61 protein-coding genes (2 of these 61 cut by a window edge) are annotated in these 53,666 nt (G+C 61.2%); 19 read left to right on the top strand and 42 right to left on the bottom strand.

Annotation, left to right across the window (positions count from 1 at the left end; genetic code table 11):
- From FYK34_RS11880 to FYK34_RS11870, 3 genes are all read right to left on the bottom strand, one after another.
- Nucleotides 1–495: the 5' portion of a GNAT family N-acetyltransferase gene (locus FYK34_RS11880; RefSeq protein WP_149296733.1), read on the bottom strand. Its footprint begins 33 nt before the window's first position; only the first 495 of its 528 coding nucleotides appear in the window; it begins with the start codon at nt 493–495; its stop codon lies off the left edge, out of view.
- 105 nt (nt 496–600) lie between these two features.
- Nucleotides 601–936, bottom strand: coding sequence for a hypothetical protein (locus FYK34_RS11875; RefSeq protein ID WP_196782487.1), 336 nt, complete (start codon nt 934–936; stop codon nt 601–603).
- Nucleotides 933–3,557 (bottom strand): glycoside hydrolase family 15 protein, encoded by a 2,625-nt coding sequence (locus FYK34_RS11870; protein WP_168209726.1) that lies wholly within the window; start codon nt 3,555–3,557, stop codon nt 933–935. The genes FYK34_RS11875 and FYK34_RS11870 overlap by 4 nt, the downstream gene beginning before the upstream one ends.
- A 51-nt stretch (nt 3,558–3,608) precedes the next feature.
- Here FYK34_RS11870 and FYK34_RS11865 point away from each other — a divergent pair, with 51 nt between their 5' ends.
- The 3 genes from FYK34_RS11865 (at nt 3,609) to FYK34_RS11855 (ending at nt 5,673) form a co-directional block, all read left to right on the top strand.
- The gene (locus FYK34_RS11865) at nt 3,609–3,854 is read left to right on the top strand and encodes a hypothetical protein (RefSeq protein WP_149296728.1); all 246 of its coding nucleotides are present in this window, start codon (nt 3,609–3,611) and stop codon (nt 3,852–3,854) included.
- Between the two features lie 111 nt (nt 3,855–3,965).
- Nucleotides 3,966–5,180: an NO-inducible flavohemoprotein gene (gene hmpA, locus FYK34_RS11860; RefSeq protein WP_149296725.1), complete on the top strand. Its 1,215-nt coding sequence runs from the start codon at nt 3,966–3,968 to the stop codon at nt 5,178–5,180.
- 55 nt (nt 5,181–5,235) lie between these two features.
- Entirely contained in the window at nt 5,236–5,673 is a 438-nt protein-coding gene (locus tag FYK34_RS11855) for an RrF2 family transcriptional regulator (RefSeq protein ID WP_149296723.1), read from the top strand.
- Nucleotides 5,674–5,677: 4 nt separating this feature from the next.
- On the opposite strand, the gene FYK34_RS11850 is transcribed toward FYK34_RS11855, so the two are convergent.
- The 3 genes from FYK34_RS11850 to FYK34_RS11840 all read right to left on the bottom strand — a co-directional run bounded on the left by FYK34_RS11850 (nt 5,678) and on the right by FYK34_RS11840 (nt 7,280).
- The gene (locus FYK34_RS11850; protein ID WP_149296721.1) at nt 5,678–6,055 is read right to left on the bottom strand and encodes a VOC family protein; all 378 of its coding nucleotides are present in this window, start codon (nt 6,053–6,055) and stop codon (nt 5,678–5,680) included.
- A gap of 146 nt (nt 6,056–6,201) precedes the next feature.
- Complete coding sequence (locus FYK34_RS11845; RefSeq protein ID WP_231137253.1) at nt 6,202–6,663, bottom strand: DMT family transporter; 462 nt, start codon at nt 6,661–6,663, stop codon at nt 6,202–6,204.
- A gap of 14 nt (nt 6,664–6,677) precedes the next feature.
- Nucleotides 6,678–7,280, bottom strand: a complete 603-nt coding sequence (locus tag FYK34_RS11840) for a DMT family transporter (protein ID WP_231137252.1) — start codon at nt 7,278–7,280, stop codon at nt 6,678–6,680.
- On the opposite strand from FYK34_RS11840, the gene FYK34_RS11835 reads away from it, so the two are divergent.
- Both FYK34_RS11835 and FYK34_RS11830 read left to right on the top strand, forming a co-directional pair.
- Nucleotides 7,255–8,205 carry a LysR family transcriptional regulator gene (locus FYK34_RS11835; protein WP_149296717.1) on the top strand — a complete coding sequence of 317 codons (951 nt, stop codon included), beginning with the start codon at nt 7,255–7,257 and terminating at the stop codon, nt 8,203–8,205. The genes FYK34_RS11840 and FYK34_RS11835 overlap by 26 nt on opposite strands.
- Nucleotides 8,202–9,617, top strand: coding sequence for a cryptochrome/photolyase family protein (locus tag FYK34_RS11830; RefSeq protein WP_149296716.1), 1,416 nt, complete (start codon nt 8,202–8,204; stop codon nt 9,615–9,617). Before FYK34_RS11835 ends, FYK34_RS11830 begins: the two co-directional genes overlap by 4 nt.
- On the opposite strand, the gene FYK34_RS11825 is transcribed toward FYK34_RS11830, so the two are convergent.
- Nucleotides 9,607–10,428 carry an AraC family transcriptional regulator gene (locus FYK34_RS11825; protein WP_149296715.1) on the bottom strand — a complete coding sequence of 274 codons (822 nt, stop codon included), beginning with the start codon at nt 10,426–10,428 and terminating at the stop codon, nt 9,607–9,609. The genes FYK34_RS11830 and FYK34_RS11825 overlap by 11 nt on opposite strands.
- A 95-nt stretch (nt 10,429–10,523) precedes the next feature.
- Here FYK34_RS11825 and FYK34_RS11820 point away from each other — a divergent pair, with 95 nt between their 5' ends.
- The 4 genes from FYK34_RS11820 (at nt 10,524) to FYK34_RS11805 (ending at nt 15,096) form a co-directional block, all read left to right on the top strand.
- Nucleotides 10,524–11,420, top strand: a complete 897-nt coding sequence (locus FYK34_RS11820; protein WP_149296714.1) for a DMT family transporter — start codon at nt 10,524–10,526, stop codon at nt 11,418–11,420.
- Between the two features lie 206 nt (nt 11,421–11,626).
- Nucleotides 11,627–12,355, top strand: coding sequence for an MgtC/SapB family protein (locus tag FYK34_RS11815; protein WP_149296713.1), 729 nt, complete (start codon nt 11,627–11,629; stop codon nt 12,353–12,355).
- Between the two features lie 234 nt (nt 12,356–12,589).
- Nucleotides 12,590–14,116, top strand: coding sequence for a fumarate hydratase (locus tag FYK34_RS11810; protein WP_149296711.1), 1,527 nt, complete (start codon nt 12,590–12,592; stop codon nt 14,114–14,116).
- Between the two features lie 203 nt (nt 14,117–14,319).
- A complete protein-coding gene (locus FYK34_RS11805; protein ID WP_168209725.1) occupies nt 14,320–15,096 on the top strand; it encodes a class I SAM-dependent methyltransferase in 777 nt (258 codons plus the stop codon).
- 7 nt (nt 15,097–15,103) lie between these two features.
- Here FYK34_RS11805 and FYK34_RS11800 read toward each other — a convergent pair whose 3' ends face one another.
- The 3 genes from FYK34_RS11800 to tadA are packed head-to-tail and all read right to left on the bottom strand — an operon-like array spanning nt 15,104 to nt 16,879.
- Nucleotides 15,104–15,538, bottom strand: coding sequence for a DUF2721 domain-containing protein (locus tag FYK34_RS11800; protein ID WP_231137251.1), 435 nt, complete (start codon nt 15,536–15,538; stop codon nt 15,104–15,106).
- Nucleotides 15,517–16,143: a L,D-transpeptidase gene (locus FYK34_RS11795; RefSeq protein ID WP_149296707.1), complete on the bottom strand. Its 627-nt coding sequence runs from the start codon at nt 16,141–16,143 to the stop codon at nt 15,517–15,519. Before FYK34_RS11795 ends, FYK34_RS11800 begins: the two co-directional genes overlap by 22 nt.
- A 1-nt stretch (nt 16,144) precedes the next feature.
- The gene (tadA, locus tag FYK34_RS11790; RefSeq protein WP_149296705.1) at nt 16,145–16,879 is read right to left on the bottom strand and encodes a tRNA adenosine(34) deaminase TadA; all 735 of its coding nucleotides are present in this window, start codon (nt 16,877–16,879) and stop codon (nt 16,145–16,147) included.
- A 199-nt stretch (nt 16,880–17,078) separates the two neighbouring features.
- Here tadA and FYK34_RS11785 point away from each other — a divergent pair, with 199 nt between their 5' ends.
- Entirely contained in the window at nt 17,079–18,044 is a 966-nt protein-coding gene (locus FYK34_RS11785) for a hypothetical protein (protein WP_149296703.1), read from the top strand.
- Here the strand turns inward: FYK34_RS11785 and FYK34_RS11780 are convergent.
- From FYK34_RS11780 to FYK34_RS11725, 13 genes are all read right to left on the bottom strand, one after another.
- Entirely contained in the window at nt 18,012–18,290 is a 279-nt protein-coding gene (locus tag FYK34_RS11780; RefSeq protein WP_149296701.1) for a hypothetical protein, read from the bottom strand. The genes FYK34_RS11785 and FYK34_RS11780 overlap by 33 nt on opposite strands.
- Nucleotides 18,287–18,679, bottom strand: a complete 393-nt coding sequence (locus FYK34_RS11775) for a phage holin family protein (RefSeq protein WP_149296699.1) — start codon at nt 18,677–18,679, stop codon at nt 18,287–18,289. The genes FYK34_RS11780 and FYK34_RS11775 overlap by 4 nt, the downstream gene beginning before the upstream one ends.
- Complete coding sequence (locus tag FYK34_RS11770; protein ID WP_149296697.1) at nt 18,679–18,993, bottom strand: DUF883 family protein; 315 nt, start codon at nt 18,991–18,993, stop codon at nt 18,679–18,681. Before FYK34_RS11770 ends, FYK34_RS11775 begins: the two co-directional genes overlap by 1 nt.
- 127 nt (nt 18,994–19,120) lie before the next feature.
- Nucleotides 19,121–20,425, bottom strand: a complete 1,305-nt coding sequence (locus tag FYK34_RS11765) for an MFS transporter (RefSeq protein WP_149296695.1) — start codon at nt 20,423–20,425, stop codon at nt 19,121–19,123.
- A 404-nt stretch (nt 20,426–20,829) separates the two neighbouring features.
- Complete coding sequence (locus FYK34_RS11760; protein WP_196782485.1) at nt 20,830–21,774, bottom strand: alpha/beta hydrolase; 945 nt, start codon at nt 21,772–21,774, stop codon at nt 20,830–20,832.
- 346 nt (nt 21,775–22,120) lie between these two features.
- On the bottom strand, nt 22,121–24,037 hold the full coding sequence (locus tag FYK34_RS11755) for a restriction endonuclease (RefSeq protein WP_149296691.1): 1,917 nt from the start codon (nt 24,035–24,037) through the stop codon (nt 22,121–22,123).
- Between the two features lie 29 nt (nt 24,038–24,066).
- Nucleotides 24,067–25,863: a DUF2326 domain-containing protein gene (locus FYK34_RS11750; RefSeq protein WP_149296689.1), complete on the bottom strand. Its 1,797-nt coding sequence runs from the start codon at nt 25,861–25,863 to the stop codon at nt 24,067–24,069.
- Nucleotides 25,850–26,098 carry an ABC-three component system middle component 8 gene (locus FYK34_RS11745; RefSeq protein ID WP_149296687.1) on the bottom strand — a complete coding sequence of 83 codons (249 nt, stop codon included), beginning with the start codon at nt 26,096–26,098 and terminating at the stop codon, nt 25,850–25,852. The genes FYK34_RS11750 and FYK34_RS11745 overlap by 14 nt, the downstream gene beginning before the upstream one ends.
- Nucleotides 26,082–27,047: an ABC-three component system protein gene (locus tag FYK34_RS11740; protein WP_149296685.1), complete on the bottom strand. Its 966-nt coding sequence runs from the start codon at nt 27,045–27,047 to the stop codon at nt 26,082–26,084. Before FYK34_RS11740 ends, FYK34_RS11745 begins: the two co-directional genes overlap by 17 nt.
- 24 nt (nt 27,048–27,071) lie before the next feature.
- Nucleotides 27,072–27,632, bottom strand: a complete 561-nt coding sequence (locus FYK34_RS11735; protein WP_149296683.1) for a recombinase family protein — start codon at nt 27,630–27,632, stop codon at nt 27,072–27,074.
- A 139-nt stretch (nt 27,633–27,771) separates the two neighbouring features.
- Nucleotides 27,772–28,101, bottom strand: a complete 330-nt coding sequence (locus FYK34_RS11730) for a type II toxin-antitoxin system HicB family antitoxin (protein WP_149296681.1) — start codon at nt 28,099–28,101, stop codon at nt 27,772–27,774.
- A 65-nt stretch (nt 28,102–28,166) separates the two neighbouring features.
- Nucleotides 28,167–28,292 (bottom strand): hypothetical protein, encoded by a 126-nt coding sequence (locus FYK34_RS21065; RefSeq protein ID WP_269203798.1) that lies wholly within the window; start codon nt 28,290–28,292, stop codon nt 28,167–28,169.
- 528 nt (nt 28,293–28,820) lie between these two features.
- The gene (locus tag FYK34_RS11725; protein WP_149296679.1) at nt 28,821–29,036 is read right to left on the bottom strand and encodes a hypothetical protein; all 216 of its coding nucleotides are present in this window, start codon (nt 29,034–29,036) and stop codon (nt 28,821–28,823) included.
- A gap of 130 nt (nt 29,037–29,166) precedes the next feature.
- Here FYK34_RS11725 and FYK34_RS11720 point away from each other — a divergent pair, with 130 nt between their 5' ends.
- Nucleotides 29,167–29,412 (top strand): helix-turn-helix transcriptional regulator, encoded by a 246-nt coding sequence (locus FYK34_RS11720; protein WP_174774514.1) that lies wholly within the window; start codon nt 29,167–29,169, stop codon nt 29,410–29,412.
- Here FYK34_RS11720 and FYK34_RS11715 read toward each other — a convergent pair.
- The 4 genes from FYK34_RS11715 to smpB form a co-directional block, all read right to left on the bottom strand.
- Nucleotides 29,387–30,595, bottom strand: a complete 1,209-nt coding sequence (locus tag FYK34_RS11715; protein WP_149296677.1) for a tyrosine-type recombinase/integrase — start codon at nt 30,593–30,595, stop codon at nt 29,387–29,389. The genes FYK34_RS11720 and FYK34_RS11715 overlap by 26 nt on opposite strands.
- A gap of 306 nt (nt 30,596–30,901) precedes the next feature.
- Complete coding sequence (guaA, locus tag FYK34_RS11710) at nt 30,902–32,485, bottom strand: glutamine-hydrolyzing GMP synthase (RefSeq protein ID WP_149296675.1); 1,584 nt, start codon at nt 32,483–32,485, stop codon at nt 30,902–30,904.
- Nucleotides 32,486–32,571: 86 nt separating this feature from the next.
- The gene (locus FYK34_RS11705; RefSeq protein WP_149296673.1) at nt 32,572–32,922 is read right to left on the bottom strand and encodes a hypothetical protein; all 351 of its coding nucleotides are present in this window, start codon (nt 32,920–32,922) and stop codon (nt 32,572–32,574) included.
- Nucleotides 32,919–33,395 carry an SsrA-binding protein SmpB gene (gene smpB / locus FYK34_RS11700; RefSeq protein ID WP_407923605.1) on the bottom strand — a complete coding sequence of 159 codons (477 nt, stop codon included), beginning with the start codon at nt 33,393–33,395 and terminating at the stop codon, nt 32,919–32,921. Before smpB ends, FYK34_RS11705 begins: the two co-directional genes overlap by 4 nt.
- A gap of 164 nt (nt 33,396–33,559) precedes the next feature.
- Here smpB and FYK34_RS11695 point away from each other — a divergent pair, with 164 nt between their 5' ends.
- The gene (locus FYK34_RS11695) at nt 33,560–33,997 is read left to right on the top strand and encodes a type II toxin-antitoxin system RatA family toxin (protein ID WP_149296669.1); all 438 of its coding nucleotides are present in this window, start codon (nt 33,560–33,562) and stop codon (nt 33,995–33,997) included.
- Nucleotides 33,990–34,292 (top strand): RnfH family protein, encoded by a 303-nt coding sequence (locus FYK34_RS11690; RefSeq protein WP_149296667.1) that lies wholly within the window; start codon nt 33,990–33,992, stop codon nt 34,290–34,292. The genes FYK34_RS11695 and FYK34_RS11690 overlap by 8 nt, the downstream gene beginning before the upstream one ends.
- A 69-nt stretch (nt 34,293–34,361) precedes the next feature.
- Here the strand turns inward: FYK34_RS11690 and FYK34_RS11685 are convergent, their stop codons facing one another.
- The 5 genes from FYK34_RS11685 to FYK34_RS11665 form a co-directional block, all read right to left on the bottom strand.
- Nucleotides 34,362–36,134, bottom strand: coding sequence for a GGDEF domain-containing protein (locus FYK34_RS11685; RefSeq protein ID WP_149296664.1), 1,773 nt, complete (start codon nt 36,132–36,134; stop codon nt 34,362–34,364).
- Nucleotides 36,135–36,181: 47 nt separating this feature from the next.
- Nucleotides 36,182–36,505 (bottom strand): cell division protein FtsB, encoded by a 324-nt coding sequence (gene ftsB, locus FYK34_RS11680; RefSeq protein ID WP_149296662.1) that lies wholly within the window; start codon nt 36,503–36,505, stop codon nt 36,182–36,184.
- Between the two features lie 4 nt (nt 36,506–36,509).
- Nucleotides 36,510–37,793 carry a phosphopyruvate hydratase gene (gene eno, locus FYK34_RS11675; RefSeq protein ID WP_149296660.1) on the bottom strand — a complete coding sequence of 428 codons (1,284 nt, stop codon included), beginning with the start codon at nt 37,791–37,793 and terminating at the stop codon, nt 36,510–36,512.
- Nucleotides 37,794–37,873: 80 nt separating this feature from the next.
- A complete protein-coding gene (gene kdsA, locus FYK34_RS11670) occupies nt 37,874–38,722 on the bottom strand; it encodes a 3-deoxy-8-phosphooctulonate synthase (RefSeq protein WP_149296658.1) in 849 nt (282 codons plus the stop codon).
- 5 nt (nt 38,723–38,727) lie between these two features.
- A complete protein-coding gene (locus FYK34_RS11665) occupies nt 38,728–40,368 on the bottom strand; it encodes a CTP synthase (RefSeq protein ID WP_149296656.1) in 1,641 nt (546 codons plus the stop codon).
- 279 nt (nt 40,369–40,647) lie between these two features.
- On the opposite strand from FYK34_RS11665, the gene rpmB reads away from it, so the two are divergent.
- Together rpmB and rpmG are read left to right on the top strand one after the other, a co-directional pair.
- A complete protein-coding gene (rpmB, locus tag FYK34_RS11660) occupies nt 40,648–40,881 on the top strand; it encodes a 50S ribosomal protein L28 (RefSeq protein WP_011137003.1) in 234 nt (77 codons plus the stop codon).
- A gap of 35 nt (nt 40,882–40,916) precedes the next feature.
- Nucleotides 40,917–41,072 carry a 50S ribosomal protein L33 gene (rpmG, locus tag FYK34_RS11655; RefSeq protein WP_011137002.1) on the top strand — a complete coding sequence of 52 codons (156 nt, stop codon included), beginning with the start codon at nt 40,917–40,919 and terminating at the stop codon, nt 41,070–41,072.
- Between the two features lie 272 nt (nt 41,073–41,344).
- Here the strand turns inward: rpmG and FYK34_RS11650 are convergent, their stop codons facing one another.
- The 9 genes from FYK34_RS11650 to FYK34_RS11610 are packed head-to-tail and all read right to left on the bottom strand — an operon-like array spanning nt 41,345 to nt 49,701.
- On the bottom strand, nt 41,345–42,199 hold the full coding sequence (locus FYK34_RS11650; RefSeq protein WP_149296654.1) for a uracil-DNA glycosylase: 855 nt from the start codon (nt 42,197–42,199) through the stop codon (nt 41,345–41,347).
- Nucleotides 42,196–42,639: a ribosomal protein S18-alanine N-acetyltransferase gene (rimI, locus tag FYK34_RS11645; protein ID WP_149296652.1), complete on the bottom strand. Its 444-nt coding sequence runs from the start codon at nt 42,637–42,639 to the stop codon at nt 42,196–42,198. The genes FYK34_RS11650 and rimI overlap by 4 nt, the downstream gene beginning before the upstream one ends.
- On the bottom strand, nt 42,636–43,307 hold the full coding sequence (gene tsaB, locus FYK34_RS11640; RefSeq protein WP_149296650.1) for a tRNA (adenosine(37)-N6)-threonylcarbamoyltransferase complex dimerization subunit type 1 TsaB: 672 nt from the start codon (nt 43,305–43,307) through the stop codon (nt 42,636–42,638). The genes rimI and tsaB overlap by 4 nt, the downstream gene beginning before the upstream one ends.
- Before the next feature lie 30 nt (nt 43,308–43,337).
- Nucleotides 43,338–44,561, bottom strand: a complete 1,224-nt coding sequence (locus tag FYK34_RS11635) for an EAL and HDOD domain-containing protein (protein ID WP_149296648.1) — start codon at nt 44,559–44,561, stop codon at nt 43,338–43,340.
- Nucleotides 44,562–44,576: 15 nt separating this feature from the next.
- Entirely contained in the window at nt 44,577–46,475 is a 1,899-nt protein-coding gene (locus FYK34_RS11630; protein WP_149296646.1) for a chemotaxis protein CheA, read from the bottom strand.
- A 47-nt stretch (nt 46,476–46,522) separates the two neighbouring features.
- The gene (cheZ, locus tag FYK34_RS11625) at nt 46,523–47,272 is read right to left on the bottom strand and encodes a protein phosphatase CheZ (RefSeq protein ID WP_149296644.1); all 750 of its coding nucleotides are present in this window, start codon (nt 47,270–47,272) and stop codon (nt 46,523–46,525) included.
- Nucleotides 47,273–47,315: 43 nt separating this feature from the next.
- Complete coding sequence (gene cheY, locus FYK34_RS11620; protein WP_103902406.1) at nt 47,316–47,711, bottom strand: chemotaxis response regulator CheY; 396 nt, start codon at nt 47,709–47,711, stop codon at nt 47,316–47,318.
- Between the two features lie 51 nt (nt 47,712–47,762).
- Nucleotides 47,763–48,704 carry a chemotaxis protein gene (locus tag FYK34_RS11615; protein WP_149296642.1) on the bottom strand — a complete coding sequence of 314 codons (942 nt, stop codon included), beginning with the start codon at nt 48,702–48,704 and terminating at the stop codon, nt 47,763–47,765.
- 43 nt (nt 48,705–48,747) lie between these two features.
- Complete coding sequence (locus tag FYK34_RS11610) at nt 48,748–49,701, bottom strand: chemotaxis protein (protein ID WP_149296640.1); 954 nt, start codon at nt 49,699–49,701, stop codon at nt 48,748–48,750.
- Between the two features lie 178 nt (nt 49,702–49,879).
- Here FYK34_RS11610 and FYK34_RS11605 point away from each other — a divergent pair, with 178 nt between their 5' ends.
- Together FYK34_RS11605 and FYK34_RS11600 are read left to right on the top strand one after the other, a co-directional pair.
- Nucleotides 49,880–51,091, top strand: a complete 1,212-nt coding sequence (locus FYK34_RS11605) for a sensor histidine kinase (RefSeq protein ID WP_231137250.1) — start codon at nt 49,880–49,882, stop codon at nt 51,089–51,091.
- On the top strand, nt 51,088–51,402 hold the full coding sequence (locus tag FYK34_RS11600; protein WP_149296638.1) for an STAS domain-containing protein: 315 nt from the start codon (nt 51,088–51,090) through the stop codon (nt 51,400–51,402). Before FYK34_RS11605 ends, FYK34_RS11600 begins: the two co-directional genes overlap by 4 nt.
- A gap of 65 nt (nt 51,403–51,467) precedes the next feature.
- On the opposite strand, the gene fdxA is transcribed toward FYK34_RS11600, so the two are convergent.
- Nucleotides 51,468–51,791 carry a ferredoxin FdxA gene (gene fdxA / locus FYK34_RS11595; protein ID WP_149296636.1) on the bottom strand — a complete coding sequence of 108 codons (324 nt, stop codon included), beginning with the start codon at nt 51,789–51,791 and terminating at the stop codon, nt 51,468–51,470.
- Nucleotides 51,792–51,885: 94 nt separating this feature from the next.
- On the opposite strand from fdxA, the gene gluQRS reads away from it, so the two are divergent.
- Both gluQRS and FYK34_RS11585 read left to right on the top strand, forming a co-directional pair.
- A complete protein-coding gene (gene gluQRS, locus FYK34_RS11590) occupies nt 51,886–52,788 on the top strand; it encodes a tRNA glutamyl-Q(34) synthetase GluQRS (protein ID WP_149296633.1) in 903 nt (300 codons plus the stop codon).
- A gap of 305 nt (nt 52,789–53,093) precedes the next feature.
- Nucleotides 53,094–53,666 carry the 5' portion of an amino acid permease gene (locus tag FYK34_RS11585; protein ID WP_168209723.1) on the top strand. 711 nt of this gene lie beyond the right edge of the window, so only the first 573 of its 1,284 coding nucleotides appear in the window; it begins with the start codon at nt 53,094–53,096; the stop codon falls past the right edge of the window.

The following is a 53,666-nucleotide window of genomic DNA, read 5'->3' as shown; positions in this document are numbered from 1 at the left end:
CAGTTTTTCGCCGCGGCCGTCCCAGGCGTAGCCGGGGATGCGGCCGGCTTCTTGATAGCCCAATGACAGATAGAGCGGCTCCGCCTTGTCGCCGCTGGCGGTGTCCAAGGTCAGCAGGCTGCGGCCGCGCCGCCGGGCCTGGTTTTCCAGTTCGGCCATCAGCGCGCGGGCGATGCCCTGGCGACGGCAGTCCGGATGCACCAGCAGCTTGCAGACTTCGGCGCGGTGGGGCTGGTTGGGCGGGGTGTCGCAGTCCAGCTGCGCGCTGCCGGCCAGCCTTCCGTCCAGCAGCGCGGCCAGCAGCACGCGGCCGCCGCCGGCGACGCCGGGCAGGGTTTTGTCGCGCCAGAAGGCGGCGGCTTGCGCCACGGAAAACGGCAGCACGAAATGGATGCTGGCGCCGTCATGCACGCAGGCGTGCAGCAGCTCGGCCAGCTCGGGCAGCCAGGCTTCGGCCTGCTCGGCGTCCAGTGCGAAGATTTCCCTTTGCGCCATCTTGATTCTCCTTATGTCTGGTCCTGCGATGGATCTTGGATATGCGTCCAGGCGGAGCAAGCAAGAAAAAGGCCCGGTTGAACCGGGCCTGGGGCGATGGCTGAGTCAGGGGGCGGGCGGCCTGGGCAGCGGCTGCGCGTCCGGGATGTCCGGCGCGCCGCGCTGGACTTCCGTTTTGGCCACCACCGGCGCGGCTTCCGGCCGCCAGCTGTCGCCGCCTTTTTTCACCGGCGGCAAGGCGGGGCGGGAGGGCGGATGCCAGGGCTGGGCCGGCGTCGCCTGATGGACGATGGGCTGAGCGGGCAAGGCGGCCGGAGGCGGCTTCGCCGCAGCCGGAGGAGGGGGGGCGGGCGCCTCCGCCGGCCACAGCCGCCAGGCCGCGCCGCCGGCCGCCGCCGCGATCAAAAGCAGGACGGCGGGCCTGGCGCGGCGCGGGATCACCAGCTCACCTGATCATTCAGGCTGAGGCTGCCGCTGGCCGGCGTCTGCAGGCTGCGGTTGCCGGACAGGTTCTCCCAAGTCACGCTGCCGTCGGCGTTCTTGCGGTAGTACTTGTAGGCGATTTGCTGGCCGGCCGGCAGGTTGACGCCGTTTTGCCATACCGGGTAATTGGCCGCATCCGCCGGAAGGCCCAGGTCGGTGTTCCAGTTGCCCAAGGCGCGCGCGTTGCCGGTGATGTAGACCTGCTGGCCCCACTGCGTATTGGCGGTCACACTGATGCTGACCGGCACCTCGCCGGCTTGGGGCGCGGCGCGGCAGTTGTTGTAGCGCGCGCACACCACCTGCGGAATGTCGACCACCTTGCCGGCGTGGATCGAGGCCAAGAGGCTGATGTATTCGCCCATCGCCCAGTTCAGCGGCGCCATGGATTTGGTCGGCGTGCCGGGCTGGTAGCCGGCCGGCGTGCTTACCGTCCAGCCGTCCGGCAGCGTGGCGTTGTTGGACCAGACTTGCTCCGGCAGCATGCCTTCCGGCGTGGTCAGCAGCTTCAAGGTGGCGAAGTAGGGCTGGCCGGCGGAGGCGCTGCCCTGGCGGGCGATCTCATACATGCCGCGCTCGGCGGTGAAGATGGGCCACAGGCGGCCGGCGCCGCTGCCGTTGAAGTCGCTGCCGTCATTGTGCTCGCCGTAGCCGTCGAAGTTGTAGCGGAACCAGGCGTTGTATGGCAGGGCGGGTGCGCCAGGCAGGGCCAGGCTTTGCCCCAACACCGTGTCGAATACATTGATGGTGTTGACGATGGTGGGGTCGTTGGCGCGCTTGACGCCCATGCGCACCAGTTCCAGGAAGCCGCCGTCCACCACGCGGCGAGCGTCGTGGCTGCCGCCGCCGTTCTTGAGCGTCAGCGTTTGCGGGGTGTCTGGCCCGGCGGAGGGATTGAAGCTGGCGCGGTCCGTGCCGCTGCCGGCGCGGCTGGCTGGATTGATGCGGACATAGTAACTGCCGTTGCCGAAGCTGCCGCTGGTGGTATAGGTCCAGGCGGCGACGTTTTGCTGCCAGTAGTCGGCGGCGGCCAGGTAGCGGCCGGCGCTGGCGTCGTCGCCGTTGTTGCGGGCGATGTCGGCGGCGGCCACCAGGCCGGCGATCTCGGCGGCGAGGGTGGACGGCGAGTAGCCGGAGTTCTCTTCCCAGCGCTCCTGGTAGCTCCACGGGCCGGTGGACACGATGTAGTCCGCGGTCAGCTTGATCTTGGGCCACAGCGGATTGGACACGGCAGAACCGAGCCGCCAGGCCAGCAGGATGGGCATGGCCTGCTCATCCATCTGTGTGCCCTGCCAGTACGGCCAGCCGCTGACCCAGGCATTCTGCGGGAAGCGGCCGACGCGGCTGTAGCCGGCCGCGCAGCCGGCGGCGTTGTATTCGGCCGCGCCGCAGTTGCTGGTCTGCTGCAGGGTGTTGAACAGGTAATTGACTACGGTGGTGGCGGTGGCGGTGTCGCCGGCGGTGGTCAGCGCGTTGGCGAACTTGAACAGGTCGCGCGGCCACACCAGGTGGTAGCCGCCCTGGTTGGCGTCGCCCTGGGTTTCGCCCCATGGCGTGCCGATGCCGGCGATCATGGCGCCGTTGCTCTTGTCCTGCATGGTCTTCAGCGTCATCGCCGCCAGGTAGTAGCGGTCGTCGGCCAGGCCGCCCTGAGTGGACAGGCCGGCGGCGTAGGCGTGCCAGGCGTTGTCGTATTGCTGCTGCGCGGCTGTAAGGTCCGAACCCAGCGAGGCGGCGGCGCTGTTGACGGCGTCGCTCTGGCTGGCGCCGAAGCCCAGCGCCATGTCGAAGGACACGCTGGTGGCGCTCGGATCGCCCAGATCCAGCCAGCCGGTCTGCGCCACATTGCCGTTGCTGGCGGAGCTGTAGGTCCAGTCCATGGTGTTGTCGCCGCTGCCCACCAAATCGGTCCAGCCGTCGCTCTGGCCTACGAAGCCGTTGGACAGCATGGGCTGGCCGTTGACGGTTTTCCAGGGCTGGCTGGCCATCAGCGCGGAGGCGCGGCTGTTGTGGCTGGCGGCCAGCGCGTAGCCGCCGGCGGCCGCCACGGTCTGGGCGGTGTTGCCGCTGCCGGCGTTGTCCAGATAGGGCTTGAACAGGACGTAGAGATTGAAGTCGCCCACGGTGTGGCCGTTCAACGCGGTGAAGGTCACGCGCTGGATCAGCGTGTCATGGTTGGGGTCGGCGAAGATGCGCTTGCTGATCTGCCAGTTGTGGCCGGCGTTGCCGGTGCTGGCGATCCAGCTCATGGTGCGGGCGTCGCTCTGGCTGGCGGAATAGGCCTGGCGTTTCTCCTCGTCGACAAACGTCTTCTTGGCGTCGCCCACCAGAAACTGCAGGTCCACCGATTCGGGCGTGTCCAGCACCGGGTAGTACACCTCGGACACGACGCCGCGGTAGCCGGTGAAATAGACCTTGGACGGACTGCCGACGGCGGTGCCGAGGAAGGATTTGGCTGCCGGGCCTCGGGCCGGCGTGGAGCCGGGCGCGCCGAAGGCCTCCCCGGCGTGGGATAGCGGGCTGAACAGGCTGGCGATCAAAACGCCCAGCAAGGCGGGGCGCATCAGGGACGGTTTACGCATGGTTGTTGTCTCCACTTTGTAGTACGGCAGGTTGGCCTACGGGTAAAAGTCTTGCCGGATGCCGATGTAATTTTGTTACGGACTATAGCAAAAGCATGGCGGCGGCATTTGCGCCAGTTCAAACGCTTGTTTTATTTTGTGTGGTCAATCATGGCGCAGATGTCGGCGGAATTGCCTCAAATTGGTGCGTTATCCGAGTCGATTGCCGGTGATTTAAAATTGATGATGTGGGAATGGGCTGGAAGTGGACTGCTGCAAAATGGCAACAGCGCCAGCAGGGCGAAAGTAATTTTCTGACAGTGATCAATTAAAGGTATATTATTCTTACATCTTATCCGCCGCGATGGCATGCGGTGGATTTTTTCGGCCATTAAAGATGTATTTTTAAAGAATCTTAAGGAGCCCCGCATGCTGAGCGAACAAACCCTATCCCTGGTCAAGGCCACCGTGCCGGTGCTGCAACAACACGGCGTGACGCTGACCAGCCATTTCTATCGCCGCATGTTCGAGCACAACCCGGAATTGAAGAACCTGTTCAATCAGGGCCATCAACACTCCGGCCAGCAGCAGCAAGCCTTGGCCGGCGCGGTGCTGGCCTATGCCCAGCACATCGAAGACCCGTCCCCGCTGTTGCCGGTGCTGACCCGAGTCGCGCACAAGCATGTCAGCCTGGGCATACGCGCCGAGCACTATCCCATCGTCGGCAAGCATTTGCTGGCCTCCATCCGCGAGGTGTTGGGCGAAGCCGCCAGCGACGATCTGATCCAGGCCTGGGCCGAGGCCTACGGACTGCTGGCGGAGACTTTGATCGGCATCGAGAACGGCATGTATGGCGAGTCCACCAACGCGGCCGGCGGCTGGAGCGGCTGGCGTCCGTTCCGCGTGGCGCGCAAGGTGGCGGAGAGCGAAGAGATCGTGTCCTTCTATCTGGAGGCCTGCGACGGCGGCGCGCTGCCGGCGTTCAAGCCGGGCCAGTACGTGACGGTCAAGCGCTTCGTCGGCGAATGGGGCCTGAGCCAGCCGCGCCAATACAGCCTGTCCGACGCGCCCAGCGGCGAGTACCTGCGCATCTCGGTCAAGCGCGAGGATGCGGCGGCGGGCAAGCCGGCGGGACGCGTGTCCAATCTGCTGCATCGCGAAGTGAACGAAGGCGATGTGCTGGAGCTGACCGCGCCGCAGGGCGACTTTTTCCTGGATGAAGACCGTTCCGGCCCGGCGGTGCTGATCAGCGCCGGCGTCGGCCAGACGCCGATGCAGGCCATGCTGGCCCGCTTGCTCAAGCAGGGTGGCCGCGAAGTGCGCTTCCTGCACGCGGCGCGGCACGGCGGCGCGCATGCGATGGGGCGGAAAGTGCGCCAGCTGGCTGAGCGCCATCCGCAGTTGCAGATCCACGTGCGTTACGAAGCGCCGCGCGCGCAGGATGTGCTGGGCGTCGATTACCATGCCGCCGGACGCCTGGATTTGGGCGAGGTGAAGGCGTTGGCGGTGTTGCCGGATGCGGACTACTACTTGTGCGGCCCGCTGGGCTTCATGCGCGCGCAGCGCGACAGCCTGCGCCGCCTGGGCGTGCCGGACGAACGCATCCATAGCGAGGTATTTGGCTCCAACTCTGGCGACGATTGAGGCCATAGGCCAGAAGCGGTATGCTGCCCCCGGTTTCCCGCACGAGAAGAACGCCATGCAACTGACCCGATTCACCGACCTAGGACTGCGCGTGCTGATGTACCTGACCGGGCAGCAGCCCGGCCAGCTGGCCACCATTCCTGAAATCGCGGAGCGGTTCGAGGTGTCGCGCAATCATCTGGTCAAGGTGGTGCACTTCATGGGGCAGCAAGGCTGGCTGGTTACCACGCGCGGCAAGGGCGGCGGGCTGGCGCTGGCGCGTCCGCCCGAGCATTACCGGCTGGGCGAAGTGGTCAGCGCGCTGGAAGGGAAACCGCGCTTGATAGACTGCGCCGAGCCGCCCTGCGCGCTGCGTCAGGGCTGCCTGCTCAAAGGCGTGCTGGACGAGGCGCTGGCGGCTTTCTTTCTGGCCTTGGACGGCTATACCCTGCGCGACATCGTCGCCGGCCCCACCGGCGAGGCCATCATCCGCCTGCATCGCGCCGCGGTCTGAGCGCTCAGGCCTGCGGCGGGCCCTTCAATTCCACGCCGTTGCCGTCCGGGTCGCGCAGGTAAATGGACGGCCCGACGCCGTCCGCGCCAAAGCGGGGCATGGCAGGAGCGACATCGACCCCGCAACGCGCCAAGTGGGCGCGGATCGCGTCCTCGTCGAAAGGCTCCACCCGCAGGCAGAAGTGATCCACATTGGCGCCCGTTTCCGAACCCTCCGCGGGGACCAGATCAATCAGCGCGCTCCCGGCATGCAAATGCGCCAGCTGGCCTTGCCGCTTCACCACCTCGCAGCCCAGTACCTCCAGGTAGAAGCGTTCCGCGAGCGCCGTGTCGCGGACGCGCAGCACGATGTGGTCGATCTTGAGAATGGCGAAGGGCGGCATGGCGTCTCCTGGCAGCGTTTAGTATTGGATGTCCCATGCTAAGCCCGCGGCGCGGGGCGAGAGAATTTGAATATCATGATCGGGGCGATAGCCGCGCTTGCCGCCGCGCCGCGCATGGCCGGCGGACTCGTCATCTCGCCCCGAACTTAAAGCGTGGGTTTGCGCATGCCAGACGGAGTCGGGGACTCGGCGGGTGATTCCGGGCGGCGTTTCGACAGATACAGACCCGCCAAGATCAGCGCGATGCCGACCAGTTGCAGCGGGGCCGATTTAGCGCTTGCTCCCGACACGTGGTCGATCAGGACGCCGCTGATCATCTGGCCCGTTATCACCAGCAGCGTGGTTTTCATGACGCCCAGCCTGGGCAGCGCCATGCTGTTGATCGCGACAAACCAGGCGCCCATCGCGCCTCCCAGCCAAGCCAGGCCGGGCGCCTGCAACGGCAGGCGATATGGGGCGCTCCCGACTATAAGCAGCAGGCTGAGAAACAGAAACCCTCCCAGATGATTCCAGAAAGAGGCGGACATCGCGCCGCGGCTTTGCGCAAGCTTGCCGTTGATGGCGCGGCTGGCAGCTATGCAAAACCCGTTCGTCAGCGCCAATAGCATCAAATACCCCATGTTCAGGCTCCAAAAATCAAAAGGGCGCAGCCGGACAGGATGGGCAGCAGCGCCAGGGTGTCTGGCAGGCGATAGCGCCGCTTCGGCAGGCCAAACCAGCCACAATGGTCGGAAAGCAAACCAAAGAGAACTTGCCCTAGCATGCCTATCGCCAGCGTGCCGGACATCGCCAGCGGGCTATTGACGGTGATGGCGGCCAGCGACACCACCAGCGCGCCAGGCACGCCGCCAAGGTAAGCCCAGATGGGCGGCGGGTCTGAACGGCCTGTCGTCTTTGAGGCCGGCATGGCCAGCCATATCAGCAAAGCGGCCAGCATGCCGATGCCGTGCGCCAGCCAAGAGGCGCACAGCGGATTGCTGTCGCGCGCGAGTTGGCTGTTGCTATGGATCATCAGCGCGAGCAAGCCGCCAGCGAACAGCGCAAGCGCCGGCAGCGTGAATCGATTGAGTGGAATGCGTGGTGTGGGCATGGCCATGGGTTTTGTCAGTGATGGAATGAAACGCATCGTATATTGTGTTTGATTGACTGATAATCCGGCTTTGTGGAAACTTATCGTAGAGAATAAGTGGACAATAGCGATGGAGCATTTCGCCGCGATCCCCATCTTCGTCGCCGTGGTGGAGGCGGGCAGTTTTTCCGCCGCCGCGGCCAAGCTGGGCTTGACCAAATCCGCCGTCAGCAAGCGGGTGCAGCAACTGGAGGCCGGGCTGAATGTGCGGCTGCTGCAGCGGACCACCCGCAGCCTGAGCCTGACCGAGGCCGGCGAGCGCTATTACGACAGCGTGCGCCACGCGCTGGCCATCGCCATGGAGGCGGAGGAGGCGGCGGCCGGCCTGCAAAGCCAGGCGGCCGGCTTGCTGCGCGTCAGCGCGCCGATGGCTTTCGGCCGCCTGCATGTGTCGCCGCTGGTGCCGGAATTTCTGCGCCGCCATCCCAATATCGAACTGGACCTGGCGATGGATGACCGCATGGTGGACCTGGTGGCCGATGGCTACGATCTGGCGGTGCGCATCGGCAATCTGCCGGACAACAGCATGGTGGCGCGCCGCCTAGCGCCGTGCCGGGTGTGGGTGTGCGCCTCGCCGGACTATCTGGCGGAGCATGGCGAGCCCGCGCATCCGGCGGAACTGGCCCAGCATAACTGCATCGCGTATTCCTATTATCGCGGCGGCGCCAGCTGGGTGTTCCAGGGGCCGGGCGGCGACATCCGCGTGCAGCCGCGCGGCAATTACCAGGTGAACAATAGCGAGGCGCGCCGCGATGCGCTGCTAGCCGGGCTGGGCATTTGCGAGATGCCCACGTTCATCGTCGGGCCGGACCTGGCGGCGGGGCGGCTTAAGGCGGTGTTGACCGATTACCCTTTGCCGCGGCACGCCATCCACGTCGTCTATCCCGAGCGCAGGCGGCTGCCGGCCAAGGCGCGCGCGTTCATCGATTTTCTGCAGGAAAAGCTGGGCGGGGAGCTGCCCTTGTGGGACAGCGGCCTGCCCGCATCTTTGCTGGCATCGCCAAACGGGAGCCAACCATGAGCAAGACGATAGGCACGGCGCTGGTCTGGTTGCGCCGCGATTTGCGGCTGGACGACCATGCCGCTTTTTACCACGCGCTGAAGCACAGCCGGGCGGCGCTGCCGGTGTTCGTGTTCGACGCCTCGATTTTGGACGCGTTGCCGCGCGACGACCGCCGCGTCGACTTCATTCATCAAAGCTTGGCGGCGCTGAAGGCGGAGTTGAATCAGCTGGGCGGCGACCTGCTGATCCGCCATGGCCAGCCGCGGGATGAGATACCGCGGTTGGCGGCGGAGCTGGGCGCGGAGGCGGTGTTCTGCAACCGCGATTACGAGCCGGCCGCGCGCGCGCGCGACGCGGAGGTGGCGGAGAAGCTGGCCGAGCGCGGCATCGCCTTCCATTCCTGCAAGGATCAGGTGGTCTTTGAAACCGACGAGGTGTTGACCGGCGCCGGCAAGCCGTTTGCCGTGTTCACGCCGTACAAGAACGCCTGGCTGAAAAAACTGACGCCCTTCCATCTGCAGGCCTATCCGGTGCGGCGCTATCTGGACGCGCTGCTGCCGCGCGCGCCCGAGGCCATGCCGTCGCTGGCCGACATCGGCTTTGGCCCCAGCGACCTGGCCGCGCTGCCGGTGCGGGCGGGCGCCGACGGGGCGGAGGCCCTGTTCGCCGATTTTTCCCGCCGCATCGCCCATTACAAGACCATGCGCGACTACCCCGGCATCAAGGGCGTGTCCTATCTCAGCGTCCATCTGCGCTTCGGCACCATTTCCATCCGCCGGCTGGCGGCCTATGCCTGGCATGACGGCGGCGAGGGGGCGATGACTTGGCTGAGCGAGCTGATCTGGCGCGATTTCTACCAGCAAGTGCTGTGGCACCGGCCGGACGTGGTGGAACACGCGTTCAAGCCGGAGTACGACGCGCTGCCTTTCCCCAATGACGCGGAAGGGTTCGAGGCCTGGAAAAACGGACAAACCGGCTACCCGCTGGTGGACGCGGCGATGCGGCAGCTGAACCATAGCGGCTATATGCATAACCGGCTGCGCATGGTGGCGGCCAGCTTCCTGGTGAAAGATCTCTTGATTGACTGGCGCTGGGGCGAGCGCTACTTCGCCGAAAAGCTATTGGACTTCGACCTGGCGGCCAATAACGGCGGCTGGCAATGGGCGGCCAGCACCGGCTGCGACGCCCAGCCTTATTTCCGCATCTTCAACCCGGTGAGCCAGAGCGAGAAATTCGACCCTGACGGCCGCTTCATCCGCCGTTACGTGCCGGAGCTGGCGGCGCTGCCGGACAAGCTGATCCACGCGCCGTGGCTGGCCAAACCGGAACAGTTGATGGACGCCGGCGTGCGGCTGGGGCGGGACTACCCGCATCCCATCGTCGATCACGCCGTTCAGCGCGAATTGGCGCTGGCCTTGTTCAAGCGCTGACGTCCTCGTTCCCTTGCCCGCCCTCCAGCAGCTGCCGCCGGTAGCGCTCGGGCGAGTCGCCCAGCTGCTTCTGGAACATGGCGATGAAGGCGGACGGCGTGGCGTAGCCCAGCCGCGCCGAGATGTCCTGCACGCTGTCGCCCTGGCGCAGCCGCGCCAGCGCTTCCACCAGCCGCGCGCGGCCGCGCCATTGGCCGAAGCTCATGCCCAGCTCGCGCTGGAACAGCCGCGCCAGCGTGCGCTCGGTGCTGAACACGCGCTCCGACCATTGTTTCAAGGGCGTGGCGTCGGCCGGATCATGGCGGATGGCGTCCAGTATCGGGCGCAATAGCTTGTGGCCGCTATCCGGCAGGTAGTTGGCCTCTTTTCCCGACTCCAGCAGCCGCTGGCATAGCAGCTGGGCCTGGCGGATGTCCCAGGGATCGCTGGGCACGGTAATGCGGCGCAGGGCGAAGTCGTCCAGCAGGGCGCGCACCAGCGGCGTCTGCTCGATCAGGCAGGTGTGGTCCGGCAGCCGCGCGGCCATCTCGCCGCTGACGTAGATCGAGATGTAGTGCATGGCCTGCCGCACATAGGCCGCGTGCGGCACTTCCGGCGGCGTCCACAGCAGATACTGGGCCGGCGCCACCACCTTGCCCTCGTCCAGCAGCAGCTCCACCAGGCCCAGATTGATGCGGCTCAGCTGGCCCCAGCGATGGCGGTGGCGGGCGAACTCGCTCCTGGGCGTGAAGCGATGGTAGCGAAAGGTCAGCGGCGCGGGTTCCGGCAGCGCGGCGTCGCTGGCGAAATAGTCGTCTAGGTCCGGGCTCATCCTGTCTGCTTCGCCTCAGTGAATTGTCTGTTTTGCATTATATCGTCCATAACGGACGACTCTAGAATAGACGCATCGAGTCGAAGGAGGCTGTGATGGCCATGCTGTTCCCCCTGCTGGCGGTGCTGATCTGGGCCGCCAACGTGATTGTTTCCAAGGCCGCCGCCCAGGTGCTGGACCCGGCGGCGATCTCCATTTACCGCTGGCTGGTGGCGGCGCTGGTGTTGACGCCGTTCTGCCTACCGCAGCTGCGCCGCCGCGCGCGCGAATTGAAGCCCTGGCTGGGCAAGCTTGTCGCGTTGTCCGCGCTGGGCATGGTGATGTTCCAGTGCCTGGCGTATTACGCGGCGCACAGCACCAGCGCCACCAATATGGGCGTGATCACCGCGCTGGTGCCGTTGTTGGGCCTGCTGCTGAACGCCGCTGTATTCCGCCAGAAGGTCAGCGCGCTGGCTTGGCTGGGCGTGGCGGTGTCCTTGTCCGGCGTGGTTTACCTGCTGGGCAAGGGAAGCCCGGCCAGCCTGCTGGCCAACGGCGTCAATACCGGCGACGCGCTGATCCTGGCCGGCGCCGCGTCTTATGCCCTGTACGGCATCCTGCTGCGGCGCTGGGCGCCGCCGTTCGGCGCCTGGCTCAATCTCTATCTGCAGGCCAGCCTGGCGGTGTTGCTGCTGCTGCCGCTCACCCTCACCGCTCGCAGCATGGCCGTGCCGGCCCAGGGCGTGGGCCTGGTCTTGTTCGCGGGGATCGGCTCCTCCTTGTTCGCCGCCTATCTGTGGATGCGCGGCATCCAGAAGCTGGGCAGCGACCGCACCGCCATCTTCATGAATCTGCTGCCCTTGTTCACCGCCTTGCTGGCCAGCGCGCTGCTGGGAGAGACCATCCATTCTTACCATTGGCTGGGCGGCGGCATGATTCTGCTGGGCGTGGCGCTGGGGCAGGGCATGCTCAATCCGGGCAGGCTGCGCCGACTGGCGCCGGCGCGGCCTTGAGCGGCCGGCGCGCCTACTGACAGCGGGCGGCTTGCCCAGGCGGCGAGCGGCGCGGTATGGTGTCGGCCGTTGGCGCGCGCATGCGCGCCGCGGCAAGGCGAGGCCGCGCAAGCGGCTTCGCTTCAGGATCGGTGCCTGGTGGCTTTCCCGCAAAACCACCAGGCACCCGTCCTGCGATCCACCATCCAAAGCAAGCGGGAGGGCGCATGCATTACAATTTGCACAATCTGTTCGATCTAGACTGGTTCGGCCTGCTGCATTCGCTGATCTGCCTGGCCATGGCTTTTGTCTGCGGCACGGTGATCGGCCTGGAGCGGCAATATCGCCAGCGCACGGCGGGCTTGCGCACCAATGCCCTGGTGGCGGTCAGCGCGGCGGCCTTCGTCAATATGGCCTTGCAGCTGGATGGCAGCGGCAGCGCCGCGCGCGTGGTGGCATACGTGGTGTCAGGCGTGGGCTTCCTGGGCGCGGGCACCATCATGAAGGAAGGGCTGAATGTCCGCGGCCTCAATACGGCGGCGACGTTGTGGGGCTCGGCCGCCACCGGCGCTTGCGCCGGGGCGGGCTTGCTCGGGCAGGCCGTGCTGACCACGGTGTTCGTGCTGGCGGTCAATACCCTGCTCAGGCCGGTGGTGAACTCGATCAACCGCAGGCCTATCGACGACGACGCCAGCGAGGTGACTTACCAGCTGTGCGTCATCGCCACGCGCGAGGGGCAGAAACAGGCCCTGGCCCAGGTGGGCGACTTGCTGGAGCAGGCCAATTACCCGGTGGGCGATCTGGATGTGGAGGCCTTCGGCGACGACGAGGTGGAAATGACCGCCACCTTGCTGGCCACCTCGGTGGACTCGGACGAACTGGACCGCATCGCCGAGGCGCTGACGGCCAAGCCCTACATCAGCCAGGCTTACTGGAACACCAGCACCAGCGAGTGATCCGCGTCATGCCACCAACCGCCGCCGCGACAATCCGTCAGGCGGCGGTTTCGCATTGGCGCCAGTCCGGCGCGATACGCGCCCGCGCGCCTTGTTCAGAGTCAAAGTTTATGACGGACAGTGTTACAATCGGGACAGGTTTTTAGTGTCCGCGCGACGCCGGTTCCATCCAGCGCCGGCGGCGGGGTAATCCACGGGCGGCCGCACCGGCGCCCGGCTTCTCGAGACAGCCTTATGACCATCATCCGCCAGGAAGACTTCATCCAGAGCATCGCCGATGCCTTCCAGTACATCAGCTGCTACCACCCGAAAGACTATATCGACGCGCTGTACCAGGCTTACCTGAACGAGGAAAGCACCGCCGCCAAGGATGCGATGGCGCAAATCCTGGTCAACAGCCGCATGTGCGCCGAAGGCCAGCGCCCGATCTGCCAGGATACCGGCATCGCCGTGGTGTTCCTGAAGGTGGGCATGCAAGTGCAATGGGACGCCAAGCTTAGCGTGCAGGAGATGGTCAACGAGGGCGTGCGCCGCGCCTACAACCACCCGGACAACAAGCTGCGCGCCTCCGTGCTGCGCGACCCGGCCGGCAAGCGCCAGAACACCAAGGACAACACCCCGGCCGTGGTGCACTTCGAGATCGTCGAAGGCGACCAGGTGGAGGTGATCTGCGCGGCCAAGGGCGGCGGCTCGGAAAACAAGTCCAAGCTGGCGATGCTGAACCCGTCCGACTCTATCGTGGACTGGGTGCTGAAGACGGTGCCGACCATGGGCGCCGGCTGGTGTCCGCCGGGCATTCTCGGCATCGGCATCGGCGGCACGCCGGAAAAGGCGATGCTGCTGGCCAAGGAAAGCCTGATGGACCACGTGGATATCCACGAACTGAAGGCCAAGGCCGCCGCCGGCGCGGAACTGTCGCGGGTTGAACAACTGCGTTTGGAACTGTTCGAGAAGGTCAACGCGCTGGGCATAGGCGCTCAGGGCCTGGGCGGCCTGACCACGGTGCTGGACGTGAAGATTCTGGACTACCCGACCCACGCGGCCTCGCTGCCGGTGGCGCTGATCCCGAACTGCGCCGCCACCCGCCACATCCATTTCCATCTGGACGGCAGCGGTCCGGCCCATCTGGAGCCGCCCAAGTTGGAAGACTGGCCGGACATCACCTACGACGCGTCCAACGGCAAGCGCGTGGATCTGGACAAGATCACCAAGGAAGAAGTGGCCAGCTGGCAGCCCGGCGATGTGCTGCTGCTGAACGGCAAAATCCTGACCGGCCGCGACGCCGCCCACAAGCGCATGATAGACATGCTGAACAAGGGCGAGGCGCTGCCGGTGGACTTCACCAACCGCTTCATTTACTACGTGGGTCCGGTGGACCCGGTGCGCGACGAAGTGGTGGGCCCGGCCGGCCCGACCACCGCCACCCGCATGGACAAGTTCACGCGCCAGATGCTGGAGCAGACTGGCCTCTTGGGCATGATAGGCAAGGCCGAGCGCGGCCCGGCGGCCATCGAGGCGATCAAGGACAACAAGGCCGTGTACTTGATGGCGGTGGGCGGCTCCGCCTACCTGGTGTCCAAGGCGATCAAGGCGTCCAAGGTAGTGGGTTTCGCCGATTTGGGCATGGAGGCGATCTACGAGTTCGAGGTCCAGGACATGCCGGTGACGGTGGCGGTGGATGCCTGTGGCACCTCGGTGCACAACACCGGCCCGGCGGAGTGGCGGGTGAAGATCGGCAAGATTCCGGTCAATCTGGCATAAGTGCATGCATGAAAGATGCCGTCCGTGAGGGCGGCATTTTTTTTGTCTGACGCAGAACGGTGGCCAATGTTGCGGCTAGGCTGCAACCACTTTAGCCCAATCGGCAAAATTTAATTTTTGTCTTGCAAATCCGTCGCTTAGGTCATACATACTGAAAATGTTCTCGGCATGGTTTCAGTGTTTCTACTTACCGGATTATGAGTATGACGACCAGCTCCGTTGCCAGTTTCGGTCTTTACTCGGATTTGTACGCGCGCTTCCGTCCAAGCTATCCGGAAGCCCTGTACGATTGGCTGCTCCCCCTGTGCCCGGGCCGCCAGCGCGCCTGGGATTGCGCGACTGGCAATGGCCAGACGGCGGTGCGGCTGGGGGAGAGTTTTGCCCGGGTGGACGCCACCGATATCAATTTCAACCAGCTGTCGGTCGCGGAGCGGCACAAGCAGGTGTATTACCGCGAATGTCCGGCGGAGGTGACGCCGTTCGACGACGATTGTTTCGATCTGATCTGCGTGTCGCAGGCGCTGCACTGGTTCCATTTGCCTTCATTCTGGCCGGAGGCGCTGCGCGTGCTGAAGCCGGGCGGTATTTTCGCCGCCTGGGGCTACCATCATTGCGAGGTGTCGCCAGAGGTGGACAAGGCTTGCAGCGTACTGTGGTCCATCATCGAGCCGTTCTGGTCCAGCCGCTGCCAGCTGTTGTGGGATGATTTCCGCGGCAGCGGCTGTCCCTTGCCGCTGTTGAAGGCTCCCAGCTTTACCATCCATGAGGAATGGACGCTGGAGCGTTTTCTGGGCTTTCTCAATACCACCTCAGCCAGCAAGCTGTGCAAGCAGGCCCTGGGCGAGAGCATTCTGGACGATGCCTGCCTGCGCATCTCCCGGGCCTGGGGACATGGGGGCGGGACGCGGCACGTGGCGTTGCCGCTGCACCTTCTGGTGGCGCGCAAGGATACGGCGCCGGTTTTTGCCGGCCGCTATTGAGGGGATCTCAGCGCTGGCGGTCGTATTCGGCCTGCAGATCGGACAGCAGGATGTTCAGCGCGTCCGAGGAGCGGATCAGTTCGATCAGCGAAATGGCCAGCGAGGCGATCATGCTCAGCAGGCTGGCGCCGAAGGTGATTTCGCCGGTCGCCTGCCAGCCGGTGTAGATCTGGAACATCGCCACCGTGCACAGGAACAGGCTGGCGATGCCCATGAACTGCATCCATTTGATCAGCGTGATGCGGGTGCGCAGATTGCCGATCTGGCGCAGGATCTTGGGGTCATGGCTGTCGCGGTATTCCTCGTACAGATTGCGGATGATGCCGGCCAGGCCCAGGAAACGGTTGGTATAGGCCAGCAACAGCAGGGAAACGGCGGGGAAAAGCAGGGCCGGAGTGGCCAGGTTCAGCGCGGAGTGCATCAGGCGTTCTCGTCTATCCATACGTCGATGCCAACGGGCGCGGCATCGAACAGTTCAATCACATCTCGGTTTTTCATGCGGACGCAGCCCAGCGAGCTGGGGCGGCCCCATGGTACATGATCGCCGGCGCCGTGGATGTAGATGGCCCGATCATAGCTGTCTACGTTTCCCCCCTGGTTCAAGCCCGGTTCCTGGCCGCACAGCCACAGGATGCGCGTCAATATCCAGTCTTTGTTCGGGTATTGGGCATGCAGTTCCGGCGTGTATTTCCACGGCGTGACTTGGCGGCGGAAGATGATGGTGTTTTCCGCGGCACCCGCCCCGATTTTCTCGCACACGGTATGCCAGCCGCGCGGCGTCTGGTAGCTGCCGGTGTTCTCGCCCATGCCGTTCTTGGCCGTAGAAACCACGTATTCTTTTTGCACGCGGCCCCAGCCGTCCAGCAGGCGCAAGGTTTGCGATTTCACGCCCACCCAGATCCACGGCTCGCCGTAATGGCGGGCATTGGGGTGGGTGGCCTGTAGCGGCGCCGCCGCCTGCGCCTGCAGAATCAGCGCGGCGGCGTTGTCGGCCGCCAGGCACGAATGGGCTAGGCCGGCCAGCAGCAGGACGAGGAGGCGGCGCATCTCAGTCTTCCGCCGCGCTTTGCCGGCGTTGCCGGAAGAAATCGGACAGCTGCTCCGCGCAGACTTCGGCATCGACGCCGCCGAACACCGCGGCGTGGTGATTGAGGCGCGCGTCGGCGAATAGGTCGATGGCGCTGCCGGCCGCGCCTATCTTGGCGTCGCGCGCGCCGTAGATCACGCGGGCGATGCGCGCGTGCAGGATGGCGCCGCTGCACATCGGGCAGGGTTCCAGCGTGACATAGAGATCGCAGCCATCCAGCCGGTAGTTGCCTAGCCGCGCGGCGGCATCGCGCAGCGCCAGCATCTCGGCATGCGCCGATGGATCATGGCGGCCTATGGGTTGGTTGTAGCCGCGGCCTATGATCTCGCCATCCTTGACCACTAAGGCTCCGACCGGCACTTCGCCCTCGCTGGCCGCCTGCGCAGCCAGCTCCCGCGCTTGTGCCAGGTAGCGTCGGCATGCCGATGGCGATGGCGGCAGCGAAACCGGTGGATGCGCCGCCAGCTGGCGCAGCAAGGCGGCGCGGTCCTCATCGTTCAAGTCTTGCCAATGCACGCCGCGCGCGGCGGCCTCCAGGGCGAACAATAAACGCCGGGTCACGGTATGGCCGGCCGCTTTCAGTCGCAGAAAAGCGGTGGCCGCGCCGCAGGCCTGCAATTGCGGACGCGTGCGAATACCCTGCTCGGCCAGCCAGGCCAGGGCGGAAGGAGGAAGAGGAGGGGAGGTCAGCGTCACGAGCTTGAGGCGAAATGCGGTTGCGGCGGTACTCTCATTATCGCGCGTTTGGCGGCAGCGGCCAAATCCGCGTCTTGGCGCGGCGGTGAGCCTGGGGGTGATTTATTTTTATGCTTTTGAAATTTTATTGCTGCCAAATTTTTGCATAAAGAATGAGGTGGCCAGGCCGATATCAGCTCATAACAATAGAAAGCCTGCCATGTCTGTGATTACTTCCCAGCCCGCCGTTTCCAGCAGGCTTGCGTTGACGCGCAGCCTGACCCCATCCCGCTCCGCCGATGCGCCTCCCTCTGGGCAAGATGCTTCCGGCGCGGCCGGCAGCCCGCCCTTGCGCCCTGCGGCCTTGAACGGCAGCCTGCAGCAATCGCTGAATCAGGGGTGGCAGGACTATATGCAGAAGCTGCGCGTGGACCTGAATCGTCCCGTCAAACAGCAAAACCGGGAAACGGATCAGCTCAAGAAACAAATGCTCAAGCAGAGAGTGGATTCGTTGCGGCAGATGATGCTGATGACGCACGACAAGGCGAGCTTGCGCGCCTTGGCTGGAGAACTGGCGCGTCTGGCGCGCGATCTGAAGGAGCTGGTCACCAGCATGACCCGCAATGCGGCCGACACTCAGGTGGCCGTCAACGTGAACGCGGGCAATGCCGCTGCCGATCCATCCACCAGCCAGGATGTCGGGCAGACAGCCGCGTCAAGCGATGGCGCGCAGGATGCCGCAGCGGACGAGCCGACGCCAACCGGCGGCGCGGAGGCGGGGCAGGAGGCGGGGGCCGACGGTGGCGTGGTGCAGGAGACGCCTCCAGGGGCGGCTGCATCCGCGATCCGCGCGCCGACAGGCGCAGACGCGAGATTGGGCGCCATGCTGACCAAGGGCAATCCGGTGGCTAACGATCCAGACATCCGCGACATGCAGCGCACGCTGAAGATGATTCAGGCTTTCATCAAGCAAATGGCCCAGCTGCTGAAGGATCAGGACAAGGAAAAGGAGCGCCAGCTGCGCGAGGACATGCACGCGGCGGACAAAGCCTTGCAGGATGTGGACAAGATATTGAAGGGCGGCCCGGAGGCCATGGCGGCGATGGGCGATTCCGGCCTCGGCGTGAGCGTGGCGGCGGACGGCGAGGCCGCCTCAGGGGGTGTTGGCCAGCAAGCGGCGGAATAAGCGCCAGACCGTCAACAGCCGGGAGCCGCCTTTCAGCCAGCGGCCCAGCTTCCCTTGGGGCAAGAGCTGGCCCAGCATGCCAAGCAGCGAGCCCGCGCCGCCTGCATCGCGCCACCAGCTGAAGCCTTGGCCCGCCCAGCGCAGCGGATCGGCCAGCCGCTGTTTTTCCAGCCGCAGCTTCACGCGCAGCGCCTCGCCCTTCATCACCAGCAGCTGCTTCTTCAGCGCGCGGTCCTGCGGCGTCATGCCTGCTCTCCGCCGGGCCCCAGTGCGGCCCAGTCTTTGCGCAGCTCTTCCAGCGAAGTGGAAAAGGGCGCCGCCTGCGCCAATCGCTTCTTGCGTAACTGGAACAGCAAGACGGCCGCGGCGCCGCATAGCGCCAGAGCCAGGCCGGCCATCACCGCCAGCCGCCAGGCGGCGGGCGTCAGCGCCCACAGCGCCAGCACGGCGGCGATCAGGCCGCAGCCCAGCAGCACCAGCGCCAACATGCCTTGCAGCAGATGGCTGACGATGTCGTCCTTGAACTCCTGCGCTTCCAGCGCCACCAATTCGGCGCGGGTAAACAGCAGGGCGGCCGCGCCATGGACGAAGGAACGCAGAGTGCCGGGCCGCGGCGGGCGCGCAGTGTCAGACATCAGCGGCGGGACACCAGCATGCCCAGCAGAAAGCCTACGCCGGCGGCGATGCCTATGGATTTCCACGGGTTTTCATGCACGTACTCGTCGGTGGCCTTGGCCGCTTCCTTGGCCTTGCCCATTACGGCCACTTCGGCGTCGCGCAGCTTGGCCTTGGCCGTGCCCAGCTTTTCGCTCAGGCGCTTGCGCAGCTCCTTGCTTTGCGCGCTGCCGTCATCGACGGTGGCGTCTATCAGTTCTTCGGTGCTGGCCAATACTTGGCGTACGTCATCCAGCAGCTGTTCTTTTTCCTTGGCGATGGCGGCATTCGACATGACAACCTCCTGACAATGATGAAAGAAAACAACGCGAAACGCAGACATGGCGCGCCGCAAGCATGCGGCTGCGCCAATTCAAGCTAACAGGCCGCCGCAAGCGAGTCAAACCAGGCGGTCAAACGTTTCATCCACGCTGGTAGAGCGCCTCGTCCAGCGATGGTTCCCGCGCCGGACGGGCGGCGCGGCCGCAGATTATGCTCACCGCGGCCACTGCCGCGCAGTACAGCACGCAGATCCAGGGGCTCCATGGCATGGCGGCGATCAGCAGCAAAGGCGTGACGCTGGCCCAGATCGAATAGGCGATGTTGTAGGTGAAAGAAATGCCGGATACCCGCACCTGCGCCGGGAACATGCCCACCATGATGGACGGCACCACGCCGACGATGCCGCAGCACAGGCCGGCAAAGGCGTAGGCAAGGCCGGTCCAGCCCCAGCCGCCTATCAGGTCGCCATACAGCGCGGCCACGCCCAGCGGCAAGAGCAGGCTGTATAGAACCAGGCTGCGGCGCTGGCCGATGCGGTCGCAGACGCGGCCGGCGATCACGCAGCCGATATTGAGGAACACGATGCCGACGCTGCTGAGCGCGAAGGCGCGGTCGGCGTGCAGGCCAAAGCGTTGCTGCAGCAGCGTGGGGGTCACCACCACCAGCACCACCACGGCGGAAGTCAGCACGCAGGTCAGCGCCGCGGCCGGCAGCAGGGTGGCTTTATGGCCGCGCAGCACATCCATCAGCGGATAGGCTGCGCGGGCATCCTGGCGCTCGCGCATCGCCAGGAACACCGGCGTTTCGCTGAGCCAGCGGCGCAGCCAGACGCCGATCAGGCCAAACGGCCCGCCCAGCAAGAAGGGTATGCGCCAGCCGTAATCCAGCATCTCCTGCGGCGTGAACACGCGCGCCAGAAAGGTGGCGGTCAGCGCGCCCAAGAGGTAGCCGAAGGTCAGTCCGGCCTGCAACACGCCCAGCGCGTAGCCGCGGTGGCGCAGCGGCGCGTGCTCGGCGACGAAGGACCAGGCGCTGGGTACCTCGCCGCCCACTGCCGCGCCTTGCAGGATGCGCAGGGATAGCAGGATCAGCGGGGCGGCGATGCCGATGTCGGCATAGGTGGGCATCAGGCCGATCAGCAGGCAAGGTCCGGCCATCAAGAGGATGGTGAGGCTGAACACGCGTTTGCGGCCCAGGACATCGGCGAAGTGGGCCATCAGGATGCCGCCCAGCGGCCGCGCCAGATAGCCGGTGGCGAAGATGCCGAAGGTTTGCAGCAGGCGCAGCCATTCCGGCATGTCCGGGGGGAAGAACAGCTTGCTCAGTGTGGTGGCGAAGAAGGCGAAGATGATGAAATCGTAGATTTCCAGCGCACCGCCCAGCGCGGCGAGGCCCAGCGTCTTGTAGTCGGTGCGGGTGAGCGGGGTGGATTGGTTTGTGGTCATGGATCAATCACGGATTGCTCGGATGCCTGTCAGTGGCATCGCGATGGTAAAGAGCGGGCCAGGCCTTGGCCGGGGGCTCGCTCGCGCATGGGCGCCAGTTTAGCGCGGGATAGCTATTCTACGGTAATAATAATATTCCTATCGCATTATTTTAGGATAGAAAGGCGGTGGGGCGAGACGGAAATGCCCGCCAAATAAAGCTATTGCTGACATCAGTCAAGCATGAAAGAGTGAATAGCCACCAGGTGGCGTGAGGCGGTTTGGGGGAGGCGGCTTAAGCCCCAGGCCAAACCCAGCGGAGGCATAGATTCCCTTGCTGACGCGCGGAGGAGGCGGTAGGTCCGATGGGGTTATGACAAAGCCTCTCTCTCCAGAGAGAGAGGCGCCCAGTTGCCAGGACGGTGTTACAGGGTCTGTTTCAGGAAACGGGTGACGGATTGGATCAGCGCCGGCGCCAGCGGCGGCGGGGCTTCGCCATAAGCGGCCTGGTGTTGCAGATCGTTGTCGCGCAGCAGGTGATTCATGGTGGGTATCCATTCCAGCTGACTATCCGGCTTGGCCGCGTGCAGCGCTTCTGCCTCGGTCTTGGCGACTTGCCGGTCGGCTTCTCCTTGCACGATCAGCGTGGGCGCTTTCAGCGCGCGAATGGCCGTGGTCGGGGTGTAGCGGAACCATGAGATCAGATAGGGCTGTATGCTGGGGCGGTACACCACCATCAGCGGGCCGGGCACCTTGTCGGCTTCGCGGCCCTGTTGCAGGGCCTGCAGGATGCGCTCACTTTGCTTGGCCAAGTCTCCCGGTAGGCGCGGCGCCAGCTGCGTGCGCAGCACGTCGGCCGCGTTGCGGGCCGGGCCATCCAGAGAGACGAAAGCGGCCGCGCCTTGTTTCTCCGCCGCCAGCATGCCGATCAGCGAACCTTCGCTATGGCCTATCACCGCCACTTTGGAAAAGCGCGGGTCTGTCTTCAGTTTGGCCACCCAGCCGGCCGCGTCGCCCACGTAATCGTCGAAATGTAGCGCGGCCTCATCCAGTCCCGCCGCTCGGCTTTCGCCTATCGCCCGCTTGTCGTAGCGCACGGAGGCGATGCCGGCATCGGCCAGCGCCTGGGCCAGCTGCTTCAAATAGCCGCCGCTGCCATTGGGCAGGCCGGGATTATCGCCATCGCGGTTGGTGGGGCCGGAGCCAGCGATGATCAGCGCCACCGGCGGCTTGTCGGCGTGATCCGGCAGCAGCAGAGAGCCAGCGATGCGGCCGCTGGCGGTGTCCAGTGAGATGGGCTGATCGCTGGCGGCTAGCGCGGGGGCGGCGGCCAGCGCGGCGAGCAGGATGGCGGAGGAGAGCGGGCGCATGACGGACTCCATGGGGAAAAATCCATCTTACGCCTCTTGCTATTTCAATGGCATTTCATTTGTAGTTTGCCGATGAGGTGGATACCGCCGATGGTCAGCACTTGTGTGTGACCGTTCCCACCCAAGGCTTATACAACAGAATCCATGCTTGACTGAAAACCTCAAAAGCCCGCAGTGACGCGGGCTTTTGAGGTTTTTTTGCTGGTGGATGCCAACTGTGGTCTAACGTGGGATCATTCCCACTCAATTGTAAATAACATGGAAAAACCATTAAGAATCAAATACATAAAAAAGATGCGTAGACCGATACCATGAAGCATACCATGCACAACATAAGAGACGGACTCTATCGTAAGCTGTCGCAAATCCGGTCCTCAGCCATGCGGTCCCAAAGTGGGGCAAGCGCTTCGCCGATCAACACCAGTTCTGAATTCGGAAGCTCCTGAGCACCCCGCAACAACGCACTCAATGAGCGCAGACTCATATCAAGCCATGTCGGATTGCTCAAAGCGACCGGGCCACGCAGAATAACTTTGGATATTTCCGCAGACAAATCCTCGTTACCAAGCTGAAGATTTCCCCGAATGTAATGTTCGTCTGGCGCTTTGATCAATGGCAACAGCCGAATCAACAAACTGAGGATGCTCGTAACTGATTCGCCCGGGACCTGCGCAGCACGTCGATAGACATGGAAGAATGACTGGAGTATCTCCGTATACTCAGCCAAAGCAGCTAAAGTAACTGTTCCACTCGACATGAAACGGATGGGCATCTTCTGAAGTGAATAGATATGGGGAGACAAATCCACTTCGGCCCGCTTACGGGGAACAAATCTTCTCAAAACACCGTAAGAATTGTTATCTTCTTCCTGTTTCCGTTCAACCCATTTCTTCACAGTGGGCACAAGTTCGCGAAAAATCCATTCGTGCGTATACTCAGCATCCCACGCCAAACGTGGGTGCAATTCAATTGGCTCGTCGGAAATTGATGTAAGTGGCGCCCACCCCAGCATGATGGAATCTTCATGCGGAAGCACTATTCCACCTTCCTGATACCCGTACATGATCAAGTGATAGCCACTCTCAAGCCTCTCAGTAGTGGTTTCAACATAAACCTTGAGAACGCCTGGCGCCCCATCAAAAATATACCAATCTGATTTGCCATGGCTGCAATCATGCTCACGGGCAAACGCGAGTATTGTTCTCCACAATTGACGGCTAACTTTTGCTAGTGCAAACGTTCTTTTTTGGGCATCCTCTATAGGACTAAACCGTAAGAAGCGCCATTTTGCCTCAATGTCTTTAGCCGCCTGGTGATAGGCTAGCCATGCATTTTTAAAAATCCAATGTATATGCCCTAGCTCGCTGTCGTCCAACATTAGTCGAACATCGGGTGCACAAAAAACATGACGTCCCTCGAATCCAGGCGCCTGCAACGCATAAGGAGGCTTGGACAAGTCCTTGGCATGACCGATCCACTGTAGCCATTCAACTAGGGGCGAACTAGGAATAGTAAAAGTGATGCCACTCAGGTCCGCACGGGCAAACGACAACGAAGCAGAAACCCGAGGCCTTCGATCATCTGGCACAAATATATCGAGCCGCGCCGTTTCATTCTCGAAGACGAAGTAGTTTTCGTTTTGAGATTTAAACTCGCGCCGATAACGCTCCGGGTATCGATCGGGCGCCGGAGGAATTGCGCAAAAACTCGACACATATCGATCCCCGAAAAATTCTGCAATCAGCCCTGGTTGATCACGAAGCATCGAGTGAAGACGACTTAAACTCCACAACTCGGCACTGATGCCTTCACTGTCAAGTAACCGCTCCTGCTCACTCCATTCTTCGACAAGTTTGGCATCATTTTCGACCTGACAGGGAACGCAAAGAATATAGTGGTCCGCATCTCCACGTTTTCTGTCAGATAAAAATTTGCCAATCCATTTACGCAGTTCCCCGCGCTTAACCTTCCTGACATTTTTGCATTGCAAGACAGTTTGTTTGCTTGAACCAAATTTCAGTGCAACAACATCAATGCCGTACTGGGCTTGACCGTTCCCACCATAACTGAACGCTTGCATGATCTTGCCACCGGAGACCGCCTCCAGTAGTCGCGCACTTAGCTTCTCGAAGCTTTGCCAAGGAACTTGATCAAAGGGAAGCGAACCTAGTTTAGGCTCATAGACGAGATAATCCTGTGGTTCTGGAGATTCCAGCAAATTATTTAAATCAATCTCGCGAACACCTTCAAAAATGTCACTCATAAATTTTCGATACCTTCGAGGCCTCTAAATTACCAAGCTTTCATTTTGAAGAGCCGCCCCTGTTCACCCTCATCATGCAATGCGATCACAACCTCATTAGAGGAGAATACCGGCTCCTCATCGGTATCACGGGCTGGCAAATCAGAATCGATAAGCGTAATAACTGGCTGCAGCCCCAACTCAGCATACCGACGAACGACCGCAAGCAGATTCTCCTTTTTGCGATCATCCAGGGACTCGAAAACGCCGTCGTGATAAACAAAGCGCGGGAACTTGTCGTCCAAATGGGCTCGCAAAATTGCCAAGTCAAAGGCAATACATAGCAATTTCCTATACGTGTGCCCGAGATCGGCGCTGGTTGCATTGCCTGATTCATCAAGAATCTCCGCCCTAAACTCCAGATGCCCCGCCAGGTTCGGTGATACGCTCAACAGCGCCTTGCGGTCGATCACCTCTTCAACAATTTCACTGAAGAACACGCGAATTGCCGAGAACAAGCTGCTCTGATCAGAGTTTTGCTTCTCGACATCCGCCTCAATCTGGGTCTGCAAATGCCCACGCTCTTCGGTCAACGCCCTGATCTCAGTTCGCAACTCCTGCAGACGATGTAGGAAACCGCGTTGACGCTCCAACGAAGTAATGTCGGCACGCAGCGTCACCATCTCGTCGGACACCTGCTTGTACTTGCCAAAGATATCGGTACCGCTCAGGAATGAGAGCATCTCCGAGCGCTTCTTGCCCAGGGTATTCAGCTCTGCATTAATGCGCTTAAGCTCAGCCTCGACCTCCGCGCGTTCTTCCTGCAGATAGCCTCGGCGCTCATCGGTAATGGCCCGATTGAAGGCAATCAACTGTTGGAAATCCTTCTTGATCTGGCCCTTGAACAGGACACCGGCCTCCTCGAACAGGCGCTGCGCTTCATCAGGATTGAAGAGGATCTGATCATCTTCCAGCGAGGCAATGATCTTCTTCTTGTTCTGGTTGAGCGAGTAGCGCTCAGCATTAAGGGACGCAATCCGCTCGTCGATGTCATCGACCAATTGCTTGGTGCTGTCTTTATCCTGCGCGCGGAAGTCGAAGGCGTCGAGCAGCTTCTGCTTCTTCTCAGCCTCTTTCTGCTTGAGCAACAGGATGCCCTCGATCTTGCTGATGTCCTCAATGGACCCACCCAACTCATTCTTGATGGTCTGCGTGGTGGCCTGCTTCTCCGCAAGCTGCTCTTCCTTCTCATAGTGCTGTGCCACGAGTTGAGCGTCAAAGCCGAGAACGTGAGCCAGAAAAGGCTTCCAATCCGAATGCGCAGCCGCGAACTTGCGAAGATGAAAAACGTCGCGGAAATCATCCTGAGAGCGCAGCAGATAGCCCAAGCCTTTTCGGAACGCCCAAGGCTTTAATGCGCGCCAGTCAAGCAATCCATCCAACAGGTCACGTGCTCGCTCAAAGGGCATGTCCTGGTGATCCCACTCCGCCAACGGCAATCCCGACAAGTCCTGATGCCCGGCCTCGTGTCGCTTGAAGCTAATCTTGGTAGCTTCTTCCACGCCGCGTCGGATCGTCACGAACGAAGCATCTTCCAGCTCAATCTCCAGGAAGAAGATGAAGTCCTTGAACAATTCGGCGTGCTTGAAAAGAAAGAACTTGGGATCGCGCTTGGCGAGGAAACCAAAGTCGAGTAAGCGCCCAAGCGTGGTCTTGCCGAGGTTGTGAGTGTCCTTGCTTCTGTTCTCCGGCAGACGAATTTCAGCCATGACGACGTTCAAGCCCTGGACGAACTCCACGGGCTCGAACAAGTCAGGCTTGTTGGAATAAAGTCTAGACAGCTTCATTTGGCCCCATGTACTCCACGGCATCGGTCTTGGGTCGATATTCAATCAAGCCCATGAGATACAGAAAATTCAATGCCGGCAAGAACAGCACGTCCCCGCCAACGACACTTTTTTTCGCAAATTTGCGCAATACATCGTATTCATCTACGCGTCGGACCTTCAAGCGAGCCAATAGCAGCAACGAGACGTTAATGACCGTGCGATCAGGATGAGAGTGCTTAGTCGGCCGCAGCATCGCCCACCTCCCCAATGTCACAGTTCCAATACATGTAGAAAAGTACGGCACGCGTCAGACGCTTGTGAGCGTGCTGTCGCAATACAGGGTCACGGCTGAACAAAAGGTCCACCAGATACTCCATAACCTCGTCGAATGTCTGGTAGTCCTTGCGCTTGGCGATGATCTTGAGTTGGAACTCATCAACCACAGACTCGTACATGCGCAGCAGGTCAAGGTTTTCCGGTGCCGCCAGGAAAGCCCGAATTTGAGCGGTCTCCTTGAGGTATTTCCGCCGCTGTACCTTCGCGTAATCGGCACTCATGTTGTTGAGTGCATTTTTCTGCTCGTAGGTCACACGCGCAGTCGGTGGATCGTCTAGCAGCGCGGCCACGCCATCTTTCTGGCGGGCCAATGCCTGCACTACTTCAGCCAGGTCATCGGGGCTGACAATCAACGGAGAATCGACAGGGTCAAGGTCAGCTTCTTTCGCAACCTCGGGGAATCGCTTAAGCCAGATTTCCAGTTGCTCCAGCCCGCAGAGATAAATCGACGAGGCAGGAATGACGCACTGAGACGCGATGTATTCGCGTATCTCAGTTTCGGCATTGCCCGCCAGCCGACGGTTGGCAAACAGCATGTAATGATCGAGCTGCTTGGCCTCACGCAGTTTTTTGATGCGGGGAATTTCTTTTCCCAGCACTGTGTTCGCGGTCGTCGTGCTAAAGAAGTCGGACTCGGAGAAGTTACGGTTATAGCCGTTGGTGTGCTTGGCTTGGACGATGGTTGTACCGATCCACGGCGCCGACTTGCTTGGATGTAGTTCCGCTGTCCCAATGAACTTAGCATCGCGCCCACCATCAGGCCCTTTTGCAAAACCCTGAACGGCAGCCCCAAGCAACCGCTGACATAAAAGAACGATCAAGGTCTCGAACTGACCATCGCTCATGTCTTCGTATGCGAATTTCATTGGGCTCCCATTTCCTTCAGCTAGCTAAACACCGCAGTGTTTATAGATTGTCGTGCGGGACACCCCGTAGTCGCGCGCCAACTCTGTGACGCTAGTCTTCGGGTCATTAAGCAGCGCTTTAATGTGCCTGATCTGCTTGGCGTCCAACTTGGGCTTCCTACCGCCCAAGCGACCACGCGCACGTGCTGCGGTAAGACCAGCCTTGGTACGCTCGCGGATCAGATTTCGCTCAAACTCAGCTAGCGCGGCAAAGAGATGAAACATCAGCTTGCCTGATGCGTTCGTTGTTTCGATCTTCTCGGTCAGCGACTCAAAGCCAACCCCACGTTCAACCAACTCAGTGACGATACGCACAAGGTCAGGCAGGCTTCGCCCTAGCCGATCCAGACGCCAAACGACGAGGGTGTCGCCCTCGCGCAAGTCGGCCAAGCACTCTTCCAACTGCGGGCGGGCCACACCAGACTTGCCACTCGCTGTGTCCTGATAGACGCGATGACACCCCGCTCGCTGCAAAGCATCCGCCTGCAGCGCGGTCGTTTGATCGTCAGTCGATACGCGGGCATAGCCCAAACGCAACTTTCCCATACGTTTTCACACCATAGAAAAGTGGACGGGAATTCTAACACTTCAAAATATCATGGGCCAGCGCTACAGCACATGCTTCTAACCGTACAAAAAACGACCGTTTTGTGAACAAAGGGATGACACTCAGAGCCTGAAGTGTTCAGGCCGATCTGGCAGCCCCGCTCTGGGCGTCACCGCGACGACCTGGCCCCTTGGAACGCTTGTGGCTTGCCGCCTTCCTGCTGCGCCGCCGCGCGGGTAAATCGTCCACGTCAATGTTGAGCCAAAGCCACCATCCGCCCTGATAGCGAGGATCATCCTTCAGGTCATCCAGCCCAGATGATTTTGGCTCTTTGCCGTGGTATCCGGCGGCGATGGCTTCCTGCAACCTGACAGGCACCTCGGAAACCGCCGAGGCGAATGTGTAAAGATTGAAGTCTGGCAAGCTTGCCCGAATGCCACCGTTGACTTCATCCACCAGATAGGTCATAAAAAACGCCATTAGTATTTCTCCCGCGCCGCCGGCTTATTGGCGGCGTTTGGTCATTTTGGGTTTCAATGAGTTGCCTTGGCCGTCAGGGCTGATGCCTCAATTTCAGCAAACGAAAGCACCGGCATCGGGTCATCAATTGCATCAAGCAGGTTTTCCAAGTCCCAATGCTCGACCGGCGAAACGATCATGGACCCGCTGTCCATGTCGTTCCAGACTAGGAAAAGCTGGCCTCCTAGCTCCAAGGCGTAGTGAACCTGGCCGCAGCCCAATTCCTCCGCGTCATCATCGAGAATGTGTTTGATGGATGTGTCAAGTTGGGCTGGCACCGCTGCGGCCTATGCCAAGTCGGGAAACCCGGCGGTGGATGAATATATTCGGCTGCTGTCGGTTCATCGTAGCCTAACGTATGAGCAACAACCACCAGATCGAATTGATACATTGGAAACCCGGCTTCGGTGGGAGGCGCGCATGCTCGTGAATAACCACATTTCCGACCGGAAAAAAGAGATCATCGCGCTCTTATATTCAGGTATGAATCAGTCCGCGGTAGCGCGACAACTCGGTATAGAACGACAAGCAATTTCTAAAGCCCTTCACTCCGTCCCGCAAGAATATCGGCTAGACCATCTGAGCAACGTATCGTAGCGGCTACCGCACCGAAAAATCACCAAAGTGAATGCGTGTACACGCCTTACCCGGCGTTTTCCGACCTCCGACTAAACCAAACGACTGCCAATTTCCTTGCGTAGTAACGCATCAGCACTTTGTCGCCGCATACCATCCAGCAGGTCGGACATCATCGCGTCGATCTGAAATATAAAATTTGGCGCGCAAGCAGACGCCGCCAATGCGTCACTCAAAGACAGCGCATCCTCCCGAAACGCACCAACATCGTCGCCGTTCGGTGCCGTGTACACGCATTGCTTTTCCATCGCCAATCTCCTGCGCGTGTAACAACGAACGCGCGACAAGTTGTCAACCATAACGATAACTTAATAAGCTGCACCTTACTCCATGCCAAGGCATTCTTGGAGCCGTTATCGAACGCATGGAATCGTAGTTATGCAGATCGAAGAGGTTTACACCAAGACACTCATCAACCGCAAGAAGCTGCTGGCGATGATCCCGCTTTCCGAGCGCACGATCTTCAACATGGAGCAGCGTGGGGAATTCCCGCGCCGCATTGCACTTACCAGCCGGAACGTAGCGTGGGACCTGGCCGAGGTGGAGCAATGGATCGAGGCGCGACGGTCTTCTGGCGCTCATGCATTGCGCCCCGGCATCACGCCCCTTGCAGGGGCCGTTTGAGGACCCACTCATCAATCATGTTTGCCCAGTCCTGCAGCATGGCCGTGCGTTGCTCACGGTATTCGGCCTTGTTGTAGACCGCCCGCACACCGCGCTGCTCGTGGGCAAGGCTTTTCTCAATCCAGTCCGTGTTGTAGCCAGCCTCGTGCAATAGCGTGCTGGCCGTTCGCCGCAGGTCATGCGGCCCAAACTTGCCGAGAGGCTTTCCCTCCTTCTGCGCAAGCCTGTACGTCAGCGTCAGCACCTGGTTGAGCGTGGCGCTGCTCATTGGCGTATCCGAGTCATACCGAGACGGCAACACATAGTCCGAACCGCCGGCAAAGGTCTTCAGCGCAATGAAGATGTCCAGTGCTTGGCGGGACAGGAAGACCAGATGCGGGTTGCGTCGCTTCATCCGCTCCTTGGGAATCGTCCACAGCGCCTCGCTGAAATTGACCTCGCTCCAGGTCGCGTTGGTCAGCTCACTCTTGCGGACCATCGTCAGCAACAACAGCTTGGCCGCCGCCCGAATGGATGGTGTAGTGCCAATGCGCTCGATGTACTGGTACATCAGCGCGATCTCATCTGGCGTCAACGCCCGGTCGCGCGGTTCGAACTTGGCGATGGTGGTCGGCCGCACCAGTTCTGCCGGGTTCTCGACCTTCTGGCCGCGCTCGATGGCCCAGCGGTAGACCTGCAGGACCACTTCGCGGGAGTGGACAGCTGTGGCTGGTGCGCCGCGCTCCACGATGGCATCAGTCAACGCCCGCAGGTCTTCGTGGGTGATTTCGACCAGCTTCTGGTTGCCGAATTTCGGCTTCAGCTCGCGCTCATAGACCGCTCTACGCATGTCTCGGGTGGAGTCGGCCATCTGGTAGCCGCGCAGCCACTTCTCGGCCCATGCGCCGAAGGTCTCTGCATCCTTGACGCGGGCCTTGTCTCGCGCCTTCTCCTTCGCCGGCGACTTGCCGCTGGCGATCATCTTCTTGGCGTCTGCCAGTTGCTCGCGAGCTTCGGCAAGGGTGATCCCTCCGATGCCATAGCGGCCGAAGGTGATGGTCTCTTGCCGACCATTGATCGAGTAGTTGTAGCGAAAAGAGATCGCCCCGGCCGGAGTGACGGCCACATAGAGGCCATCACGGTCGTTCACCTTGTAGAGCTTGTCCTGCGCCTTCAGGCTGCGCAGCTTGGTATCAGTCAGCATGTTCTCGGTTCCTATTGGTCGCCGATACCATGCTAGAGACAGACCCCTGCGAGGCGATCTATTCCTTACAAATCAATCACTTAGGCAATCTCAATACCATGTCACCCTGCACCCTCGTGGCATGGTATCGAAACGAATCATGGCATCCAAGGCACATAGTACCATCCGAAATGCCATGAAAAAAGTCTGCTTGGACATGCCTGAGGCTGCCAGCCAGTGCCGCACAAAAAGACAAAAACGCCCGCAAAATCGCGGGCTTAGCTGTCTTTTAGTGCCTGTCGATGCCAGCCACTGCCAGACGTGGGATCATTCCCACTCAATCGTCGCCGGCGGCTTGCCGCTGACGTCGTAAACCACGCGATTGATGCCCTTGACCTCATTGATGATGCGGTTGGACGCGCGGCCCAGCAGGCTGTAGGGCAGCTCCGCCCAGTGGGCGGTCATGAAGTCGCTGGTCACCACGGCGCGCAATGCCACCACGTAGTCGTAGGTGCGGCCGTCGCCCATCACGCCGACGGACTTCACCGGCAGGAACACGGCGAAGGCCTGGCTGGTCAGTTCGTACCAGTTCTTGCCGGTCTTCTCGTCGACAGTGTTGCGCAGCTCTTCGATGAAGATGGCGTCGGCCTGGCGCAGCAGGTCGGCGTATTCCTTCTTCACTTCGCCCAGGATGCGCACGCCCAGGCCCGGACCCGGGAAGGGGTGGCGGTAGACCATGTCGTGCGGCAGGCCGAGCGCCACGCCCAGCTGGCGGACTTCGTCCTTGAACAGCTCGCGCAGCGGCTCCAAGAGCTTCAGGTTCATGTCTTCCGGCAGGCCGCCCACATTGTGGTGGCTCTTGATGGTGTGGGCCTTCTTGGTTTTGGCGCCGGCCGATTCGATCACGTCCGGGTAGATGGTGCCCTGGGCCAGCCACTTGGCGTTGGTCAGCTTGCCGGATTCGCGGTCGAAGACTTCGATGAATTCGGCGCCGATGATCTTGCGCTTCTTCTCCGGGTCGGACTCGCCGGCCAGCTTGGCCATGAAGTCGGCTTCGGCCTGCACATGCACCACTTTGACGCCCAGGTTCTGGGCGAACATTTCCATCACCATCTTGCCTTCGTTCAGGCGCAAGAGGCCGTGGTCGACGAAGACGCAGGTCAGCTGGTCGCCGATGGCGCGGTGGATCAGCGCGGCGGCCACGGAGGAGTCCACGCCGCCGGACAGGCCGAGGATGACTTCCTCGTCGCCGACTTGCTCGCGGATCTTCTTCACGGCTTCGTCGATGTAGTTGGGCATGGTCCAGCTGGGTTTGCAGCCGGCGATGTGCAGCACGAAGCGGTGGATCATTTCGGTGCCGCGCTTGGTGTGGGTCACTTCCGGGTGGAACTGCACGCCGTAGAAGCCGCGGGCCTCATCCGCCATCGCCGCGTACGGGCAGGACGGGGTTTCGGCGATCACCTGGAAGCCGGCCGGCAGCGCGGTGACTTTGTCGCCGTGGCTCATCCACACGTCGAGGAAGCCGTTGCCGGCGTCGTCCACTTGGTCTTGCAGGCCTTCCAGCAGCTTGGAGTGGTGGCGCGCCTTGATCTGGGCGTAGCCGAACTCGCGCTTGTCGCCGCTTTCCACTTTGCCGCCCAGGGTTTGGGCCATGAACTGCATGCCGTAGCAGATGCCCAGCACCGGCACGCCCAGCTCGAACAGCTTGGGGTCGGCCTGGTAGTCGGACTCGTATACCGAGTTGGGGCCGCCGGACAGAATGATGGCTTTAGGCGCGAAGGCCTGGATCTCTTCGATGGGCATGTCGAAAGAATGAAGCTCACAGTAAACGTGAGCTTCGCGTACGCGGCGGGCGATCAGCTGGGTGACCTGGGAGCCGAAGTCGAGAATGAGGATCTTGTCCATGCCTATCCTTGAAAAGTAATGCAGGCCGTTAAGGCCATTATCGTCAATGCTGGGAATAATTCTGTGATTTCAGGCGGCTGGCCCAAAATCGATTAATCGTCTTGCCGCGGGAAGCGGCGGGGCGGTTCCCGTCGTTCCGGCACGCGGTCGCTGCGCGCGATCAGCAGCAATACGCCGGCCAAGACCATGCCGAAGGCCATGAAATGGCTGGCGGCCAGATTGAGCTGGTCCATGGCGTAGATGCTGGCGCCGGCGTAGGCCAGCAACGGGCTGCTGACCAGGGTGGATTTGTTGAAGCCGTCGACGGCGAATAGCAACACGCCCGCCGCGAACAGCAGCAGGGCGAGCAGGGTGGGGGTGTTGGGGAGCCAGGCGGCGCTTTTCAGCAGCCAGACGCCGCCTATGCAGATCAAGGCGATGGGCAGAGCGGCGCCGCGCTTCATGCCGCGCCCCGCTGGTTCTTCATCATGCGTTGCTTTTCGCGCTGCCATTCGCGGTCTTTTTCGGTATCGCGCTTGTCGTGCAGCTTCTTGCCCTTGGCCAGGCCCACTTCGACCTTGATATTACCCTTGGTGTAGTGCAGGTCCAGCGCCATCATGGTGTAGCCGGCGCGTTCCACCTTGCCGATGAAACGGTTGATTTCGGCCTGGGACATCAAGAGCTTGCGCGGGCGCACCGGGTCCGGCTTGACGTGGGTGGAGGCGGATTGCAGCGGGGTGATGTGGCAGCCTGTCAGCCAGAAGGCGCCGTTTTTCCAGTCCACGTAGCTTTCCTTGAGCTGAACGCGGCCGGCGCGGATGGCCTTGACCTCCCACCCTTCCAGCACAAGCCCGGCCTCGAGTTTTTCCTCGATGAAGTAGTCGTGGAAAGCCTTGCGGTTCTGGATGATGCTCATGTGTGGCGGGTTCCTTTGAATCCGCCATTGTAGCAGAAGCCGGCGCGCAACCAAAGTCGTGCCTTTTCAGTGGCTTGATGTGGAGAGACTGCCAACGGGCAGGGTCAAGGCGGAGCGGGGCGGTTTTTGTTAGAATTGTGCTTTGATTTCCAATCCGAGACCCCGGCCGCGCCGGGTTTTTGCCGATGCAGCAAGTCGAGAAAAGCGTCCTGGTGGCGCACACGCCGGCGCAAATGTACGCGCTGGTGGACGATATCGAGCATTACAGCCGTTTCCTGCCCTGGTGCGGAAAAACCGAGGTACTGTCGCGCGAGGGCGGCCAAGTGGTGGCCAGCCTGCATATCGATTACCTGAAGGTGAAGCAGCACTTCACCACGCGCAATCACAATGTGGAGAACGAATCCATCCGCATGGAGCTGGTGGATGGGCCGTTCGAATTTTTGGAAGGCTTGTGGCACTTCAAGCCCCTGGGTGACTTCGGCTGCAAGATTGAGTTCAGCCTGCGTTACCAGTTTTCCAGCCGCATCCTGGAGAAAATCATAGGGCCGGTGTTTGGCCATATCTCCAGCACGTTGGTGGACGCCTTCATCAAGGAGGCCGATAGAAAGTATGGCGATGACTGAAATGCTGAACGTCGAAGTGGCGTATGCCATGCCGGACAAGCAATGGCTGCGCGCGTTGGCGCTGCCGGCAGGCGCTAGCGCGCTGGACGCGGTGCGCGCGTCCGGCATCCTACCTGAGTGTCCAGAGCTGGACGAATCTGCGCTGAAGCTGGGTATTTTCGGCAAGGTCGCCAAGCCGGATGCCTTGTTGCGCGAAGGCGACCGGGTGGAAATATACCGACCGCTGTTGGCGGACCCGAAGGAAGTGAGGCGCCAGCGCGCGGAGGCCGGCAAGAAAATGAAGAAAGGCGGCTGAGTGGCCGTCTGGGCGTAAGCAAAAAGGGATGGCGCGCCATCCCTTTTTTGCATGCCGACCGGCGCGGTATCAAACGGGTTCTTCTTCAGCGGAGCAGACGCGGTTCTTGCCGTTGATCTTGGCCTGGTACATGGCATGGTCCGCGCGCTCTAGCACATCGGTTTCTTTTTCGCCCAGATGCCAGCGCGCCACGCCGGCGCTGAAGGTGATCAGCAGCTTGTCGTTGTTGGCCAGGAAGAAGGTCTTGGTCAGTTCGCGCTGCAGGCGCTGCACGGTTTGCACCGCTTCCTGTTCCGGGGTATCGGGCATCAGGATGACAAACTCCTCGCCGCCGAAGCGGGCGACGATGTCGGCGGGGCGCAGGCTGTGCTTGATGGTGTCGACCAGATACTTCAGCGCGTCGTCGCCGGCCAGGTGGCCGTAGCGGTCATTCAGCTGCTTGAAGTTGTCCACGTCGATCAGCGCCACGGACAGCGGCGCGGCGGTGCGTTCGGCGCGGCTGATCTCGCGCTGGAAATATTCGGCCAGGCCGCGGCGGTTGTAGGCGCCGGTGAGCTGGTCTTCCTTGACCTTGGCGCTGGCAGCCTCCAGCGCGGTCTCCAGTTCTTGGATGCGGCGCTCCGCCGCCTCCACCTGCTCCTTGGCGGAAACCAATTCATCGCGGGAGCGGGTCAGGTCCAGCTGCATGACCGAGGTATCCTCCATCAGCGCGCTGATGATGCCGCCCAGGTCGTCCACATTGCTGGTTTGCTTGAGCTTCTCGCTGTGATGCTGGATCTTGGCGTGGAATTCGTCGGTGCTGTCCGTCATCGCTGCCAGGCGGTTGACGAAGCGGTCCAGCAGGGCGCGCAAGGAGCTGGCGGCTTCGTCCAGCGAGCTTTTCAGCATGCCTTGCTTGCGTATCACTTCCTTCAGGCTGCTTTCCAGCTGGTAAATCTGCTGCATGGACAGCGGCTCTTGACTGAGCATTTCCTGCAGGGAGCTGACCTGGCCCAGCAGATAGTCGTCGGAGCGGTTCAGCTCGGCGATATTGTCCAGCATCAGCTTGAGCAGATTCGTCAGTCCTACCGCCAGGCGGCCTTCCTGTTGCGACTGCAGCTCCAGCTTGATCATGAAGGCGCGCAGCTTGGGCATGAAGGCGTTCAGCGCCTCGTCTTCGACGATGCCGTCCAGCTCGCGCAGCAGCGACTCCAGATTGTCGACCAGTTCCGGATAGCTGGCGAGGCGCGGCTCCAGCCCATGCTTGAGCGCGAAGGCCAGGGTTCTCTGCCAGGCTTGCCAGCTGCCGGGGCTGCTTGGGGCCGGCCCTGTTTCCCCCTCTGCGGCGGATTCGAGCGCGGGCATGGCTTCGCGGGCGGAGGGGGCTGCGTTCCAGTTTTGCAGCAGCGCCACCAGTTTCTGGTTCAGTTCTTCCGGCTGGCTGCCGTAATTGATCAGCACACGGTCGAGCGTGCTTTGCTTGTGGTGTTGAGGCAGATCGGGCTGGCGGGTTTCCCAGCTCTTGATCAAATTCTGGATCAGCAGACCCCAGCTTTGCGTTAGTTGCTGACTGGAGAAGCTGCTGCGTAAAAAGTCTATGATCAGCTGCGGCGCCTGTTCCCAGCGATTGTCGTCGCAAACCTGCTTCAGGCGGTTGAAGGTGACTTTCGCCTGGACGTTGTCCTGAGGCAGGGTTTCCAGGGCGCGGAGCAGCAGGATGGCCAGCTTGTTGTCGCGTGCCATCGGCGTCTGCGTCAACTCGTGGTAAACCCTTTCGAAGTTTTCCGGCGTGGGAAGCAGTTTGCGTAGAGACAATTGCTTCAGGGTTTCTCGTGCCACTTCGATGGGGTTTTGTGTCGTCATTGCCCAGACCTTGGTGCTTTTTAGGCGGCCAGCCATCATTGGAATATTCAGCGAGTGTGAGTGTCCGTCATCTGATGACTCGCCGGCGGAGGTAGCTTGCTGGTGTCCAGCAGCTGGAAAAATACCTCACCATCGCGAATCATGCCAAGTTCGTTCCGAGCTCTTTCTTCTATGGCGTCGCTTCCTTGTTTCAGATCGCGCACTTCCGCGTCTAGCGCGGCGTTGCGGGCAACCAGCTTTTGGGTGGTCGCCCGCTGTTCCTGCAGCTGCTTGTCCAGCTGCCAGACCCTAAACCAGCTGCCCTTGCCGAACCAGAGCGGCCATTGCAAGGCGAGGATCACGGATACCAGGGTCACGGTCAGCCAGCGCATGCGATTACTTCAGGTGGTAGAAGGCCGCGCGGCCCGGGTAGTAAGCGGCGTCGCCCAGCTCTTCTTCGATGCGCAGCAGCTGGTTGTACTTGGCCATGCGGTCGGAGCGGGACAGGGAACCGGTCTTGATCTGCATGCAGTTGGTGGCAACGGCCAGATCGGCGATGGTGCTGTCTTCGGTTTCGCCCGAGCGGTGGCTCATAACGCAGGTATAGCGGGAACGCTTGGCCAGATCAACTGCTTTCAGGGTTTCCGACAGCGAACCGATTTGGTTCACTTTCACCAGCAGGGAATTGGCTACGCCCTTGGCGATGCCTTCGGCCAGAATCTTCGGATTGGTGACGAATACGTCGTCGCCGACGATCTGCACTTTTTCGCCCAGGCGCTGGGTCAGCAGGCTCCAGCCGGCCCAGTCTTGCTCGGCCATGCCGTCTTCGATCGAGATGATCGGGTACTTGTTGACGAGGTTTTCCAGGTAGTCGGCGAACTCTTCCGAGGACAGCGACAGTTTTTCGGCGGTCAGGTGGTACTTGCCGTCGCGGTAGAATTCCGACGCGGCGCAGTCCAGCGCGATCATCAGGTCTTGGCCGGCCACGTAGCCAGCGGCGTCCACGGCTTCCAGAATCAGCTTGATCGCGTCTTCATGGCTTTCCAGATTGGGAGCGAAGCCGCCTTCGTCGCCGACGGTGGTGGCGTAGCCCTTCTTGTCGCAGATCTTCTTCAGGTTGTGGAAGACCTCGGCGCCCATGCGCAGCGCTTCGCGGAAAGTTTGCGCGCCCACGGGGATGATCATGAATTCCTGGATGTCCAGGGTATTGTTGGCGTGCTCGCCGCCGTTGATGACGTTCATCATCGGCACCGGCAGGGCCATCGGGCCGGCGCCGCCCAAGTAGCGGTACAGCGGCAGGCCGGAGTCTTCGGCGGCGGCGCGAGCCACGGCCATGGAGACGGCCAGGATGGCGTTGGCGCCGAGGCGGGACTTGGTCTCGGTGCCGTCGAGTTCGATCATGGTCTTGTCGATGAAGGCCTGGTCGGAGGCGTCCAGACCGATGATCGCTTCGCAGATTTCGGTATTGATGTTGTCAACGGCCTTCAATACGCCCTTGCCCAGATAGCGGCTCTTGTCGCCGTCACGCAATTCCAGGGCTTCGCGGGTGCCGGTGGAGGCGCCGGACGGCACGGCGGCACGGCCCATCACGCCGGATTCCAGCAGAACGTCGGCTTCCACGGTGGGATTGCCGCGCGAATCCAGAATTTCACGAGCTACCACGTCAACGATCGAACTCATTGTCTTTCCCTTCATAGCTTTCGGTTGAACTTGCAGAGGCGGTCGGTCCGGCTTGCCGGACCGACTCTACCGGCTGTCTATTACAGCGAGTGCTCTAGCCAGGGATTATGCTTGACCATCTCATCCAGCGCCTTGAGCGTGGTCAGCAATTCCTTGATGCGGTGCAGCGGCCAGGCGATATCGCCGTCGCACAATGCTTTTTCAGGGGTGGGGTGGGTCTCCAGATAGATACCCGCCACGCCCGCAGAAACTGCGGCGCGCGCCAGTACGGGCATCAGGCGGCGCGGATCCGTGTTCTCGTCCTGTCTGCCGGGCAATTGCGCGCAATGGCTGATGTCGAAGACTACCGGGCAGCCGGTTTCCCGCATCAGGGCCAGGGAGCGCATGTCGGCAATCAGGTCATTGTAACCGAAGGACGAGCCGCGTTCGCAGGCCAGAAACACATCTTCCGGCAAGTTGGCCTCGCGCGCCGCTTCGCGCGCGCGCAGGATCACCTGGCGCATCTCGCTGGGGGCCATGAACTGGCCCTTCTTGATGTTGACCGGCTTGCCGCACTGGGCGGCTGCGCGGATGAAGTCGGCCTGGTTGGCCAGGAAGGCGGGCGTTTGCACCACGTCCACCACGCTGGCGACCTGCACCATCTCGTTTTCGGTGTGCACATCAGTGAGGATGGGCACGCCGATCTGGCGCCGCACGTCTTCGAGGATGCGCAGGCCCTGGTCGATGCCAAAGCCGCGGAAGGCGCCCGGCGCGGCGCGGTTGGCTTTGTCGTAGCTGGACTTGTAAATGAACGGGATGCCCAGGTCGTCGGCGATTTCCTTGAGCCGGCCGGCGGTGTCCAGCGCCATTTGGGCGCTTTCCACCACGCTGGGGCCGGCGATCAGGAACAGCGGCCGGTCAAGGCCGACTTCAAATCCACACAGCTTCATCTGCGTCAGTTGCCCTGCTTGTCGGCCTGGTAGGCCAGCGCGGCCTTGACGTAGGCGATGAACAATGGGTGGCCGTCGCGCGGGGTGGAGGTGAACTCCGGATGGAACTGGCAAGCGAAGAACCAGCGATGGTCCGCCAGCTCGATGGTTTCCACCAGCTTTTCATGGCCGGCGGAGCGGCCGCTGATGGTCAGGCCGGCTTGCTCCAGGCGCGGGATGTAGTAGTTGTTGACTTCGTAGCGGTGGCGATGGCGCTCGGTGATCTCGGTATTGCCGTACACGCGCGCCGCCAGGGAGCCGTTGACCAGGTCGCATTGCTGGCCGCCCAGGCGCATGGTGCCGCCCATGTTCGAGTTCTCGTCGCGTTTTTCGATCTTGCCGTCGTGGTTCACCCACTCGTCGATCAGCGCCACCACCGGGAAGTTGGTGTCGAGGTCGAACTCGGTGGAGTTGGCGTCGGCCATGCCGGCCACGTCGCGAGCGTATTCGATCAGCGCGATCTGCATGCCCAGGCAGATGCCCAGATAGGGGATGTTGTTCTCGCGCGCGAACTTCACCGCCTTGATCTTGCCTTCCACGCCGCGCTTGCCGAAGCCGCCGGGCACCAGGATGGCGTCCATGTCACGCAGCGATTCCGCGCCGTCGCGGTCGATTTCTTCCGAATCGACGTAGATGATGTTGACGTTGGTGCGGGTGTGGATGCCGGCGTGCTTCAGCGCTTCAGTCAGCGATTTGTACGACTCGGTCAGATCGACGTACTTGCCGACCATGGCGATATTGATGCTGTGGTCCGGCTTTTCGATGGCGTCGATGATGCCATTCCAGACCGACAGGTCCGCCTTGGGCAGCTCCAGTTGCAGCTGTTCGGCGATGATGTCGTCGATGCCCTGGTCGTGCAGCATGCCCGGCACCTTGTAGATGGAGTCGGAGTCGTAGCAGCCGATGACTGCGTTCTCTTCCACATTGCAGAACAGGGCGATCTTGCGCTTTTCGTCTTCCGGCAGCTCGCGGTCCATGCGGCACAGCAGAATATCCGGCTGGATGCCGATTTCGCGCAGCTCCTTCACCGAGTGCTGGGTCGGCTTGGTCTTGATCTCGCCGGCGGTGGCGATGTAAGGCACATAGGACAGGTGCACGTACAGCGTGTTCTTGCGGCCGTGGTTGGAGCGCATCTGGCGGATGGCTTCCAGGAAGGGCAGCGATTCGATGTCGCCGACGGTGCCGCCGATCTCGACGATGGCGACGTCGGCATCCGCCGCGCCTTCGCTCATCTTCAGCTTGATTTCGTCGGTGATGTGCGGGATCACCTGCACGGTGCCGCCCAGGTAGTCGCCGCGGCGTTCCTTGGTGATGACCGATTCGTACACCTGGCCGGTGGTGAAGTTGTTGCTCTTCTTCATCTTGGCGTGGATGAAGCGCTCGTAGTGGCCGAGGTCAAGGTCGGTTTCCGCGCCGTCTTCGGTGACGAACACCTCGCCGTGCTGGAAGGGGCTCATCGTGCCCGGATCGACGTTGATATACGGATCGAGCTTCAGCATGGTGACTTTCAGCCCGCGGGATTCGAGGATGGCGGCGATGGACGCAGCGGCAATGCCCTTACCCAGGGAGGACACCACGCCACCGGTTACGAAGATGTACTTGGTCATGAGATTACGGCTCTGTGGGAATCCGGGATTTTACCCTGAAATCGAACGAAGTTGAATCACTTGCTGCATGGTCTTGCAGTGTTTCGGCGGAGAAGAATGCAACACTCACTATAGACGGCTGGCGATAAAGCTCGCGCCGTTGTGGCGATTCCGTTACAATGCACGCCGACTGTTTCATTACGAGAGCACGCCAGACCTGCGTCTGGTGCGCGTTCCGCTTGAATTACTGGCTTTTTCTATGTTATAAAGCCAGCTTTTACCGGTTTTGGGAGTTTAACCATGGCGCGTGTTTGCAAAGTCACCGGCAAGCGTCCGATGACCGGGAACAATGTTTCCCACGCCAATAACAAGACTAAACGTCGTTTCCTGCCGAACCTGCAATACCGCAAGTTCTGGGTAGAGAGCGAAAACCGCTGGGTGCGCCTGCGCGTATCCAACGCTGCACTGCGCACCATCGACAAGGTGGGCATTGATGTGGTGCTGGCTGATCTGCGCGCTCGCGGCGAGATCTAAGCGGTCTAACTAGATAACGCACAGAGGTACACATCATGCGCGATAAGATCAAGCTGGAATCCAGCGCTGGCACTGGCCACTTCTACACCACCACCAAGAACAAGCGCACCATGCCGGAAAAAATGGAGATCAAGAAGTTTGATCCCGTTGCCCGCAAGCACGTTCTGTACAAGGAAACCAAGCTGAAATAAGCTTGTTCTCCGCTTGGTAGAAGAGCCCTTCTCTGGTGCACGGAGAAGGGTTTTTTATTTGCCCGCTTGCTTTGCGCGGCGCCTGTGCACAAGCCAAAGGCCAGTCTCGCGACTGGCCTTTTGGCATGGGAAGCGGGCTGGAGGCGGTTGCGATTGTTGGGCGCTTGCGCCCGGAGGCGGTTTGCGCGCCGCCTGATCATGCCCTGCTAGCGTGAAACACATAAGATCCGGTACGAAGACGCTCGACGCAGATCGGCTCAGGCGCCCCGCGCCTAGCGGCCGGCTTGCTTGTATACCTTGCGCGCCAGCAGCAAATCCTGCCAGGCCTTGGCCTTGTCCGGCTGGTTGCGCAAGAGGTAGGCCGGGTGATAGCTGACCACCAGCGGCACGCCCTGGTAGTGGTGTACTTTGCCGCGCAAGCGGCCGATGGCGTCTTCCGTTTCCAACAGCGTTTGCGCGGCGAAGCGACCTAGCGCGACGATCAGCGCAGGCTGGATATGACGGATCTGTTGCAGTAAATAGCCGTTGCAGGCGGCAATCTCGTCCGGCGCCGGATTGCGGTTGCCGGGCGGGCGGCATTTGAGCACGTTGGCGATATAGACGTCCCGATCCCGATCCAGACCGGTGGCCGCCAGCATATTGTCCAGCAACTGACCGGCGCGGCCAACGAAGGGCAGTCCCTGCTTGTCCTCGTTTTCGCCCGGCGCTTCGCCAATCAGCATCCAGCGCGCTTGCGGATTGCCACGGCCAAACACGGTTTGGGTGCGCGTCTCGCACAGGCGGCAGCGTTGGCAGTTTGAGACTTCCCGCTCCAGTTGAGGCCAGTCCTGTCGTGGCAATTCGATGCGCGTCTCGACGCGCGGAATGGGGCTGGCCGGCGTGGCTATCGCGGAGGGGGGCAGATCCGCCGTCGACGGCGCCGCCGCGAGGGAAGGCTGGGGCGGGGCGATGGCCGTTTGGCTGGCTGCCGCCTCCGGTTTATCTTCCGCGGCGTCATCGTCTGCGACTGCGGTATCCGCGCTCTGCCATGGCTGCAGCGTGGCAGGATGGTGTTCGAACCAGCCTTGCCGCGGATGCCAAGCAGGGCCCAGGCCCATTTCTTGTTTCAAGAGGCTGGCGCGGCTCACAATACGGCCTCCATCAGGATGGCATGTTCGCGCCCATGCGCGGCGGGGTAGTAGTTCTTGCGCAATCCGCATTGGTGAAAGCCGCAGCGTTGGTAGAGCTTTCGCGCCGGAGCATTGCTCTCTCTCACTTCCAGAAACAGACGGCGGCAGCAGTCATTGCGCAGGTCCTGCAGAATGGCTCGCATGAGTTCGGACCCCAGGCCTTTGCCCTGAAATTCTTGTCCGATGACGATATTGAGAATCTCAGCCTCATCCAATACGCGCATGATCAGGGCAAAGCCTTGCAGCGTGCCTTGATCGTCGAACAGGCCATAGCAGGGATAGCCTGCCTCCAGGCTGTCTCGATATTGGCCGACTCGCCAGGGATGCGCTGTCGCCTGCTGTTCCAGCGTGGCCAACTGCTGGGCATCCTGTGGGGCGAAGCGGCGAACCAGGCTCATCGCTGTCGGGCCTGTTGTTGTTCGGTGGAAGTGAGCGCCACCTTGTCCCGAACATAGAGCAGTTCCGCCATGCGCGGATGCACCGAGGGATAGCGGCCGCTGGCGGCCAGCTGGACATAGGCCGCGGCATGCGGCCGGCTGTGCGGCGAAAGGCGAAGCTGGCTGCGAGCCTGCTCGAGCAGGCGCGGGTAGTTGTCGAATCCATCTCCCGCCAGGATGGTGATTTCCTGGGGCAGCTCGATGTCCTCGGGCGAGGCGACGCGGATGGGGCTGAGTCTTGCCCAGTCCGCTCCTGTGCGGTACAGCGCGCTGTACACCTGTTGCATGCGGGCATCGAAACACACCAGCACTTGGCCTTCCCCGGCCTGTTGGGCCAGATTGTCCAAGGTGGGGATGGCGATGACCGGTAAATCCGCAGAATAGGCCAGGCCCTGGGCGATGCCGCAAGCGATGCGCAGGCCGGTGAAGGATCCGGGCCCCTGGCCGAATACGATGCCGTCCAGCGACGACAGCGTACAGCCGGCTTCCGCCAACAGTTTCGACACCTCCGGCAAGGTGCGTTCGGCATGCTTCTGCTCCACGCATTGGTGGAAAACGAGCATGTCGTCGCCCTGGCTCAGGGCCAGCGACAGATAGGTGGTGGAAGTGTCGAGTGCTAACAGTTTCATCGGGTGGCTACTACCTTGCAGGGCTGGGAATTATAAGCCCAGTTCCTCCACCCAGGCGAGCGCGGAGATGTGGGCCTCGTTTAATTGCGCTGAAGAAAGACCGAGCTGTTCGCACAGTTGCGGCACACCATCCAGCTGGCCATCTTCGCAGGCACGCGCCAGGCGCAGGTAATGGCTCATGGGGCCGCGGCCATGCAACAGGGCGTCGGAGACCGGGGCTGGCAGCTGCAGGTGTTCGATGATCTTGTCCATGGGCATGTCGAACAGCACGTCCAGCAGACTGAACAGACCCACGATGAACAGATTGTCGTTGAAGTCGTGCGGCTCGCCTTGCACCAAGCCGAGCAGTTCCATGAAGCGGCCGCGCGTAACGGCGGTCTTCTGCAGCGCGGGCGGGGCGTTGTTGTCGTCGGAGGCTGTGACCAGCAGCAGGGTCAGCCAGCGGTACAGTTTCTGGTAGCCCAGCACGGTGACGGCGTGGGAGAAGGAGCTGATGGCGGTATTGAGGCCGGCGGCCGCGGAGTTGACGTAGCGCAGCAGCTTGTACGACAGGGCCACATCGCGTTTCAACACGTGCTCGATATCGCGGATGTCGGCATCCATGCGCAACAGGTTGAGCAGCTCCAGCGTATTGCTGAACGCGGGATGGATAACCTTGGCGGCCAGTGTTTCCGGTTTGGCGAAATAGTAGCCCTGGAAGCCGTCCATGCCGAGTTCCTTGCACAGGTGGAACTGGGCGTGGGTTTCCACGCGCTCGGCGATGCGAATCAGGGGGTAGCTGCGCAGCCGCGCGGCCTGCATCTGAAAGCGGGTGGCATCCTGATTTTGTATGTCCAACTTGACGTAATTGGCCAGCTCGAGAAAGGCGGCGGCCTGAGACTCGAAGCTGAAGTCATCCAGCGCAATGCCGAAGCCCATGGAGCGCAGATGACGCGCGCGCGACAGCAGCTCGTTGCTTGGCGTGATGCGCGGCGACAAGTCCAGAATGATGCGGCGTGGCGGCAGCAGTTCCAGGAACTCGCTATTCAGCATGGCTTCGCCGACATTGATGAAGGCCAGCTTGTTGCCGATCAGCCAGCTGGTACCCATATTGTTCAGGGTATTGACCAGCACGTCGGTATCAGCCTGCAGCTCGCTGTGCTTGCCTACGCCCAGCGCATCGCTGCTGGGACGAAAAAGCAGCTCATAGCCTATGAGCTGCTGATTTCGGTTCAGTACAGGTTGCCTTCCTATGAAGGCGGTATTTGAAGTCATCATTGCTCCCCGTTGTTAGGAGGCAATCATATCCGTCGTTCGCGTTTGCACATTATTGCTTTCGCTGGAGGCAAGCAGGTCTTCCATGTCGAGCACCAGCACGACGGAGCCGTCACCGGACAGCGTGGCGCCGGCGACGCCTTTCGGGCGGATGTTCTGCAGCGGCTTGATCACCACATCGTCGCGACCGACGAAGGAGTCTATCGCCAGAATGAAAGACTTTTCGGCCGATTGCATCAGCACGCCAAAGTACGGCTTCTGGGTCGGCTCCCAGCCCAGCAGGCCGGCCAAGGTCTTCAGCGGCAGGATTTCGTCGCGCACCACGATGGTGGGGCGACCGGACACTTCCTGGATGGCATTGCTGTCGATGGTGATGATTTCACGGACCATCGCCAGCGGTACGGCAAACGGTTGATTGCAGGCGCGCACCACCAGCACCGGCAGGATGGCGAGGGTCAGCGGCAGCGAGATGCTGATGCGAGTGCCTTCGCCGGCTACCGAGTTGATGTCGATGCGGCCATTCAGTTTTTGGATATTGGTGCGCACCACGTCCATGCCGACGCCGCGGCCGGATACGCTGGAAATCTGGTCCTTGGTGGAGAAGCCGGGCAGGAAGATCAGCTGCAAGCACTGCTTCTCGTCCAGCGAGTTGGCGGTTTCCTGGTCGATCAGGCCCTTTTCGATGGCCTTGCGGCGCAGCGCGTCGGGGTTCATGCCCTTGCCGTCGTCCGTGATCTCGATCAGGATGTGGTCGCCCACCTGCTCGGCGGTCAGCTGCACCAGGGCCTGAGGCTTCTTGCCGACGGCTATGCGATCTTCAGGCGATTCGATGCCGTGATCCACCGCGTTGCGGACCAAGTGGACCAACGGGTCGTTCAGGTCCTCGATCATGGTCTTGTCGAGTTCGGTCTCTTCGCCGGACAGCACCAACTCCACTTCCTTGCCCAGTTGGCGGGCCAGGTCGCGCGCCAAGCGGGGATACTTCTGGAACAGGCGGCCGATAGGCTGCATGCGGGTCTTCATCACCGCGTTTTGCAGATCGCCCACCAGCAGGTCAAGCTGACTGATCGCTTCATCCAGCGAGCGCAGCGTGTTGGTGTCGCGGTTGCCTTGAAGGATTTCGGTGCGCAGGGTGGTCAGGCGGTTTTTGGTCAGGCCGATTTCGCCGGACAGGTTGAGCACCATGTCGAGTCGGACCGTGTCGATGCGGATGGTATTTTCTTGCGGGCCGCTGGCTACGGGGCCGGCGCCGGACGGCTTGGAAGGCGGCGCCGCTTTGGCTGGAGCCGGCATGGCCGGCGCCGGCGCGGGAGCTTCCATTTTGCTGGGCGCGAGCGCTGCGGGTTGCGGCGCGGCGGCCGGTTGCGGTGCAGCCGCCGCAGGTGCGGCTGACGGGGCAACGGCTTGGTACAGTTGGTTCCAGTCCGGCCCGTTGCCGGCGCTGGCGACGGCAGCCTGCGCGGAAGGCGCTTCCGCTTGCGGCGCGGCGTGGTGATGCTGAACGGTTTCTGCGGCGAGGGGTTGGCCGGCCAACGCGGCATCCAGTGCCGCTAGGGTGCGTGCGTCGGCCTCGGTCGGCATCAAGCCTTGGCCCAGCGTTCCGAACATATCGCGGACAATGCCTGTGGCGTCCAGAATGACGTCCATGACTTCCGGGGTGATATGCATTTCGCCGTTGCGCAGCTTGTCGAACAGGTTTTCCGTACGGTGGCACAGATTGACCATCGGGCCGACGTTGAGAAAGCCGGCGCCGCCCTTGATGGTATGGAAGCCGCGGAAAATGTCATTGAGCAGAGCCTTGTCTTCCGGGCGCTTTTCCAGTTCGACCAGTTTGTTGTCCACATCGGACAGGAGGTCGGTGGATTCCATCAGGAAATCCTGAAGCAACTCTTCCATGCCGCCAAATTCGCTCATTTTTCCACCCCACGCTTCGTCTTGCGTTGTCTTGCCTGCGTATCTGTTTAGAAGCCCAAGCTTTCGAGCAGGTCATCGACCTGCTGCTGGCTGGTGACTACGTCGGCCTTGCCTTCCGGATTGATTACCGGACCATTGAGCAAGCTGCTGTTTAGTTCGCCCTTTTTGCTGTCCGGCGAGAATTCGATCAGAAAGTGCACCAGTTCTGTTTCCAGAATCTTGACCATGCCCATCATTTTCTTGATGACCTGGCCCGTCAGATCCTGAAAGTCCTGGGCCATCACGATTTCCAGCAGCTGAGTATTGGTTGCCTGGGTCTGGTTCGGCACATCCTTCAAGTACTGACGAGTTTCTTCTGCCAGTTTCTTGAACTCTTCCACGCTAAGCAGGTTGGCGTACAGTTTTTCCCAGCGTTCGCTGAGCGCTGTCGCCTGGCTTTCCAATTTGTCCTGAAACGGCTTGGCGATGTCGGTCGCGTTCAGCACGCGCTCGGCAGAGCTTTCCGTCAGCGAGGCGATGTAGGACAGCCTGTCCTTGGCATCAGGAATGGCTTCCGCCACTTTTTCCAAGGACTTGTCATAGCCCAAGTCGCGCAAGGCATCGTGCATCTTGCGGGTCAGTTGGCCGATCTGTTCGTACATCGAGGCCGGCGTCGGCTCGGCGCTTGTCGCGGCGGCCTGAGCCAGGGTGCCTGTCGGCTCGGCGGCGTCCTCTTCCTGCTGATGTTGGCGGGAGATGCTGTCGAACAGGGCTTCCAGCTCCGGCGAGTCTCCGTTCTCCAAAATATGATCGGGCACGTTTTTTCCTCCTCAATGCGACTCGGGCAGTCTTTTTTGGTGCTCAGGCTGGCTTGTTCATGTTTTGGAAGATCTTGTTCATCTTCTCTTCCATGGTGGCGGCGGTGAAAGGCTTCACGATATAGCCGCTGGCACCTGCCATGGCGGCTTCAATGATGTTTTCGCGCTTGGCTTCCGCAGTCACCATCATGAACGGGAGATGCTTCAGCTGAGGATCTGCCCGTACTGCCTTGAGTAATTCTATGCCCGTCATATTGGGCATGTTCCAGTCGGAAACGATAAAGTCAAAATGTTGGGTTTTCAGCTTGTGCAGCGCGACCTGGCCGTCTTCCGCCTCGTCTACGTTGGTAAACCCCAACTCTTTCAACAGGTTGCGAACGATTCTGCGCATGGTGGAGAAGTCGTCCACGACCAGAAATCGCATGTTCTTGTCTGACATCGAGGTATGTCCTGAATTAGCTATGTTCCATCAAGGCGCACATTGTAGCGACTACCTTTGCAGGAATGGAATCAAAGTTTCTGCCAACACGCCAGGGTCGAACTTGGCGACATAGGAGTCCACGCCCACGCTGGAGCCCATCGCGCGGTTGGCGTTGGACGACAGCGATGAGTGCATGATAACCGGTATGCCCTTGAAGCGTTGATCGGACTTGATCAGCTTGGTCAGCACATAGCCGTCCATTTCCGGCATCTCGGCATCGACTAGGATGATTTTCAGGTAGTCGTGCAGGCACTCGCCGTCCGCCCAGTTGCGTCCGGCCAGCACTTGCAGCCGATCCCACGCTTCGCGGCCATTGGTTGCTTGCTGGAACTTGAGGCCCATCTTTTCCAGGACCCCTGTGATTTCCTTGCGTGCCACCACGGAGTCATCCACGAAGAAGATGTACTGATCACTCTCCAACTGAGCTGTCGGCACGTCCGGCAGGCGCGGCTCGCCCACTACGCTGGCGAGAATCTGCTCGACGTCGAGAATGGAGACCAGCTTGCCGTTTTCCAGCTCGGTGACGGCGGTGATCAGGTTTTGGTTGGCGCCGGCGGCGGCCATGATGTTTTCCGGCGCCCGGACCTTGTCCCAGTCCACGCGGATGATGCGGTCGACCGAATCCACCAGGAAGGCCTGGGTGCTCTTGTTGAATTCGGTGACGATCATCGTGTCGAACTTGGTGCCGGCGCTGTTGTAGCCGATGAATTTGGCCAGCGAGATGACAGGAATGATGTTGCCGCGCAACGACAGCACGCCTTCCACGCCAAACGGCATGTTCGGAGTCTTTGTGATGGCGGGTGTCTGCGAGACTTCGCGCACCTTGAATACGTTGATGCCGAATGTCTCACGCGTTCCCAGCGAGAACAGCAGGATCTCCATCTTGTTGGAGCCTGCCAGCTTGGTCCTGGCGTCCACACTGGCAAGCAAGGAGGCGTCGGTGCTAGGCATGTCGTGATCCCTATCCCTTGAAAATCTTGAAGAAGGCCTTGGTTTATTCGCTCGGTTCCAGTTTCAGCATCTGGCGCAGCTTGCTGGCCAGCTTTTGCGGCTCGAACTTGGAGACATAGGAGTCCACGCCGACCGATTCGCCGAGCTTCTGGTTCGATGAGCCGGACAGCGAGGAGTGCATCAGCACCGGGATGCCGGCGAATCTTGGATCGCTCTTGATCATCTTGGTCAGCATGTAGCCGTCCATTTCCGGCATTTCCACGTCGGTCAGTACCAGATGCAGGTCATCGGATAGCTTGCGGCCTGCCGCTTCGGCCTGCTGGGCCATTTTCTGCAGGTCTTCCCAGCCGCGCATGCCGTTGATCGCGTAGGTATAACGGATATTCATCGCCTCCAGCGTGCGCTCGATCTGCTTGCGCGCCACGGCGCTGTCGTCCGCGAAGAAGATGCGGCGGTCTTCCTTGACTGGCTCGATATTGATGAAGCTGTGGCCATCGTCTATCACGCTGGTTTCGGCCAGCACTTTTTCCACGTCCATCATCATCACCAGCGCGCCGTTTTCCAGCTCGGTGACGGCCGTCACCAGGCCGGCCATGCGGTTGGTGATCATGTCAGGCGGCACCCGCATCGCGGACCAGTCGAGTCGCAGGATGGTGTCCACCGCCTCGACCAGAAAGCCTTGGGTATGACCGTTGTATTCGGTGACGATCATGATTTCCGGGCGGTTGCTGGTGACGATGCCGGCGTACTTGGCCAGGTCTATCACCGGCACCAGCGAGCCGCGCAGGCTTACCATGCCTTCTACGGAGGAGGGCATTTCCGGCGCGGAGGTGATTTCCGGCGTGCGCATCACTTCGCGCACTTTGAAGACATTGATACCAAATACCTCTTTGCGGCCGGTACGCTGATCATGCCCCAATGAGAAAAGCAGGATTTCCAGCTTGTTGGTGCCTGCCAGTTTGGTTCTGGCGTCGATTTTTTTGAGAAGCTCTGACACAGAAACCTCCGCAGCATCTTTTGGAATGGCGCACTACTTCCCTTTATACGCCCAGATATGAGTTTTTCCCGGTTTTTTTTGCTTGCAACCGTGACAGTCGCAAGTTGGCTGACCGTTGACTGGCCATTATCATACCGTTTAAGTGGTTTTTACAAATGACAGTGAAGCGGCGGCGACTATGGTTTCAAGCCTGAAGGATCAACAGCAACTGGAAGCGGCGTTCGAACAGTTCAATGCCGTATCCAGTCAACTCATTGATGCATATAGACAACTTGAGGTCCAAGTTAACGTTTTGAATGCGCAATTGGATGAGGCGAACAACCAGTTGCGAAAACAACGAGACGAGAATGCGGCGCTGGCCGAGCGCCTGGGCCTGTTGTTGAAAGTGTTGCCGGCCGGCGTGGTGGAGTTGTCGCCGACTGGCGTGGTGATCGCGCAGAACCTGGCGGCGGAGTCCTTGCTAAGCGGCTGTTTTATCGGGAAAAGCTGGGAGACGGTTTGCGGTATCCTGCAAAGAAGCGAGCTGGATGATACGTATGCCTTGCCGGGACCGGAGGGCGTTTGCCGTTTGACGCTGCAGTATCAGGATCTTCCCGCGTCCGGCGGCAGGATTGTGCTTATTCACGACGTGACCCGGCTGCATCAGCTCAGTCTTGAGTTGGCCAGGCAGCAGAAACTGGCTTCTATGGGCAGCATGGCGGCATCCTTGGCCCATCAATTGCGCACGCCTTTGGCCAGCGCGATGTTGTATACGGCCAACTTGAAGCTGGACTTGCCCAAGCCGGAAGACCGGGCGCGCTTCGTAGACAAAAGCCTAGCGAGAATGCGCGCGCTGGAGGGGTTGATTCAGAATATGCTGAGCTTCGTCAGAGGCCAGGTGTCCTCGTTGGAGGAGGCGGATGCCTCCAGCCTGCTTGAGGATGTGTGCGCCGTGATGGCGCCGCAATGTCATGACAAAGGTGTATTTTTCGATTGCCATCCGCCTGTGGCTTCTGCCATAACGGTTCTGGTGGACCGCAAGGCCTTGCAGGGCGCTTTGGTCAATTTGCTGGAGAACGCGCTGCAATTTACGCCTGTCGGCGGTAGAGTAGGGATGCAGGTCCTGGTCGAGCCATCTAGCGTGGTGTTCCGGGTGGACGATGATGGACCCGGTTTGGAGCCTGGCATTCAGGACCGGATTTTCGAGCCGTTTTTTACGTCTCGTCCTGGCGGTACGGGTTTGGGCTTGGCTATCGTGAAGAAGGTGGCGGAAGAGCTGGGCGGCGATGTCAGGTGTTACAACAGGGGAACGGGCGGGGCATGTTTCGAGTTGAAGCTGCCGCGGGCGACGGTCGGGTCCGTTCCGGCTATGTCAGGCAATCCATCAGGGAAAGGCGAGGGGCGACAATGAGACCGATAGTGAGAGTCGAGGGCAATGTGGGCACCATGATGCTGATTGGTCAATTCGACTTCAATCTGCATAAGGATTTTCGCCAGGCGAGCCAGGAGCTATTGGATAACAATGGCGTGTCGGAAATACGCGTGGATTTCGATCAGGTGCCATTTCTAGACAGTTCCGCGCTGGGCATGCTGCTGCTGCTGAAGGAGCGCGCGGCGGGGCAGAAAAAATCCATGGTGTTGGTCAACTGCCATGAGGCGGTGATGCAGGTATTTGAAATCGCCTGCTTCAACAAGATGTTCACCATCCGGCCCGCTGGCTGAGCGTGCGGGCAATCGAGCGGGGCGCGCCGTCCTGGTCGCCCCGCCGCGTCTGGCCAGGCCCGGCCTCACCGTTCCAGGTAGCGCAGCTTGTCTTTGACTTCAGCCCAGTCCGCGTGATCGGCCGGCGGGGCGATGCGATTGACGATGCTGGGCCATGTCTTCGCCAGTTCCGCATTGAGCTGGATATACGCCTCCTGGCCGGCGGGCACATCTTCTTCGGGGTAAATGGCGCCCACCGGGCACTCGGCCACGCATAGCGAACAATCTATGCACTCGTCAGGGTCTATCGCCAGGAAATTAGGCCCTTCGCGGAAACAGTCCACCGGGCAGACCTCCACGCAGTCCGTGTATTTGCATTTCACACAGGCATCGGTTACAACGTAGGCCATTCTTGCATCCTTCTTTTATGGCTGGCTCGTAGTTCGGAATCATCATTATTTTAGCGGGATTTTTCCGATCAGACGTTCCGGCATCGTCCGCCTGATGTCCAACGCACTCTACCGGGGCCGTTTCGCCCCCAGTCCCACAGGCCTGCTGCATGCGGGTTCGCTCAGCACGGCAGTCGGCAGCTATCTTGAGGCGCGCAGCCGCGGCGGCCAATGGCTGTTGCGCATGGAGGACCTGGATCCGCCGCGCGAGGTGCCCGGCGCGGCCGATGATATTTTGCGCACGCTGGATGCGTTTGGCTTTGAATGGGATGGCGAGGTGACGTATCAAAGCCGGCGCCATGATCTGTACCGCCAGGCGCTGCGGCAGTTGATCGGTTCCGGGCGGGCTTACGCCTGTTGCTGCACGCGCAAGGAGATCGCCGCGGCGGCGCGGCGGGGGCTGGATGGCTATGTCTATCCTGGCACCTGCCGCGATGGCTGTCCGGGTGGACGGGAAGGCCGGGCCTGGCGCCTGCGGGCGCCAGAGGGCGACTGTCTGGTGCGCGACAGGCTGCAGGGGGAGTACCGACAGGATTTGGCGCGCGATATCGGCGATTTCGTGCTGCTGCGCGCCGACGGCTTCTGGGCCTATCAACTGGCGGTGGTGGTGGACGACGCGGAGCAGGGCATTACCGATATCGTGCGCGGCGCCGACCTGCTGGTGTCCACGCCGCGGCAGGTGGCCGTGTACGAGGCTTTGGGCCTGCCGGCCCCGGACTATTGCCATCTGCCGGTGTTGACCAATGCGGCAGGGGAAAAACTGTCCAAACAAACACTGGCGCCTGCCATTGCCCGCGAAGACGCTGCCAGCCAGTTGCGCGAGGCCTTGTCCCGACTGGGACATATTCCTCCAGACGAATGCGCCACGCTGGACGAGCTGTGGGCCTGGGCTCGCCTGAATTGGTCCTTGCAGCGGGTGCCGCGGGGGCCTTTGACCTTGCCTGCGGCGGTTTTCTGATTTCATTTGCATAAACTGCTGATCGCGCAAGAATTTCTGTAAAGAAATTCGACAACGCGACATGTTTTTACGTCAAATCTGTGTTCTAATGCGCCCTTTTTTTGGCGCGGCCCAGCGATCCATGACGCCCGGCAATCCGGCTTCGACTATGTTGAAGCCATGATCCGGCGGTTCATCGCCTGTTCCGTTTGCCTCATGCATGGGCGCCCGGCCCGATTGGCCGGCGCGCGGTTTTCCTTCGCGATGGAGAATCAGGTTTGAGCGAAAACAGTTCCTCCCCCAAGAAAGGCTCGCTCGGAGTCTGGATGTGCACCGCCCTGGTGGTGGGCAATATGATAGGGTCCGGCGTGTTTCTGCTGCCGGCATCATTGGCGCCCTTTGGCGGCATTTCGCTGCTGGGTTGGATTTTGACGGCGGGCGGCGCCATTTGCCTGGCGTTGGTGTTCGCGCGCCTGTCCGCCATTCTGCCGCGCGAAGGCGGGCCTTACGCCTATATCCATGCCGGTTTCGGCGACTTCGCCGGTTTCTGGATCGCCTGGGGCTATTGGATCGCGCTATGGGCCGGCAATGCCGCGCTGGCGGTGGCGGCCACCAGTTATATGCAGGTTTTCTTCCCGGTTCTGGGGCATAGCGAATTGCTGGCCGGCGCTTTCGCCATCGGCCTGATCTGGGTCGTCACCTGGATCAACAGCCGCGGCGCGCACAGCTCCGGCGTCGTCGCGGTGGTGACCACGCTGCTCAAGCTCTTGCCCCTGGCCGCGGTAACCTTCATCGGTTTCTTCCACATGCATCCGGAAAATCTGGCCTTCAATCCGCATGGCAAGCCCTTGTTGCCCTCATTGTCCGCCACCATGGCGTTGACGCTGTGGGCCTTCCTG

Source organism: Chromobacterium paludis (genome assembly GCF_008275125.1).
GTDB classification, from domain to species: domain Bacteria; phylum Pseudomonadota; class Gammaproteobacteria; order Burkholderiales; family Chromobacteriaceae; genus Chromobacterium; species Chromobacterium paludis.
The sequence above is the reverse complement of the archived record's forward strand: the minus strand, read 5'-3'. Positions and strand labels throughout refer to the sequence as shown.

What these genes read in the sequence shown, in the direction of transcription:
- FYK34_RS11870 (WP_168209726.1), bottom strand. Translation starts at nt 3,557, where the DNA reads ATGCGTAAACCGTCCCTGATGCGCCCCGCCTTGCTGGGCGTTTTGATC.
- hmpA (WP_149296725.1), top strand. Translation starts at nt 3,966, where the DNA reads ATGCTGAGCGAACAAACCCTATCCCTGGTCAAGGCCACCGTGCCGGTG.
- FYK34_RS11855 (WP_149296723.1), top strand. Translation starts at nt 5,236, where the DNA reads ATGCAACTGACCCGATTCACCGACCTAGGACTGCGCGTGCTGATGTAC.
- FYK34_RS11850 (WP_149296721.1), bottom strand. Translation starts at nt 6,055, where the DNA reads ATGCCGCCCTTCGCCATTCTCAAGATCGACCACATCGTGCTGCGCGTC.
- FYK34_RS11845 (WP_231137253.1), bottom strand. Translation starts at nt 6,663, where the DNA reads ATGCTATTGGCGCTGACGAACGGGTTTTGCATAGCTGCCAGCCGCGCC.
- FYK34_RS11835 (WP_149296717.1), top strand. Translation starts at nt 7,255, where the DNA reads ATGGAGCATTTCGCCGCGATCCCCATCTTCGTCGCCGTGGTGGAGGCG.
- FYK34_RS11840 (WP_231137252.1), bottom strand. Translation starts at nt 7,280, where the DNA reads ATGGGGATCGCGGCGAAATGCTCCATCGCTATTGTCCACTTATTCTCT.
- FYK34_RS11830 (WP_149296716.1), top strand. Translation starts at nt 8,202, where the DNA reads ATGAGCAAGACGATAGGCACGGCGCTGGTCTGGTTGCGCCGCGATTTG.
- FYK34_RS11825 (WP_149296715.1), bottom strand. Translation starts at nt 10,428, where the DNA reads ATGAGCCCGGACCTAGACGACTATTTCGCCAGCGACGCCGCGCTGCCG.
- FYK34_RS11820 (WP_149296714.1), top strand. Translation starts at nt 10,524, where the DNA reads ATGGCCATGCTGTTCCCCCTGCTGGCGGTGCTGATCTGGGCCGCCAAC.
- FYK34_RS11815 (WP_149296713.1), top strand. Translation starts at nt 11,627, where the DNA reads ATGCATTACAATTTGCACAATCTGTTCGATCTAGACTGGTTCGGCCTG.
- FYK34_RS11810 (WP_149296711.1), top strand. Translation starts at nt 12,590, where the DNA reads ATGACCATCATCCGCCAGGAAGACTTCATCCAGAGCATCGCCGATGCC.
- FYK34_RS11805 (WP_168209725.1), top strand. Translation starts at nt 14,320, where the DNA reads ATGACGACCAGCTCCGTTGCCAGTTTCGGTCTTTACTCGGATTTGTAC.
- FYK34_RS11800 (WP_231137251.1), bottom strand. Translation starts at nt 15,538, where the DNA reads ATGGATAGACGAGAACGCCTGATGCACTCCGCGCTGAACCTGGCCACT.
- FYK34_RS11795 (WP_149296707.1), bottom strand. Translation starts at nt 16,143, where the DNA reads ATGCGCCGCCTCCTCGTCCTGCTGCTGGCCGGCCTAGCCCATTCGTGC.
- FYK34_RS11785 (WP_149296703.1), top strand. Translation starts at nt 17,079, where the DNA reads ATGTCTGTGATTACTTCCCAGCCCGCCGTTTCCAGCAGGCTTGCGTTG.
- FYK34_RS11780 (WP_149296701.1), bottom strand. Translation starts at nt 18,290, where the DNA reads ATGACGCCGCAGGACCGCGCGCTGAAGAAGCAGCTGCTGGTGATGAAG.
- FYK34_RS11775 (WP_149296699.1), bottom strand. Translation starts at nt 18,679, where the DNA reads ATGTCTGACACTGCGCGCCCGCCGCGGCCCGGCACTCTGCGTTCCTTC.
- FYK34_RS11770 (WP_149296697.1), bottom strand. Translation starts at nt 18,993, where the DNA reads ATGTCGAATGCCGCCATCGCCAAGGAAAAAGAACAGCTGCTGGATGAC.
- FYK34_RS11765 (WP_149296695.1), bottom strand. Translation starts at nt 20,425, where the DNA reads ATGACCACAAACCAATCCACCCCGCTCACCCGCACCGACTACAAGACG.
- FYK34_RS11760 (WP_196782485.1), bottom strand. Translation starts at nt 21,774, where the DNA reads ATGCGCCCGCTCTCCTCCGCCATCCTGCTCGCCGCGCTGGCCGCCGCC.
- FYK34_RS11755 (WP_149296691.1), bottom strand. Translation starts at nt 24,037, where the DNA reads ATGAGTGACATTTTTGAAGGTGTTCGCGAGATTGATTTAAATAATTTG.
- FYK34_RS11750 (WP_149296689.1), bottom strand. Translation starts at nt 25,863, where the DNA reads ATGAAGCTGTCTAGACTTTATTCCAACAAGCCTGACTTGTTCGAGCCC.
- FYK34_RS11745 (WP_149296687.1), bottom strand. Translation starts at nt 26,098, where the DNA reads ATGCTGCGGCCGACTAAGCACTCTCATCCTGATCGCACGGTCATTAAC.
- FYK34_RS11740 (WP_149296685.1), bottom strand. Translation starts at nt 27,047, where the DNA reads ATGAAATTCGCATACGAAGACATGAGCGATGGTCAGTTCGAGACCTTG.
- FYK34_RS11735 (WP_149296683.1), bottom strand. Translation starts at nt 27,632, where the DNA reads ATGGGAAAGTTGCGTTTGGGCTATGCCCGCGTATCGACTGACGATCAA.
- FYK34_RS11730 (WP_149296681.1), bottom strand. Translation starts at nt 28,101, where the DNA reads ATGACCTATCTGGTGGATGAAGTCAACGGTGGCATTCGGGCAAGCTTG.
- FYK34_RS21065 (WP_269203798.1), bottom strand. Translation starts at nt 28,292, where the DNA reads ATGATCGTTTCGCCGGTCGAGCATTGGGACTTGGAAAACCTGCTTGAT.
- FYK34_RS11725 (WP_149296679.1), bottom strand. Translation starts at nt 29,036, where the DNA reads ATGGAAAAGCAATGCGTGTACACGGCACCGAACGGCGACGATGTTGGT.
- FYK34_RS11720 (WP_174774514.1), top strand. Translation starts at nt 29,167, where the DNA reads ATGCAGATCGAAGAGGTTTACACCAAGACACTCATCAACCGCAAGAAG.
- FYK34_RS11715 (WP_149296677.1), bottom strand. Translation starts at nt 30,595, where the DNA reads ATGCTGACTGATACCAAGCTGCGCAGCCTGAAGGCGCAGGACAAGCTC.
- FYK34_RS11705 (WP_149296673.1), bottom strand. Translation starts at nt 32,922, where the DNA reads ATGAAGCGCGGCGCCGCTCTGCCCATCGCCTTGATCTGCATAGGCGGC.
- FYK34_RS11695 (WP_149296669.1), top strand. Translation starts at nt 33,560, where the DNA reads ATGCAGCAAGTCGAGAAAAGCGTCCTGGTGGCGCACACGCCGGCGCAA.
- FYK34_RS11690 (WP_149296667.1), top strand. Translation starts at nt 33,990, where the DNA reads ATGACTGAAATGCTGAACGTCGAAGTGGCGTATGCCATGCCGGACAAG.
- FYK34_RS11685 (WP_149296664.1), bottom strand. Translation starts at nt 36,134, where the DNA reads ATGACGACACAAAACCCCATCGAAGTGGCACGAGAAACCCTGAAGCAA.
- ftsB (WP_149296662.1), bottom strand. Translation starts at nt 36,505, where the DNA reads ATGCGCTGGCTGACCGTGACCCTGGTATCCGTGATCCTCGCCTTGCAA.
- eno (WP_149296660.1), bottom strand. Translation starts at nt 37,793, where the DNA reads ATGAGTTCGATCGTTGACGTGGTAGCTCGTGAAATTCTGGATTCGCGC.
- kdsA (WP_149296658.1), bottom strand. Translation starts at nt 38,722, where the DNA reads ATGAAGCTGTGTGGATTTGAAGTCGGCCTTGACCGGCCGCTGTTCCTG.
- FYK34_RS11665 (WP_149296656.1), bottom strand. Translation starts at nt 40,368, where the DNA reads ATGACCAAGTACATCTTCGTAACCGGTGGCGTGGTGTCCTCCCTGGGT.
- rpmB (WP_011137003.1), top strand. Translation starts at nt 40,648, where the DNA reads ATGGCGCGTGTTTGCAAAGTCACCGGCAAGCGTCCGATGACCGGGAAC.
- rpmG (WP_011137002.1), top strand. Translation starts at nt 40,917, where the DNA reads ATGCGCGATAAGATCAAGCTGGAATCCAGCGCTGGCACTGGCCACTTC.
- rimI (WP_149296652.1), bottom strand. Translation starts at nt 42,639, where the DNA reads ATGAGCCTGGTTCGCCGCTTCGCCCCACAGGATGCCCAGCAGTTGGCC.
- tsaB (WP_149296650.1), bottom strand. Translation starts at nt 43,307, where the DNA reads ATGAAACTGTTAGCACTCGACACTTCCACCACCTATCTGTCGCTGGCC.
- FYK34_RS11635 (WP_149296648.1), bottom strand. Translation starts at nt 44,561, where the DNA reads ATGACTTCAAATACCGCCTTCATAGGAAGGCAACCTGTACTGAACCGA.
- FYK34_RS11630 (WP_149296646.1), bottom strand. Translation starts at nt 46,475, where the DNA reads ATGAGCGAATTTGGCGGCATGGAAGAGTTGCTTCAGGATTTCCTGATG.
- cheY (WP_103902406.1), bottom strand. Translation starts at nt 47,711, where the DNA reads ATGTCAGACAAGAACATGCGATTTCTGGTCGTGGACGACTTCTCCACC.
- FYK34_RS11615 (WP_149296642.1), bottom strand. Translation starts at nt 48,704, where the DNA reads ATGCCTAGCACCGACGCCTCCTTGCTTGCCAGTGTGGACGCCAGGACC.
- FYK34_RS11605 (WP_231137250.1), top strand. Translation starts at nt 49,880, where the DNA reads ATGGTTTCAAGCCTGAAGGATCAACAGCAACTGGAAGCGGCGTTCGAA.
- FYK34_RS11600 (WP_149296638.1), top strand. Translation starts at nt 51,088, where the DNA reads ATGAGACCGATAGTGAGAGTCGAGGGCAATGTGGGCACCATGATGCTG.
- fdxA (WP_149296636.1), bottom strand. Translation starts at nt 51,791, where the DNA reads ATGGCCTACGTTGTAACCGATGCCTGTGTGAAATGCAAATACACGGAC.
- gluQRS (WP_149296633.1), top strand. Translation starts at nt 51,886, where the DNA reads ATGTCCAACGCACTCTACCGGGGCCGTTTCGCCCCCAGTCCCACAGGC.